The sequence below is a fragment of the Dehalococcoidia bacterium genome, assembly GCA_041649635.1.
Taxonomy (GTDB): domain Bacteria; phylum Chloroflexota; class Dehalococcoidia; order E44-bin15; family E44-bin15; genus JAYEHL01.
This window is the reverse complement of record JBAZMV010000003.1, coordinates 57672-115342: the sequence shown is the minus strand read 5'-3', so window position 1 is coordinate 115342 and position 57671 is coordinate 57672. Positions and strand designations below refer to the sequence as shown.

Sequence of the window (57671 nt, the reverse complement as noted above, 5' to 3'; positions counted from 1 at the left end):
ATACCTCATCTTCAACAAGGAGTATAGTCTTTTTGTCCTGGTCGTCCATCGTATTTCTATTCCTCCTGCCGCTGGAATGTCGAAAGCGACGCGCTCCGGTTTAAGATCGCGGAAATTTCTCTGTGTAAGCTGTCGCAACTATATATGTAATCTAAGGTAAAAATCAAGTGGTTGATGAGTCGGTCAGGAACGATTTATAGTCGAACCCGCTAAAATCTCACGCATTTCTCCCGGGCTAGAACATAAATATGTTACGTCTGCGCTTTCTCACGATGAATCCCGCGATAAGGCCGACAAGAAGACCTCCCAGGTGTGCTTCCCATGCCACCCCGGGCAGGAAGGACATAAGCAGGAACCCGCCGATAATTGCTATCCAGAGAGGAATGGGCGCGGGGATGGGGAAAACCATAACCTTGAATTTGGGTGCCAGTGCCGTTAAGGCACCTGCGACGGCGAATACCGCGCCCGAGGCGCCGATAACCAGGCTGTTCGCGTTGCCGAGTGGAGTGTATAAGCTGAAGAGGATGAAGAAGAAACTGCCGACAATCCCGCCGACGAAGTATATGATGAGAAATATTTTGTCTCCGATCATGTTGCATAAGAAACTGCCGAGGAAAAAGAGTGTGAACATGTTGGCGAATATATGTAAAAATCCTCCATGCATGAACATGCTTGTCAGCACTGTCCATGGCTCTTTGGTCCATGTCAATGGCTGAAGCCCCAGTGTGCCTATGAGAGAATCCTTGAACAGGTAGGCTATGAAGAATATGAGGTTCACTCCAATCAGTACCAGTACTGATTTAGCTTCGGGCCATTGCGATCTTCTACCGTAAGTCATTCGATCAATCGATGTTTATAGATAACTTTTAGATGATAACTGTATTCATGTGTCGATTGCAAGTAGATATATGATGGTCGTGAGAATCAACCCCTTGGTAGTCCCCCATATACGTTGGTATCGGGTGGGGGCTTGATTAATCAAGCCCTTACAGGTACACCCACAAAACACCGGCCTCGATTTAATCGACGCACCTTCTTCTTTAGGTACCTCTTTGTCATAATGGGAGAGGGCTAGTGCGAGAAAATCAGGATTTAACCTCCGCATTGTTCGGCCTCGCGATTCCCTGTTATACTGATGCCATGCCTGAAGCACTTCCAGAAGCAAGCCTGGCGGTTATATTTTCTACTTCGTTTGTCGTGGCGCTGTCCGGCGCCCTGATGCCGGGCCCGGTGCTGGCGCTGACCATCAGCGGCGTGGCTAAGCGCGGCTTCCGCGCCGCGCCGCTGATAATTGCCGGACACGCCCTGCTGGAGCTGGCGCTGGTGATAGCGCTGGTCTTCGGCTTGAGCCGCTTCATAGACAGCGACTTCATCGCCAGCATAATCGGTATCGTGGGCGGGTCCGTGCTCATCGGAATCGGCGCGATGACCGCTATCAAAGGCAGGAATGCCCAAAACCCGCTGTCCAGTCCGCCGACGTATGCGACCCGTGACCACATGCTGGTTATGTCCGGGGTCGTGCTCAGCCTGTCCAATCCGTACTGGTTCCTGTGGTGGGCCACCATCGGTCTGACGTATCTGCTCTGGTCGCTTAAGCTGGGCACGGCTGGCGTAGCCACGTTCTTCGTTGGCCACACGTCGGGGGATTTCGCCTGGCATGCGGTGGTGGCTCTGGTGATTATTACCGGCAGAAGGTTCATCAACGACGCGGCGTATCGCTGGATGCTCATCGTGTGCGGCGTGGCGCTTGTAGGGCTGGGCATCTATTTTATAATATCGGGGGCGCGGTTCCTTATGGCGCCCGAGTCGGCGACCGCCGCGGTATTATCGACGATACGGGGGTAAGAGATATGGTCGAACTTAATGATTACAATGGAGATTTCGATCCCGATTTTAGCTACGATAAGCTGTCGAAGGATGCGATGCACAAGATGCTCAAGGCAAGCTCGGACTACATACGCATGATAGACGGCTACTGGTATCTCGCCGTCATGAAAGAGTGCGGCAACGATCTGGCCTTCAAGCTGGACAGCGATATATGGGAGAAGCTCGGCGCGTACACCATGGAACTCACGCGAAAGATGCTCAATATCAAGGGCGACGGCGTTGATGCCGTAGCTAAATCGTTACAGGCCAGCCCGTGGTCGCTGATGTACGATATTAAGGCGGAACTGAAGGGCGATAACGTTGCCGTAATAAGTTTCCTTAACTGCCCCACGCTCAAGTCGCTGATGAAGGAGGGGCTTGGGCGCGAGAAGCTGATATGCCACCAGCTCGAACGAAGGCTAATGGAGGTTAAGGCGCACGTGTTCAATCCGGATATCGCTGTCACGCCGCTGAAGCTGCCGCCCCAGGAGCCGGGCAGCGATATCAGTTGCCAGTGGGAACTGAAACTGGAGCGTTCGAAATGACCAAGCCTTTATACGATTACAGCGGCGACTTCGATCCTTCGTTCGATTACGGCAAGATATCGAGGGAAGGCCTGGTCGGCCTGCTGGCCGCGAATGCGAACTACATCCGCAAGCTGGACGGCCACTGGTACCTGTCGGCGATGAACAGATGCGGCGACGACGTCGCCTACGATTGCGACATCGATGTCTGGAAAAGGCTCATGAAGTTCGAGTTGAAGATCGCGTCCGAGATGATGAATATACGCGGGGACGGGGTATCGTCGATCGCAAAATATTTCCAGGTGAGCCCGTGGTTCTGGACCTTCGATTACAGGCTGGAGCTTGCGGGCAGCGACCGATTGGTCGTCACGTTCGTCAAATGTCCTACGCTGCTGGCGTTGGAGAAGGAGGGGCTGGGGCGCGAGGGGAGGATATGCCGCGAGCTGGAGCAGGACCTGTTCGAGACCATAGCGCACCATTTCAATCCGCGCATCGCGGTGGTGCCGGTGCAGGTGCCGCCGCGCAAGGAGGTCGCCGACTTTTGCTGCAAGTGGGAGTTCAGGATCGAGGGGAGCAAATGACAAAATCTCTGTACGATTACAGTGGGGACTTCGATTCTTCCTTTGATCACGGTCGGTTGTCAAAAGAAGGCCTCGTCGAATTGCTGCATACGTATTCGGACTACATCCGGCGGCTGGACGGCCACTGGTACCTCTCTCTGATGAATCGCTGCGGCAACGACACGGCCTTCGCCTGCGACAGCGAGGTGTGGGAGCGGCTGGTGCTGCACGAGCTGAAGATCGCCAGGGATCTGCTCAACATCAAAGGGGACGACGCCGTGGCCGTGGCCAAGGTGTTCCAGGCGAGCCCGTGGTTCTGGATGTACAAATGCGACATCGATCTGAAGAGCCGCGACCACCTGGTAATTACCTATAATTCATGCCCTACTCTGTTCGCGCTGGAGAAGGAGGGCGCCGGGCGCGAGCAGAAGATATGCGTCGATCTGGAGATGAAGATATTCATGAAGATGGCGCATTTCTATAATCCGGAAATGAAAGTAACCGCCCTCAAGCTGCCCCCGCGCAGCGGCCCGGACGATATCTGCTGCCGCTGGGAATTCAAGGTCGACAGGAAGAAATGACAGAATTTCTGAACGATTACAGCGGGCCGTTCCAGCCCGACTTCAGCCACGAGAAGCTGAGCCGGGAGGCGTTGCTCAGGATACTGAAGGCCAACTCTGTCTATCTGCGACGGCTGGATGCTACCTGGTACGCAACTGTAATGAAGAAGCGCGGCAACGAGCTGGCCTTCGAGTGCGATGCCGAGATATGGGAGAGGTTCATCAATTATGAGCTCGACGTCCTGTGCCGGACGCTCGATATTCGCGGCAATGATGTCGAGACGGTGATCAAAGCTATTCAGTCCACGCCGTGGATGAGGATGCATAACCGTACCTTCGAACTCAGGGATAAGAACTGCGCCGTCATCACCTATCGCAACTGCCGCACCCTGCTCAATCTGGAGAAAGAGGGCACTCACCGCTACAGGCAGATATGCCATGTGCTGGAGCCCAGGCTGTTCCAACTGACGGCCGATTATTTTAATCCGAGGATAAGTGTGATCCCCCTCCAGTTGCCGCCCCGCGAAAAGGGCAGCGATGTCTGCTGCCGCTGGGAGTTCAGACTAGAGGAGAAGATATGACCAAGTTCCTGCCCGATTACAGCGGGCCTTTCCAGCCCGATTTCAGCCATGAAAAACTGTCGCGCGATGCGCTGCTCAACATATTGAAGGAGAATTCGCACTACCTGCGCCGTCTGGACGCCACGTGGTACGTGACCGTTATGAAGAAACGCGGCAACGATTTGGCCTTCGAGTGCGACACCGAGATATGGGAGAAGTTCATCAACTACGAGCTCGATACAGTGTGCAAGGCGCTGAACATTCAGGGAAACGATGTCGAGACCATGGTAAAGGCCATGCAGGCCACGCCGTGGATGTGGGTGCACAACCGCACCTTCGAGATACCGGAGAAGAATCGCGCCATTATCACCTACCGCGACTGCCAGACGCTCCTGCACCTGGAGAAGGAGGGCACCGAGCGCTGGGATACCATATGCCACAAGCTGGAGCGCCGGCTGTTCGAGCTGACGGCCGAGTATTTCAATCCGAAGATTAAAGTCAATGCGCTGAAACTGCCGCCGCGCAAGAGGGGAAGCAATATCTGCTGCCAGTGGGAGTTCGTGCTGGAGGAGTAAGCCGTTAAATCCTGCTTGAGTAAATCACCGATATCCTCTTGGACAGCGTGTTGCGCACCGGGGTCTGCAGCCCCGATTGCAGCAGTAGCTTCTTCTGCTGACTGTTGAGATCGTCGCCTTCAAGCTTGACCGAATATTTTATGGTGACCTCCGATGTGGTGCTCTTATCGACGCTGACATAGGTCGTCACGTTGTCGAGAGGAAACCCCGTCTTGTCGGCATAAGTGCGTATCGCTACATTCATATCGGCGGCAAGCGCGGCTTCCAGCATCTCGGTAGGGGTGAACCCCGATTCCTTGCCGCCTTTCTCCGCGGGGGCTTCGTAGGTCATCTCGTCCTTTTCGTTCGATATCGTAGCCCTGTACTTCTTCGCGTCGCTTTTGCAAACAATCATTCCCTCTCCTGTTCTAAAACGGCGTGAGCCCGGCCGTTTGCATATTAAGGGAATATACATTATTCCGCGGATGATTTCAAATGGGGGTCGAGGAGGATTCAACCCCCTGTTATCCCCCACTCTTGGGGGAAATTAAAAAAGGACAGGGGACACCCCTGGAACCCCGGCAGAGGGAAGCCCCTCTGCACTCCCTTGCCGATCGAGCGGGGGAAGCGACAAAGCTGCAGGGGGTGTTGAATGTGGTTACACCCATGCATGTCATTGCGAGAAGTCCTTCCCCGATAAAATTAGGCGGAAGGACGACGTGGCAATCTCATCGTGGTGTGTGGCAGAGCAGGTGCTATGTCTTCGGCGCGTCGGGCGGCGTCGCGCGCGGCGGCTGATTATAGCTCGATCCGCCGGCCGATCCCGGCTTACGGCGGGGGCGCCTGCGCCGCGGCTTCTGCGGGTACGGCTGGGACGAATCGCGAGTTGCGTCGGACGGCTTGCTTTGAGCCGACGGGGACGGCAGCGGTTTCAGCAGCGCGTCGTCGGGGTACACGCAGTGCAGCTTCTTGCCCAGGAACTCCTCTATCTTCGGTATCATGTATGACTCGTATTCGGTGGCGAAGCTGATCGATGTGCCCAGACTGCCGGCCCGACCGGTGCGCCCGATGCGGTGCACGTAGTCCTCGGCGTCCAGCGGCAGGTTGTAGTTGAACACGTGGCTGATATCTTCGATGTGTATGCCGCGCCCGGCCACGTCGGTTGAGACCATGACCCTGATCCGGCCGTTGCGGAAGCCCTCCAGCGTGCTGATGCGCTTGTTCTGCGCCACTTCACCGGAGAGAAGGGCGCTGTCCATGCCGTGAGCCCTGAGACGGTCCGCCAGCCTGCGGGCCTCGTCGCGGCGGTTGCAGAAGACGAGGACGCGCCCGAGGTTCTGCTGAGCGATCATGTTGTACAGCACCGTGAAACGCTCCCTGGAGGTGACGAGATACAAGACCTGGTCCACGGAGTCGACAGCCACCTGCTCGGGATCGATCTCTACGGTGATGGGGTTGTGCGTCCACTGCGATGAGAGTCGTGTCACCTCGGGCGTGAGCGTGGCGCCGAAGAACATAGTCTGCCTCTTAGTCTTGGGCGGGGTGCTGTTAACTATCTTCCTGATATCGGGGATGAAGCCCATGTTGAGCATCTCGTCGGCTTCGTCGATGACCAGCATCTCGACCTTGCCCAGGTGCACTATGCCCTGATCCTTGAAATCAAGCAGCCGCCCCGGTGTGGCCACCACTATATCGATAACGTTCTCCGCCAGCATCTGTCTCTGTTGCTGATAGCCCAGTCCCCCGAACACGGCGACGACTTTGAAGCCGCAGTGCTTCCCCATCAGGTTGGCCTCCTTGGTTATCTGCAGCGCCAGTTCACGCGTGGGGGCCATTATCAGGGCGCGCGGCACGCCGCGGTGGCGCTCCTCGGTGGGGGGATTGAGTTTGAGCCGAGTCAGGATGGTGATGAGGAAGGCGGCGGTCTTGCCGGTGCCGGTCTGCGCCTTGCCCGATGCGTCTTCTCCTGCCAGCGTTTTGGGCAGTATCGCGGCCTGTATCGGCGTGCAGTACTCGAAGCCCGCGTCGAATATGCCGCGCATTATCTCGTCAGGCAAATTCAGGTCATGGAAACGCATCTTGCCCTCGGCCGGGGCCACCTTGAACGCCGACGGGTTCCACGCGGCCTTGCCGGCGGCTGCGGCGGGCTCCGTTGCGGGCGAAGGAGAGGTTGTCGATTTGTTCTTGGAGGCCGGGCGCTTGCGCCTGCGTCGCGGGCGATATTCCCCCTGTTTGTAAGGAGGGCGTTCGGTTTGCTGAGGCGGTTGGGTTTGTTTGTCCGAAGCGGTCTTTTTAGGCGTCGGAGACGACGGCCTGTGCGGCGGGGGCTTTATTTCGGCCTGCGGCGGAGGGGGTGGTGCCGGTGCCTGTTTATTTTTGTTTCCGGACAGCTTATCCTGTGCCGCCTTGATGAGTTTGCGAAACAATACTACGTGTTTCCTTCCGGTGATATGTCGATATTTTCAAGGCTATTATACTCTAATTGCAGGAAATGGGTATGGGGTGAGCTCATAGTGTTGATTTGAACCCCCTTTATCCCCCTTGAACTTCGAGACAGGGCGAACACAGGGGTTCGCCCCTACAAGACAATAATTAAGGGGACACCCCTAAAACCCCGTCAGGAGAGTGCTCTCCTGTACCTCTCGTCGTCGTTGCGTAGGGGCGTATGGCCATACGCCCTTACTCGGGACGTTTCATCATCATTATCGATGCGATGTAGCTCAGCACCGGCTTGTCGTGCTGATTCCTGACCTCTATCTGCGAGAGCACCACCCCCCGGTCGGGTTTGCTGCGCGATGCGCGCTTCTCCACCCACTCCATGCTCACCGTGAGCACATCCCCCGGCCGCACGGGCGCGTGCACCTTTATCTGGTTGTATTCCATGACGCCGTAGGTTTTGATGTGCAGGTTCAGTCCGATGACCTTTGTTACCACGCACATGGTGTAGTTTGAGGAGGCGATGAGGCCGTTGTGGTGCGCCGCTTCCTTCTCGTCTAAATGGAACACCTGCGGGTCCCAGCACTTTGCGAACTCGATCATGCCCTCTTTGTCCGTCTTATGCGTGCCGACGATTATCTTTTCTCCGACATGTATATCTTCAAAATACAGGGAGTCCATGGTTCTCCTTAACGATAAAGCCGAGGGGAATATAACATTATTGGGAGGGGAGGTGCAAATCAAACTGTCATTGCGAGGAACGCAGTGACGTGGCAATCTCTATTACGATGCGGGATAGAGCACTGACTTCTCGTCGGAATCTTAACCATAAGGTCGTTGGTTTGAATCCACCTCTCGCTACCAAGCAACGGCAATCTAGAAAGGGCGATTCACGTAGGGGCAGGCCCCTGTGCCTGCCCTTTCACGGGCAACCACGGGGGGTTGCCCCTACAGGGGGCAATTTATATTTCCATCCCCGGTTGCGAGCCTTCAGCTTTGCGCACGCGTTGCGCCTGCTTGAACGTGCCGTGCGCCGCGGGCATTTGAATCTCAGCGCCAGCGAGTAGTTGAGATATGGTTAATATCTGGATGCGCTGATAGTCCTTTTGCCAGAGTTCGGAGGTATAATAGCCCGCCGCTAAAGTCTCTTTCTCCATGTCTTTGGTAGCAGGCTCCAGCGTGATGAATACGCCGATGGCCGCGTCCTCGCGCTCCACGGTGCCTCTCAGGTCGCGGATGAGGCCGCTGTTTACGTGGCCGCTCTTAACTTGAACCATGACTCTCTGTGGCTTGCCCTTGGCTTCAACGAAGTTAATGATGCCGTCGATGCCCCTGTCTTTGCCCTTCTTGCCGGTCTTGCTGTCCCCCTCCCCGCCCAGCGGCTTGGCCCCCACCAGCGACAGCGCCCACCACTGGAACTGGTAGCGGTCATCCTTGGCTAATTGAGCGGCAGAGCTTTCATCGCAGGGCTCGCCAATGACCTGATAATCTTTGCCAGCGGTGATGTGGAAAGTGTCGTGGAGGCGGTATTTCTGCAATGCGATAGCAAGGTGAGTGACGTCTATTCCAATCCAGTGTCGTTCCAGCTTCTGTGCGGCGGCGATAGCCGTGCCGCAGCCGCAAAACGGGTCGAGAACCCAATCACCGGGGTTGCTGCTGGCTTGGATGATACGTTCGAGGAGCGTCAGAGGTTTCTGCGTCGGGTAACCGAGACGTTCGGCGGCTTGAGAATTAATAGGAGGTATGTCATTCCAAACGTCGTCAGCTAGTACACCTTGAATATCTTCGAGATAAATCTTATATCTTAGTTTCCCACTCTCATTAGTAATTAATCGATTCTCTCTCTTTAATTCTTCTAATTTCTCTTCCGAATAGGTTGCTAATTCGGCATCTTTGTACCGTCCTCGTTCATCCGAACGGCGAAATCTTTTTTGAATTTCTTCTTCAGGGTAAGGAAGAAATACTTTATTGAAACCAGCTTTTTCACTTCTGACATAATATAAGATAACATCATGATCCGAACCAAATCTTTTTGCTATAGACTTGCTGCTTCCAGAAGTTGCTCGTTTCCAAATGAGCTCATTTCTAAAATTAGCAGGCCCGAAAATTGTATCCAGCACAATCTTGAGATAGTGGCTGGCGGTCGGGTCGCAATGCAGATATAAACTGCCCGTCGGCTTGAGGACGCGGTGAAGCTCAACTAACCTCACCGCCATCATCACCAGATAGGCCGTCATCTGGTTCTCGCCAATAAAATCATGCAGGGAGCCAATCATCTTGACCACATCGAGCGGGCCGTTCTGAATTAAGTCGTGGTAGGTGTGAGCCGCGTACTGATCCCAGTGCCAGGTATCCTCAAAGGCGGTTATCTGCGCATCGGATTCCTTTCCGCTCTCATCGGCAAAGAGCACGTTGTAAGAACGGCTGGAGTTGAACGGCGGATCGAGGTAGATCAGGTCAACGCTCTCGGAAGGAATGTGCTCGCGCAGTATCGGAAGATTATCCCCGTAGAATAAGGTGTTCTGAGTTATCTGTTTTGGCATATTTACCTCACTACTCGACGGTTAATATATACCCGCCGGCCCATTCGTCATATACATCCGATACCGATATATAGTACCTGCCGGACTGCGGCGCGGTGAACTCCAGCTCGGCGTTGGTGCCGAAGAGCCCGCCGCCGCTGTCATCGTCGTACCAGTCATCCTCATCGTAGCCGTCCAGGGCGCCCACCTCAACGTAAGCGTCTATGGCTATGGAATCGACCGTGATCGTCACCGTCTGGTAGGCCGCGAGGTCCATGACGAAGTAGTCCCAGTCGCCTGGGCAATCGATATTGGCCGTGACCGTCTGTCCCGGGCTGACGAGCATGCCGTCGTCGACGTCGTACAGTGCAATCATGGCGCAGCTGCTGCTGATTTTTACGTTTGCCTGGAGGTCGTCGAACTGCCTGACGATGAGAAAATAGGGCGCGTCGTACTCGGTATCGACGGAGAGGGATTCGGCGCCGCTGTAGCCCTCGTCGGCCGCGGCGAGCTCGTAGCCGCTCGCGTCGATCAGATATAACGCGATGTCGTTATCGCTTGAGGCCTCAATGTCGACGGTTGTTCCCACAGGCTCGTACATGACGAAGACCCTGGTATCCCAGCTATGCTTCAGCGTGACATCTTGCGCCGTCTGGCCGCTATACAGAAGCTGTTCGCGCCAGCCATGCCAGTAAACGCTTGCGCCGTAGATAAGGCCCTGCACGCGGGACGAGATATCTGCGGCGGAAACGCCCAGCCCGAACACGTCCGGGAAGGTAAATCCGATCATGCCTATGACCTCGCCGCCGGCGGAGACGATGGCGCCGCCGCTGGCCCCGCCGCTGGTGGTTGCGTCCGTCTGGATATACGTCAAATCCTGGGCAATCCAGTAGCGCAGTCTGGAGATGAGCCCCTGCGAGAGCGAGGGCTGGGGGTATTCGTCGGGCTCGCCGGGGTAGCCGATGATGAATACGCTGTCGCCTATTTTTATGACGTCGTTCGATGATAGCGAGAGCTTCGGCGCGGATGCCGATACCGGGCCCAGCACTGCTATGTCGGCCATGAGATCCAGATTGATAACATCGACGTCGAACTCGTTGCCGTCGGGGAAGACCACGCGAACGCTGTCGAAGGGCCAGGCCACGTGCGCGCAGGTCAGGATGTACCCGCCGTCGATATAGATGCCGCTGCCGGTGCCGGTTGGCGTATCGATATAGACTATCGACGGCGCGTTCTGCGCGTAGATATCCGCTGCCAACCCATCCGTGTTTGCCGATTGTCCGTCGCTGAAGTTACAGCCGGAAACGATCAAGGCGACGAGCGTCAGCGGTATGATAACTTTTGCGATTTTCATTTACTCAGCCGTTCCACTTTCTTAAATATGTCGCAAACACTAAACAGGAACCGTCCGTTCTTTGGCCCAGCTCCTCAAGGCGGCTATATCCTCCCGCTTCACCACCGCCAGCGGCTTGGTGGATTTGACCTGTTCTATGATGTGTTTTGTAGAGATGGGCTCTTTGCCGGCGGAGGCCCGGTACAGGGCGGATATCACCGCCTGCTCCACTTCGGCGCCGCTGAAACCCTTGGCCGCGGCGGCGAGCTTTTCAATATCGAAGTCATCCGGCCTGAGGCCGCGTTTCTTCAAGTGGATTTTGAAGAGCGTTACCCTTGCTTCCTCATCCGGCAGGTCGACGAAGAATATCTCGTCGAAGCGCCCTTTGCGCAGCAGCTCGGGGGGCAGCAGGTATATGTTGTTGGCGGTGGCGGCCAGGAACGAGCTGGCCTTGCGTTCCTGCATCCAGGTGAGGAACGTTCCCAGTATGCGCTGGGAGACGCCGCCGTCGATATCGCCCCCGGAGGCGGCGAAGGCCTTCTCTATCTCATCGACCCAGAGGCACATCGGGCTCAGCTTCTCCACTATCATAAGGGCCCTTCTCAAGTTCTCCTCCGTCTCGCCGATGTATTTGCTGTAGAGGCTGGCCACGTCCAGGCGGTACAGCGGCAGGCCCAGCTCTTTTGCTATGACCTTGATCGCCAGGCTTTTGCCGCAGCCCTGGACGCCCATGAGCAGGACGCCCCTGGGGACGGGCAGCGCGCCCGGATCGTCCGCGGCGAAGGCCTCTTTCCTGTCCGCCAGCCAGCTTTTCAGTTTGTCGAAACCCGCTATGACGTTCCTGTCCTCGGTGAAGCAGAACTCCAGCAGTCCCCCTCTGTCGAATATCTTCTTTTTGTTGGATTCTATTGTCTTGAAGTCCCTTATATCGAAGACGTTATCGTCGAAGAAGCACTGGCTTACGATGTTCCTTATCTGTTGCAGCGACAGCCCCTTGAGCGCCTTTACCACCTTCCTCATCTCATCCGGCTTAAGGTCTATCAAAGCCATCTCGTTCGCCCGTTGCAGTTCCAAGCAGGTATCTCTTATCAAAGTAATTATCTCAGCTTCGGCAGGGAATCCGCCGATGATATGGGCCGAATCCGTCTCCACATCCTTAGGCAGTTTGTATTCTGCGGAGAGGATGACAAAGGTGTTTTTCGCGTTCTTGAAGCGGTTGATGAGGTCTTTGAAGCGCCTCACGGTTGTGACATCTTCCAGGTGTTTCTGGAAATCCTTCAGCACAAAAAGGCTCGGCTTGCGCCGGACCATCCCGTCCTCTGTCGGGGTTATCAGGGAAAGTACCTGGTTCAGCATCCTGACGGGCTGCTTGGTATCATAGAAAGGATCAGTGTTGTACTCTTTTCTAAGCCCTTCGGTCAGCGACCACTGGTAAAAGACCAGGTTCAAGCGGCTCGCCAGCAGGCGCAGCTGGCTGATGGTGTGTATCTCGTCTATAGATTCCAGATAGATGACGGGATATTTTGATTTGACCAGCAGTTCCAGCTCATCGTTACTAGCCATGTTGAAATCTCTATCGTCCGCACTTTTTGCACGTGCCGAAGATGGCCATGTGCTCAAGCTCGGCCTTGAAGCCGTAGCGCTTCTTGAGGTCGTCCTCCAGCCGGTCGAAGATGGATTCGTCCACATCCTGCACTTCGCCGCACTTGCGGCAGACCAGGTGGTGGTGGTGCGCCTTGCCCGCGGGGTGGTAGACCAGCCGCCCGCCGCCCAGGTCGCTCTCGGCAACCAGCCCCTCGCTCTTGAGCAGTTCCAGGGTGCGATAGACGGTCGAGATATTAAGATAGGGGTACTTGGCGTGGGCCTGGCGGAATATCTCCTCTGCGCTGATGTGATCGTCGCTGGCCTCCACGGCCTCAAGCACCATCATGCGCTGGGGGGTCATGCGGAAGCCGCGAGCCCGCAGCTCGCCGAATACGGATTCCCTGTCTGTTGATTTCATGGGGATATTCTACCACAGCCTGCGGCTGTTTTGACACGATGTGGGTGTTGATGATAATTTTTGGGGCGATGAATGGTTATCAGCCCCCTATATCCCCCAATATGTCGGTCATCGTGTAGGGGCTTGATTAATCAAGCCCTTACATGCCCCCGTGTTCTCCCGGCAGGAGACGAATTCTCCTGCACCCTTTTTTGGAATTATTAATGTAGGGGCGATCCTTGTGATCGCCCGATGTGGGCGAATACGGGATTCGCCCATACGGATGCGACAATTGAATGAGGGGATTAAACTCTCTAATTCTCCTTGATGAGCAAGCGATAGGTCAGTCCTTCCTCCTGGCAGCCGTCGGCGGCCAGGACTAGGAAACTGATACAGGTATCCGATGGCCATAAGGGGAGGAACTTGAAGGTGTACGTGGTCGAGCCCTCTTCCTCGCCCGGGCCTTTTCTTTTGGTCGAGGACAGCAGGTATACGCTGTTGGGCATGAATTCCAGGTAGGCTATCGGGCCGGTGAGCTTGTTTCCGTGGATGTTTATCTCGAAAACCTCGTGTATCTTCACTTCCATTTTACGCTCGGACATTAATTATCTCCTTCCGGTGTCTCAGGCGGATTCAATCGAATGGCGGGACTCGTTTCCCGCCTCGCATATTTTACGTGAAAACGATGGCGTTCGGCAAGTTGAGGGCGCCCGTTTATTCCGTCATTGCGAGTCCTTCCCCGTTAGGAATATGCGGAAGGACGTGGCAATCTCCATACGTATAGTGCTATATGAAACAAGAGATTGCCGCGTCGCCCTTCCGTACACTCTGATTACGGAGGGACACCTCGCAATGACAGTATAAAAAAAGACCTATGGCCTGCTCTGATATGGTGATCGAGGGACGCTAGGGATCGTAAACCTATTGCGCTTTCTCTTCGATGTCGTCATGCTTTCTGTGTCGCAGCCGTGTGTAGATCGTGGAGGCGGCGAAGATGGCCGCGCTGAGCAGAATGATCGTCGCGCCGGAGGCCATGTCCAGCTCATAGGAGAGCCACAGACCGCCCAGCACCGCGATTATGCCGAAAGCTATCGAAAGGAGCATCATCTTCTTTAGATCGTGGGTGTGCTGGCGCGCGGTGGCGGACGGAATCGTTAGCAGGGCGATGATTAGTATGATACCGACAACCCGTATCAGCAGTACCACCGTCAGCGCGATTAGGCAGAGCAGGATGAGATAGAGCCTCTGCGTGGGCAGGCCCAACGCGGTGCCGAAATCCTGGTCGAAGGAGATGGCCAGGAACTCCTTGTACAGCATAATCACGGTCACGATTATTATCGCGTCCAGAACGCCCATCATAATCAGGTTGGCCTTTGACACGGTGAGGATGCTGCCGAAGAGGTAGCCGGTGAGATCAGGCGTGTAGCCGGGCGTGAGCCCGATGAAGATTATTCCTATGGCCATGCCCACGGCCCACATAATTCCGATAGCGGTGTCCTCGGACAGGTGCGTCCTCCTGATGAAGGTTCCCATGCCCAGCGCGGAGAAGAGGGTGAATATCAGCGCCCCGTAGACCGGCGTCATCCACGAAATATATTGAGTCAAATAGTATCCTATGCCGATGCCGCCGAAGGAGGCGTGGGAGATGCCGCCGCTGATGAAGACCATGCGCTTGACGACGACATACGTGCCGATGATGCCGCAGGCGATAGCGGCCAGTATGCCGGCGGCGAAGGCGTTCTGCATGAACGGATAATGTAATAATGCGTCTATCATTCGTGCGTATGCTCCTTGAGTACGCGGTGCGGCACGCCGTGCGCTATCATCTGAATCGGGCACTGGTAGGCGGCCTCCAGGTCCTCCGGCGTCAACTCCTTGCTTTCGTGGTAATACAGCTTGCGGTTGAGGCAGGCGATCTTGTCCACGTAGACGGACACGGCGCTGATATCGTGGGACACCAGAACTATGGGCATGCGCTGCTTCAGGCGCTCCAGCAGTTCGTAAAACTCCCCCTGCATCGGCGCGTCAACGTTGGACATGGGTTCGTCCAGCAGCAGCAGTTTGGGCTCGCCAACCAGCGCGCGGGCCACAAAGACTCGCTGCTGCTGCCCGCCGGAGAGCATGCCTATCTGGCGGTCTTTGAAATCCAGCATATCGACAGCGCGTAGGGCCTCGGCTGCGGCCTCGCGATCGGCTTTTCTGTATCGGTGGAAGGGCTTTGCATGGCTCAGCCGTCCCGTCAGCACCACCTCCATTACGTTTATCGGGAAGTCGCGGTCGAACAGGCTGTACTGGGGCACATACCCAACGTATTTTCTGCCTTTATCCGGTGGCTCCCCCAGTATGGTGACCTCGCCGCGGCTCGGCGCTATCAGCCCCAGTATCAGCTTGAGCAAAGTAGTCTTGCCGCCGCCGTTCGGTCCGATCAGCCCAAGGAAGTCGTCGCGCCTGATGGACAGGTTGATATTCTCCAGTACGGTCGTGCCGTCGTACTGCACCCAGGCGTTGTTCAGTTTTACAACTTCTTCAGCCATATTCGTCATTTCATGTGTCGTTCTGTAGAGAAACCTTTTAAAAGAGAGGTGCAGGATTCTTCCTGCCGGGGGAATTGGGGGTGTCCCCCAAGAATGGGGGATACAGGGGGTTGATAAGATTCAAATAGAATCTTCATGATTTCATTCCAGCTCCAGCGCTATGGCATCGGCCACGGCTCGCATGCTTTCGATGTAATCCTCCGGCAGCGGGTTTAGCATAGCGGTCGTCCCTCCGATATTACCGGCTATGGTCTCCGCGTACTGCGTTACGGAAGCGGGGTCCATATAGACGTAGTTAAGATTGTACTGCTGTGCCAGGTCGATGCACCGCTGTATAACCTGCGGTGTAGGCTCCTTGCCCTCAAGCTCTATGGAAAGCTGGGTCAGATTGTACTCTGCGGCGAAATAACCGAACGACGGATGGTAAATGAGGAAATGCCGTACAGTGTAACCCTCGAACACGCCGTTGATATATTCGTCCAGGGCGTCGAGCTCGTCCAGGTAGCTGTCGCGATTGCCCTGGTAGTAGGCTGCGTTGTCCGGGTCGACTTCAATGAGCCCGTCGCAGATATTCTCGAGGATAATTTTTACGTTCGTCGGCGAGGTCCAGACATGCGGGTCCATCCCCGGCTCGTCGGCGTCGGTGCTGTCTATGAGTTCGATACCGTCAGAGGCGTTCACGACCAGCATCTCTTCGTTCTGAGCGATGATATTGTCCATCCATGTCAACTCGAACTCGACGCCCGATCCCACCTGCACGTAGAGTTCAGCCTCGCTGAGCGCCACCATCTGGCTATTCAACGGCTGGTAGATATGCGGGCTGGCGCCTACCGGCACCATTACCGTCACGTCGACCCTGTCGCCGCCGACCTGCTGCACGAAGTTGGCATAGGGCACGAGGGTCACCGCCACGCCCAGCTTATCGCTCCCCGAATTACCGCCATCGCAGGCTATCGACGGCAGAATGGTGCATACGAGCAGTACCGTCGCGAATGTTAAAATAATGAGCTTCCGCGTTTTCATCTCTCTATACGACTCTCCCTATTTTAGCCCCGGCGGCGATGGCCTCTGTAGCGTCGCCCGGATTTTCAGCGTCGCCGATAATATGAATCTCTTTTACTTTACCATCGAGCTTTTGCGCCAGGTTGTTGTCGGAAATGGCGCCCATGGCCAGCACGATGTTATCGATGCCGCGTATCGTCTCCTCGACGTCGTCGCGTTTCACCACTGCGCCGTCCGCGGTGAATCTATCGATTGTGCACGACGTTAAGATATTAACCTTCTGCTCATCGAGCCGTTTCAATAGATGATATTTAGGCCCGGGCACCATGTCGCTTGCGATATCCGGCAGCATCTCGACTATCGTCACTTTCCTGCCGTACGAGGCCAGCAGGTCGGCGGTCTCGCAGCCCACCATGCCGCCGCCGGCGACGAGCACCTTCTTGCCTGTAATCGCCTTGAACCTGAGTACGTCGCGCGCATCGACCATATTCGCGCCGTCTACTCCCGGTATCTGCGGAACCAGCGGCGTGCTGCCCGTGGCGATGACCAAAGCATCGGGCTTCAATTTGTCGATTTCAGCAGCGGTGGCCTCCGTCGCCAGCTTTATTTTCACGCCGGCCTTATCAAGCTGGCGCATCTGGTATTTGATATAGGGGAGGAGCTCCTGCTTGGTGGGGGGCACAGCGGCGAGGCGGTACTGCCCGCCGAGCTCCGGCTCCCTCTCGAACAGCGTCACATCGTGGCCCCGCAGCGCCGCCACCCGCGCCGCCTCCATGCCGGCGGGGCCCCCGCCGACAACTACGACGCGTTTAGCCGTCGCCGCCCTGGTGATGGCCATCTCGCGGTCGCGGCCCAGCTCCGGGTTGACCTGACACTTGAAGCTGAACTTGGTCATGAGGGCGTGCAGGCACTCGTGCGAGCACGAGGTGCACCACCTGATGTCCTCGAGCTCGCCGGACTTCACCTTGTTGGCCCACTCGGGGTCGGCCAGCATCTGACGCCCCACGGCCACGATGTCGGCCTTGCCCTGGGCTACGAACTGCTCGGCGATTAGCGGATCGTTTAGCCGGCCCACGGCGATCACAGGCACTTTCGCGGCTTCCTTTATCGCCTCTGCGTCGCGCATGAGAAAGCCCTTGGGCACGGCCATCGGCGCCGCTGTGTAAGCCTCGACGTTGGCATAGACCCCCGTCGAGACGCTGAGGCAGTCGACGCCGGCCTCAACCAGCCACGGGGCGATGGATACCGATTCCTCGATGGTGCGCCCGCCGGGCACGCGCTCGTCGGCGCTGAAACGAAAGATTATCGGGAAGTCCGGCCCGACCTGGGCGCGGCAGGCCTCGATTATCTCCAGGGCGAAGCGCATGCGGCTGCGCAGGTCGCCGCCGTATTTGTCGGTGCGGCGGTTGCTGTAGGCCGACATGAATTGAGCGATAAGATATCCATGAGTCCCGCACAGCTCGATGGCGTCGACTCCGGCCTCCTTAACGCGCCGCGCCGCCTGCGCGAAGCAGTCGATTATCTCATCGATGTCGGCGATGCTCATCACGTGGGGGATATCCTGGCAGTTGGGGCAGGGGCAGGGCAGCATCGAGGGCGCCCACGGCGGACGCTCCGAGCCCACGGCGGGCGCCTGGCGTCCCGGGTGCCACAGCTGTATCGAGGCCCTGGCCCCGGCCCTGTGAATCTCATCCATGAGCTTCTTCCAGCCGGGTATCAGGCTGTCGTCGTATATCGCACCCACGCCGATCTCGCCGAAGCAGAGTGCGAGGGAAGAATGAACGGTCGTGTCCTCGACCATTATCAATCCGCAGCCGCCCTCGGCGCGCGCCACGTAGTGGTCGATGAGGCGTTGGCTGGGCATCCCCCCGTCGTAGGCCAGCAGGGCGCCCATCGGCGCCAGCGCGATGCGGTTCTTCAACTCCATGTTGTTGATAACGATGGGTTTGAACAGGTGCTCGAAGTGCGTTCGCTTCATCATTCCGCCTCCTTATCAGACCCTTCTTGAGTAACGGCTGGTTCAGTCTTGAGCCTTCGCAAACGTCGCCGCCTGAATACAATGATCGATATCGACACTATGATTGCAATGAGGCTCACCCAGCAGGCGGTGGGGAAACCCGCTATTGTCCAGTACTCTATGCGCAGCCACTCCAGGCTGAAACGAATCGTCGAATAGTAAATGACGTATATAATGAAAATCTCGCCGTCGAGCAGACGGTCCTTATAGCGCCTGCCGATGACGAGCAGCATGACGCAGCCGATGAGGTTCAGCATGGATTCGTAGAAGAACAGCGGGTGGTAATGCTCGTATGAGGAGTATCCGGCGATACGGTTCTCGGGATTGATGAAAATCGCCCAGGGCAGGTCGCTTGGTTTGCCGTAGACCTCCTGATTGAAATAATTTCCCCATCTGCCGATAGCCTGCGCCAGTATCAGGCCCGGGGCGCAGATGTCGAACCAGCGCAGAGTGTTCAGCTTTCGCCACTTCGTATAGATGATTCCAGCGATAGCACCGCCGATGACCGCGCCGAAGATGCCCAGGCCGGCGCCCCCGATGATCTCGCCCGGGTTCTGGCTGTAATAGCTCCACTGGTCGATGACGTGATAGGCACGGGCGCCGATAAATCCCAGCGGAACGACCAGCAGCATGCCCGTGAACAGGTGATCCGGATTCTCGCCGCGCCTTTTGGCCTCCACGCGTGACAGTAGAAGAGCGGATAGTATCCCGATAACCATCAGGATGCCGTACCAGCGTATGTCCAGAGAGCCGATGCTGAATGCTATGCCCATGTCTTAACCTTGTTCCGCTTTCTGGCATTCGGGGCAGCGCCCGTGAAACTCAAGGACGTGATCATCCACGACGAATCCGGTGCTGTCGATAAGATGCTGCTCCAGGTCGTTAAGCGCGCAGCTGGCGAAATCCACGACGAAGCCGCATCCCGAACATACAAGGTGATGGTGATGCTCCATAGGCCTCCGAAGCAGGTAGCTGCGGGAGTGTCCCTCGCCGTGCATCTCGCAGATGAGGCCCATACTTGAGAGCAGCTTGAGCGTGCGATACACGGTGACCAGCCCTACGCCGGCGTGTTCGCTGTGCGCCCGCTCGTAGAGCTCGGCCGGGGTGACGTGAGCGTTGCTCTTGGCGATGGCGTCGATCACGGCACGGCGCTGGGGGGTTAGCTTGTAGCCTTTTTGCCTGAGCAGTGTTGACAGATTTTTCGTCAATTCGTATTCTCCGTCACGAACGTTAAATGAAAATCGTTGTCAATTAGCGATATGGATTTATTATATGGAAGTTCGGAAGAATGTCAATAAGGGATATATTGGGGGCAAGGTTAATCAACCCCCTGTATCCCCCAATCATGGGGGAATTGGAAAAAAGATAGGGGACACCCCTAAAACCCCGTCAGGAGACTCTGTCTCCTGTACCTCTTGTTGAGCTAACCTCTCTTTACTAAAGAGAGTCCTTCCATATACCTCAATATCATGGAAGGAAGGGTGAGTTCGTGCCCGTCATTCCGGTGAAAACCGGAATCCATGACAAAGACGAACACATAGGTTCGCCCTTACAAGTCCGTTTTCGATTAATGGTCGTTTACTTTATAATAATGTCGCGATTACCCGACTGATCTAATAAAGGAGCAAAATGACACTTGATAGCTTATTCCATCCGCGCTCGATAGCTGTGGTCGGCGCCAGCGAGGGGCCGTTCAACGGTGTCACGCAGGTGTTCCTGGATACACTGATACAGTTCAAATATAAGGGGCCGGTATACCCCGTCAATCCCAAGTTTGAAAAGGTATCCGGGCTTAAATGCTACCCGTCGGTCAAAGATATCCCTGGCGTCGTCGACCATGTGATATCGATAGTGCCGGCCTCGGCCACGCCGGGCCTCCTCGATGACTGCATAGCCAAGGACGTCAGGACGCTGCACCTTTACACGGCCGGTTTCGCCGAGACGGATGAGAAGGAGAGAGGCGACCTTCAGGAAAAACTCATCGCCCGGGTGCGTGAAAGCGGCGTCCGCATACTGGGGCCCAACTGCATGGGGCTCTTTATACCGGCCGAGGGCATAACGTATTCCACGGCGTTCCCTATGGAGCCGGGGAACGTAAGCTTCATCTCGCAGAGCGGCAGCTACTCGCTGATGGTGGTGCGCGGGGCGGGAGCCCGCGGCGTGCGCTTCAGCAAGGTGGTGAGCTACGGCAACGCCAGCGATATCGACGAGTGCGATTTGCTGGAATACCTGGTGTCCGATCCAGAGACGAAAATCATCGGCGCCTACATCGAGGGCACGAGGGACGGGCGGCGACTGCGCCGGGTTCTGGCTGAGGCTGCGTCGAAGAAGCCGGTGATCGTCATCAAAAAAGGCGGCACCGAGGCTGGCAGCCGCGGAGCGAGTTCGCACACGGGCGCGCTGGCCGGGGACGATAAAGTATGGGATACCCTGTTGCGGCAGGCCGGCGTCATACGCGTCGATGACGCGGAAGATATGGTAGACATGCTGACTACGTTCAGCTTTATGCCGCCTCTCAAAGGCCGCCGCGCTGCGGTGATGGGCAACGGCGGCGGGCCCAGCGTCCGCGCCGCCGACGATGCCGAGCGCGCCGGGCTGACCCTGCCCGAGGCGTCGGACAAGCTGCGGCAGGAATTGAAAAAGTACTCTCCCGTAGCCGGCAGCATGCTGCGCAACCCATTCGACATCGGCGGCTATCACTTCGAATGGGCGCCTGTAATCGACTTAATCGCCGGATGGGACAATGCGGACTTGGTCATCTGGCAGATCGCCCCCGACATCGAGCCTTTCGATAAGGACCAATTCTATCATTTCTGCCTGGACAGCAGGGCCAAGTGGCTCAAGGATTTCAAGGCAGTGAAAAAGCCTGTCGCGGTATGCGTCCACGCATCGGAGAGCGATGTGGCATACGATGTCCTTAAGATAACCCGTAGAGCGTGTGTCGAGCTGGGCTTGCCGTTCTACCCGTCGGTTTACCGCGCGGCGAAGGCCGTAGATAGGATGATCGGGTATTACGAACGTTTGAGGTAGGGGCGAATAATTATTCGCCCACTGATCAACCCCCTGTATCCCCCATTCATGGGGGAATTAGAAAAAAGATAGGGGACACCCCTAGAACCCCGGCAGAGGGAAGACCCTCTGCACTCCCTCATTAACGTTTATAGCGGCTACCCTCTCTTTATTAAAGAGAGGGCCAGGGTGAGTTCGTGCCCGTCATTCCGGACCCGTATCGCCGTACGGGGTAAACTCCGGATGGAATCTGTCGTCTATCCTTGCCACCGGCTTCACGCCAATGTAAAATAAATATCAGAGATGATTGACTGTAGATTAGCCTCTCCTTCTCGGGAGGGGCTTTCTTATGACGGGGCTGGGATCGGATAGTAGAGATGACATTCGATTATATGTTCAACCCGCGCTCGATAGCGGTGGTCGGCGCCAGCAGCGATGCGCACAACGCCGCGACACATATGTTCCTAGACAGCATCATGGCGTTCGGCTACAAGGGCAGGCTTTATCCCGTCAATCCCAAGGAAAAAGAGGTTCGCGGACTCAAGGCATATCCGAGCGTCAGGGATATCCCAGGCCCGGTAGATCACGTGATAAGCGCCATCCCCGCGACGATGATTCTTCAACTGCTCGAAGATTGCAAAGCAAAGGGCGTAAAGACGCTGCACCTGTACACGGCCGGTTTCGCCGAGACCGGCATCGAAGACCGTAGCGACATACAGTGGAAACTGGTGGAGGCAGCGCGCGGCAGTGGCGTGCGCATCCTAGGCCCGAATTGCATGGGCATCTACTGTCCCTCCTCCGGCCTCACATTCTGTCCCGATTTCCCCAGGGAGCCGGGATCGATAGGGTTCCTCTCGCAGAGCGGCAGCTATTCGCTTCTCGGGGTGCGAGCCGCAGCCACCCGCGGGCTGCGCTTCAGCAAGCTTGTAAGCTATGGTAACGCCGGCGATATCGACGAGTGCGATCTGATCGAATATCTGGGCAACGATACAGAAACTAAGATTATCGCCGCGTATATCGAGGGCACGAAAGACGGGCAGCGATTGCGAAGAGTTCTCACCACAGCGGCGGCGAAGAAGCCTGTGATCATCATCAAGAAGGGCGGCACCGAGGCAGCCAGGCGCGGGGCCGGTTCGCATACCGGGTCGATGGCCGGAGACGACAGGGTTTGGGATGCGGCCATCAGGCAGGCGGGGGCTATCCGGGCCGAGGATTTCGAGGAGATGATCGACCTGCTTACAACGTTTCAGTTCTTTCCGCTGCCTGACAGCAAAAAAGCGGTACTGCTCGGTGTTGGCGGCGGGCCCGGCGTGCGCTCGGCCGAGGATTGCGAGCGGGCAGGCCTGATCCTGCACCCGATCCCGGATGCCATAGTTACGGAACTGAGAAAGACCGCGCCGGTGGCGGGCAGCATGGTGCGTAACCCCGTCGACATCGGGACATATCGCATCAACTGGTCCCCCGTTATAGAAACGCTTGCCAATTGGCCTGAGAACGACATGTTCCTCTGGCAGATAGCGCCAGATATGGAACCGTTCGCCGAGGACGGTTTCCTGCGTCAGTACTGCATAGACCAGAGGGCCAAGTTTCTGGGGGAGTTCCTGAAATCGAGAAAACCACTTGCCGTCATCGTGCATATGGCGGAGCGGCCCCAAGCCCAAAACATCTCGAATCTGACGCGCGAGCTGTGCGTAGAGAACCACGTTGCGTTCTACACCTCCGTCTACGGCGCGGCGCGGGCGATCAGTAAGTTTATCGATTGGCATGCCGGACGGGGAACGTAGCGGTGAGGAAATCCCCCTCATTCCCCCTTTACGAAAGGGGGAGTTTCATTTGTTGTTGAAGGTGTTCTTCACCTTCAACCGTCGTTTTCGGCGAATATGTTGGTTATTTGGTAGGGGCGACCCTTGTGGTCGCCCACGGCGGGCAGATACAAGACCTGCCCCTACGATTTTGTCATCCGATATTCCGGTCATTGTGTAGAGACGTCCTTCCCATACGGGAAGGACGTCTCTCGTTTTTTTTGTGGGTTAAAAACCAACCCTTCATCTTGATTGCGCAATACAGGAAGGGCGAACAGCCGGTCGTCCCTACAATTAAATGTGATGACGGGCTTGATGAATCAAGCCCCTACGGTTGTAATTTGCCGCTTGTCCTTGCCACCGACCTCATACCAAAGTAAAATAGATGTCGGCAATCGTCGGCCGTCGCATCGCCTCTCCCGGGACGGAGGGGCATTCTTATGAGAGGGCTAAAGGCGGATTTAAGATGACTTTAGATCGCATGTTCAACCCGAGGGCGGTGGCCGTTGTCGGCGCCAGCGGCGCCGTGCATAACGCCGCCACGAGCATATTCCTCAACAACCTGATGAATTTCGGTTACAAGGGCAAAGTGTACCCCGTCAACCCCAACTTTGAAGAGGTGTGCGGGCTGAAGGCCTACCCGACCGTTCTGGACGTGCCCGGGCCTCTGGACCATGTCATCAGCGCGGTGAAGGCCTCGCTGATACCGGACTTGCTTAAGCAGTGTATCGCCAAGGGCGTCAGCACGCTGCATCTGTATACCGCCGGCTTCGCAGAGACCGGCGATGACGACCGATGCGATATGCAGCAGGACATCGTTTCCATAGCTAAAAACAGCGGCGTGCGCATCATCGGGCCCAACTGCATGGGCGTTTACTCGCCTAAGGCCGGCATCTCCTTCTGCCCCGATTTTCCTGTAGAGCCGGGGAAGGTGGGATTCATCTCTCAGAGCGGCAGCTACTCGCTGCTGGTGGTGCGAGGCGCGGCCGCCCGCGGCGTGCGCTTCAGCAAGATGGTGAGCTACGGCAACGCCTGCGATGTCGACGAGTGCGACCTGCTGGAATATTTGGGCAACGACTCGGAAACGGAGATCATCGCGGCATATATCGAAGGGACGAGGGACGGTAATCGGCTGCGAAAGGTGCTCACCGAGGCCGCGTTAAAGAAGCCGGTGCTCATCATCAAGAAAGGCCACACCGAGGCCGGTAAACGCGGGGCCAGCTCACACACGGGCGCCATGGCCGGCGATGATAAGACCTGGGATGCGATGATCCGGCAGGCGGGCGCCGTCCGCGTCGATGATTTCGAAGAGCTAGTTGATCTGCTGACGACGTTCCAGTTCTTCAAGCGACCAAAAGGCAAGAAGACTGTGGTAATAGGCATAGGCGGAGGGCCCAGCGTGCGCTCCGCCGACGACTGCGAGCGCGCCGGTCTCATCCTGCATCGCATACCGAATGAGATGGTGCACGAGCTGAGGAAGACTGCGCCCACGGCGGGCAGCATGCTGCGCAATCCCGTCGATGTCGGCGCCTACAATATGGATTGGACGCACGTTGTAGACACCCTGTCCGCCTGGCCTGAGAACGATTTATTCCTCTGGCAGATAGCTCCCGATATCGAGCCGTTCCCCAACGAGGGTTTCTACCGTCAGTACTGCGTCGACCAGCGCGCCAAGTTTATGGAGCTGTTTGTGAAGTGCGGCAAGCCCACGGCTGTGGCTGTGCATATGGTGGAGCGCAAGGAGGCTATGGATATCCAGCATGTTACGCGCGAGATGTGTATCCAGCACGGCGTACCGTTCTACACCTCGGTTTACAGCGCAGCGCGGGCCATTGTCAAGTTCATCGATTACCACGCCGGACGATAGGCCTTCAAGCACTTGATGCGCTGCGTCTCGGTGTGAACCTCAGGTTTCCATTTACATCGAGCCTCCGGAGATCGCGTACGGAAGAGATATTTCCCCGGCTGTTTACCCTAATTGGATTGACTTGTAGGATGATTGTGTATTAACATATTTCAACAATTAGTCGATGACGGTTAAAGTTTGGGTCAGGAGGTATTGACTAATGCCGCAAACGGAAATGCCTATGTATTATTATGTAATCAGTATTATTTTAGGATTGTTCACGCTAGTATGCATGTGGTTCATTTTTAGAAAAGCTGGGAGACCGGGTTGGGCTTCTCTTATTCCTATATACAATACAGTTGTTCTATGTCAAATCGCGGGTTACAGCGGGTGGTATGTTCTACTTTTGCTTATCCCGATAATCGATATAATATTTTCATTCTTGATCTATCTTGGGCTGGCCGCTCGTTTCGGTAGAGGTACGCTTTTTGGGATAGGGCTCTTCTTTCTTAGCCCTATTTTTCTCGCGATAATGGCTTTTAATAAGAATATACAATATGAGTATGCCGTTGCGCCAAGCACTTCCACTACAACACCCTCCTTCTCGCCCAGGGAGTACTACGAAAAAAAGGCGGCAGCACCTGCTCAAGCGAGCACATCGGCAGAAGTGAAACCGTCACCGGGCGCGGTTCCTAGAGCGTTTACATCAGCGCCGCTTCCTCCTCCTCCAACACTTTCTCAAAAAGTAGATGAGATGGCAGCTCAGGATTGTTTCACTCTCGCTAATGAGATGGAAACTAAAGGAGAGAAGGAAAAGGCGATCGAGCACTATACCAAGGCGATTAGGCTTAATTCCAGGCATACGGCAGCTTACTTCAAACGCGGGATATTGCTGATGGAACTGAACTGTAAACCGGCTGCAATCGCGGACTTTCGCCGGGTTGTAGAGTTTGCGGATCATCCGGAGCTTGCTGATATCGCAAAGGGACATTTAACCAGCTTGGGAAAGTGAAGAAATAACGCTGGAATTCGACAACGATAATTGCAGCAATAAAAAAAGCCGGCCGGTTTTGACACCGGCCGACCTGACCTCGATTTGTGAAGACGGAATATTATTGAACCGTGATCTCGCTGGCTACATTAGTCGATGCGCTGTATGTCACCTCTACCTCCGAGCCTATCTCGGATACAAGGGCAACAATGGTAGACACTAAGGAGCCGATGTTTATCTCCGTTTCCGAAGTGACGTTCAACTCCAGATCATGTCCTTGCGATATCTGTACGGTTATCGTTCCGGCTATGGCATCTACTGCCGTTAAGGTACCGCTCGCTGTTGTCTGGCCTCCGGCTTGACTGTTACCCTGCCCGTTGCCTTCTCCTCCGGCTTCGATGACTTTGCCTGCAGATATTTGCAGTTGGGCGTTGGTCTGTATCTTAAGGCCCACACCCATCTGTCCACTGATGTTCATGCAGATTTGTGCGTTCGTGCGCACGGTGCCGCCGCTGATATCGACCTCGTTGTTACTCTTTAACTGCACCTGGGCCTGAGTCCGCGTCTGCAAAGCGACGACGGGCGCGAAGACGTACTGGCCTTCGACGGTCTCATGCAGGGACTCGTCGGCGATGAAGTCGAAGTTGACGGTGGCCATGGTTTGCGTCTGCACCTCCAGCATGCACTCCATCTGCAAGCGGTTATTTATCATCATGGCAGTATGAGTGCCGCTGCCGTTGGTTACCCTGACCTGAGAGACGTTCAGCTCAACCATATCGTAGTTGCGCTCCTGAAGCTGAACCTGTGTCATAAGCTGAACCATATTCATCTCTCGGAGCTGAAGCAGGTCGAACGTCTGCGTCTCGTTTGAAACGGTGGTCCATTCTCCGCCCTCGGCGCGAACCCTGATCTGGTTCACCGTCATCTCCATCGCGGTAACCTCTCCCATATTGGCGGCGGCGTCTGTTATAGCGAATACGACGTCGCCTGTGGCTGCGGTGTCATCATTGCCGCAGGCGGCCGCCAGGGGGATAGCCAGCAGGGCCAGCACGAGGAAGATTTTGCCGATAATCGATTTCATAAGTACCTCCTTTGTATGAATGTACTGGAGTTGTTATTGTATAGAAATTCTTGTGTCGAGTCAACCTGTTTGTGAGGGTGTGGGTAATCACTAGTCCAACCGAGTGTACTGTAGCATGTCAAATTGGATTATTAGATGTATGATTAAGTATGATACAGTGATGCATTGTAAATTAAATTTAGTCTCTAGTCTTAAGATATTTCAACGAATATTTTGTCGACTTCAATATCTGTCATAGTGGCGATACAATGGCACACAAGCTCAGCACCATTGCAGTACTCATTGATTTTTTCGTAGTAATTAGGGTGATATTTCTTGAGTTCATGTGGCTTCTTTGTGAAATAAGAAAATAACTTGTAAATCCTATCGTCCGCATATTTCTTTTGTTCTTTTAATTTCTCGTTGAAAATATTCTTTTCCCAATCCTTAATCTCACTTACCATGGTTGATAGGTCTGGAGGGTGTTCTATAATCTCCTTTTCAGAATTTGGTTGTGCATCAAGAAACTTTGCATTATGGTCAATTGCTGCAGTAATAAACCTATCGGTTACATTACGCTGTATATCTGTAAGCCCGAATTGTTTTTTCCAGCTTTCAGGGAACTCATTGTCTTCTACTACCTTCATCTTACGTAGATCGACCAGATCATGTGCGATGTATGCTATTTCGTCAGCTAAATCTACAACTTGGCCTTCTATTGAAGACGGGTGTTTAAATATGACTCGTCCGTCAGAGCCCTTAGATCCAAAGTAGTTAAAATTGATTGAATCTGTACAGCCGGGAAACGTGCACTTTAAGAAAGGGTCTTTCCTCTCGTTGTCTTGATACTCATTATAATTAAACTTAGTATGTTTAAGAATGCCTTCCAATGTCACGCTGGTCAGATTTAGTTTTTCAAAGAGAGCCAATATCCATACACTCTCTTCATTATGCTCAAACCCATTGTCATTGATCATTAACTCTCTCAGAGCATTTTCCCCTAAATGACCGTATGGTGGATGTCCGATATCATGGCCCATGGCGATAGCTATGGCTAATTCTTCATTCAGCCTGAGTGCTCTTGCGATTGTTTGTGCAACTTGCGCAACTCTAAGAGTATGAGTTAACCGAGTTATGCACTTGGAGGGATCACCAGAGACGAATATTTGGCTTTTATGCACAAGACGTCTAAAGGAATCTGTGTATAGAATTTTATCGCGGTCGCGAGCGAACTTTGTTCGGTATTTATGTTCGCCATCTTTATCAGGATTTAGTCGCAATGCTTCTTTACTGTGGGTTGCATATCCACTAAGCAACCCAGCTTCACCACATATTTCGCACTTATATATACGTTCAACAGTTCTAAGTGCTGGCATAAATTACTCGCCCTTTGTAGGGAATTACTATTAAACAGCTATTCAGGTAAGTATGAACCTATGTCGATTCTCAGCATCTGTTCTAAAGGATATACTTGATGTAATGTGCACCTATGACCACTCCAGTACATTTGGTGTTTATCAACTAGTCTGGTATTAAGCAGTTCATTAGCTTTCCCAGTCAGCGCAATTACACCATTTTGCACGCTTATTAATCCTTGATTACGTAGTTGAACGACTTCTCTCCAAAGATCTTCATTAAAAGGTCCATATGAAGTTCTCTTGAATTTCCCGTAGAAAAGTTTAAATGCCTTGTATTCCTGTTTTATTTTAATTTGCAGATATACAAATCGTTGCAGAATACGTTCATCAAGATTTATTCCATCTGCCAGTAGCTTGTTCATAAAGTGAAGCAATATTATTTGCCTTTCTGATATCTCCTCGCTGCGTATTGTATCGTCAGGTGGGAAAGCAACTTTTGGGAATAAATTAATCTCTATCGCTGCATTGCTAAAAAGTTGGGCATATAGTCTGTCCTCTCTTCGTAACCATCGTACACGGGGTTTGATAGCTTTTGCCTCATCAATATGAGTCGCCCCATGTTTTCTGGGGAGCACTAATCTTACTCCAACTTCAGGCCGTGTAAAAATAGGGGTTTTATGCCCAATCGTAATGTTCGCCTCCAGGTCTTTAGCGAAAGGCTCCGATTCCCTTGTTTGCGAACTAACCATTTCACAATCCCCCCAAAATACTTTTTCACGCGGCTATTTATTAAACGATTCGATATACTTTAGAGCCTCTGCAAATGCAGATGTGAATTCAATAGCCAATGTTTCTTTTACAGGTAGTTGGACAGCATCGGTATGAATATGAAACCTCACTCGAATTGAGTCCCCTTTTTGGGAATCATATCCGCCAAACTTAATGTTCCAAAATACGTTATCCCGTTGAAAGCGCAAAATAACTTCTGTAGAAGATATGTCATTACCCAGTTGTTCTTTTATCTCCGTTTTTTTAATTAATTTACTTGCAATCCACTCGTCTGGCCTTAAAGTCTTGTCGCCTTTGAAAATGAATTCATAAGTGAAACAGTACGATTTTATTGGATAGGATAGATGGCCGATAAATTGATAAATAATATCAAGGGACTTAGACTTCTTATTCGGAGCTTTACCGCTGAGGTCTTTTATTTCAACCTTGTCATTTTCAAGTGATAGCTCGCATGCAGATCTCGGATTCACCATCTTGAATTCGCCTTCAGAAACCTGGTAATACAATACTGGCGTACCAAGAAGCTCATCGAAATATTCCTTTGTTAATACTGGAACATTAATATCGGAATGCTCTAACCTGGCTCGTATTCCACTGGATATAATTTCTACATCACTAGTCATGTTTACCTCTCATCACGAAGCAGTTGTAACTAAGACCTATAAACACAAATAAAACCCTCCCCTTTTTTAAGGAGGAAGGTTTACATACAAAAATCGCTTAGCGCTTCTGTAACCCAGCTATCATTGCTCATATAAAAGCTTTGGACCTGTGGCTTTGCGTCCCATGATTTCTCGTGGTTTGCTTTTTACGCATGTAGCTCTCGACAGGTTTTTTTATACTACTAGGTTTATTGGCGGTTGTCAATCACACTAAGTCTATTTGGGTAAATAGTATATGTAATATAGGGTAACCGAGAGGTTAACCTACCACAACCTCCCTCGTTGACCTCCGTTTCCTACTGTGATAACATGGTGCAGGTTTTGGCAGAATTTGTAGATTTTTATAGATTTACCGTGCCAGCCCTAGCTTGGATTGTCGCATGACTCAGGGAGAATCTAACACCGGACAGAGCCTGCTCACCATCGGCCAGGCGTGCAAGCTCCTCGGCGTGAGCGAGGCGACTTTAAGGAACTGGACGGATGAGGGCAGGATAAAGGCCTTCGTCACGCCCGGCGGGCACCGCCGTTACGTCGAATCAGAGCTGCGAGCTTTCATCGCCGCGCAGAGCCGCGTATTCACCAACAAGGACATGCTGGCGCAGATGGGCTCCGAGCCGCTGCACAAGATACAGCAGGCCCGCGAGCGCATGGCCGAGACGCACTGGTACGGCGGCCTCAGCGATGAGTCCAAAGCGCGGCTCAGGGGGCTGGGTGGCGCGGTATACGGGCTGGCCGTGGAGTATCTAACCGATAAGAAAGGCCGCGAAGAGACGATGCGGTCGGCCAGGGAGGTCGGGAGGCAATTCGGGGAGTACCTGGCAGATATAAACGTATCTCTCACCGATGCCATCGAGGCTTTCATCCTGCACCGTTCTCCTTTGATACAGGTGGCCAGCGATATCGTGAAGCGGGAGGGCGTGCTGCGCGGGCAGGCGGCGGACGCCGTGCCGCTGGTGACGCAGATAACGGACGAGTTCCTGCTTTCGCTGGTGGAGGCGCACCAGAGCAGGCAGCGCGGGGGTAGGGGTTAGCCATGCTCTCTATCTCGCGCCTTCTCTGCGACGAGGTCGGGCCCGGCGATCACCTGCGCTATCGCGACGGCGGGCATAAAGGCAAGCCCATCGTCGTCTGGAACTGCACAACGCGATGTAATCTCAGATGTATCCACTGTTACTCCAGCGCCGATTCGCGCGACGCCGATTCCTCAATGAATACCGACGAAGGCAAGGTTTTCATCCGGCAGCTAGCCGATTTCGGCGTACCGGTGCTGCTGTTCTCCGGCGGCGAGCCGTTTTTACGAGACGATTTCTTCGAGCTGGCCCGATACGCCGTCGATGTTGGCCTGGGCGTGGTGGTATCGACCAACGGCACGCTGATAACGCCCGACGCCGCATCTGAAATCAAGTCCATCGGCTTCCGCGAGGTGGGCATCAGCCTGGACGGCGTCGGAGAAATAAACGACCGTTTTCGCGGCATGGACGGCGCGTATGAGGCGGCGCTTGAGGGCATCCGCAACTGCAAGGCCGCCGGGCAGCGGGTCTCGCTGCGCATGACGCTGACAAAAGAGAACTGTAGCGAGGTTAGCTCCATCCTGGACCTCGTCGAGCGGGAGGGTATCGACCGCGTCTGTTTCTATCACCTGGCGTACTCCGGCCGCGGCAGTACCCTCATCGACAGCGACCTGTCGCACGATGAGACGCGGCGCGTCGTCGACCTCATCTGCGAGCGCACCGTCGATTTCTACCGTCGCGGTTTGCGCAAAGAAGTGCTCACCGTGGGCAACCATGCCGACGGGGTGTATCTATATTTGAAACTGCTGAAGAGCGACCGGGGATGGGCTGATAAAGCCCTCGATTTGCTGCGCAGCAACGGCGGCAACAACTCCGGCGTGCTCATCGGCGCTGTGGATGCACTTGGTAATGTGCACCCGGACCAGTTCTGGAGCGGCATCACGTTCGGTAATGTTAAGGAGCGAACGTTCGGCGAGATATGGCTCGATACGTCGCATCCGCTGATGGCGGGACTCAAGCGCCGCAAGTCGATACTCAAAGGCCGCTGCGCGAAATGCCGCTATATCGATATCTGCAACGGCAACCTGCGTTCGCGGGCTGAGGCCGTACACGGCGACGTCTGGGCCGATGACCCGGCATGCTATCTGAGCGATGAGGAAATAGGAATTGTAGAGCGCAGTCGCTGTGAATAACTCGATCATCGAACCGAAACTGAGGCTGGTGGCGTGGGAGATAACGCGGCGCTGCAACCTGTCCTGCGCCCATTGCCGCGCCTCGGCGCAGGATGTCGACTACAGCGGAGAGCTGAGCACGGAGGAGTGTTACGCTCTCATCGACCGGATTGCCGTGGTGGGGAAGCCGATATTGATACTCACGGGGGGGGAACCTTTATGCCGCCCGGACGTCTTTGATATAGGAAGGTACGCAACGGAGCGGGGCTTTCGCGTGGTGCTGGGAACCAACGGCACGCTGATCGACGACGATATCGCCCGCAAACTGAAGCAGGTGCCGGTATCGCGCGTCGGTATAAGCATCGACTTCCCGGATGCCGAATTACAGGACGAATTTCGGGGCAGAGCGGGTGCCTTCGATACGGCTATCGATGGCATCGGGCGGGCGCAGCGGGCCGGCATCGATATACAGATAAATAGCACTATCACTAAAAAGAACGCTGCGCTTATCGGTGATCTGCTCGATCTGGCACTTGAACTTGGAGCGGTTGCCTTCCACCCGTTCATGCTGGTGCCGACGGGGCGGGGCAGGGAACTGGCTGACCTTGTGCTCTCGCCTGAGGAGCACGAGCGCATACTTAACTGGATATACGATAAGCAGGAAGAGCTGGGTGACAGGATACAGTTTAAACCGACCGACGCGCCGCACTACATGCGCATTGTCATGCAGCGGCGCAAGGGGCAGGGCGTGGGGTCGAATGAAGGAGACGCAAGGTATTGCGTCTCTACGGGAATCCCCCTCAATCCCCCTTTACGAAAGGGGAAGATGGCTGAGGCTTCTTCGATATCGCCTAAGGGCCATCATGCGCTCGATTCTCTTTCGCGCGGGTGTCTTGCCGGCACCGGTTTTTGTTTCATATCTCACATCGGCCACGTTCAGGGGTGCGGCTACCTCGACGTGGAGGCCGGAAACATCCGCAGGCAGGATTTCGCCTCCATCTGGTCGGATTCCCCAGTATTCAACAAGCTGCGCGACCTATCGAACCTCAAGGGCAAGTGCGGCGCATGCGAGTTCCGCCGTCCGTGCGGCGGTTGCCGCGCCCGCGCCTACGAGGCCACGGGCGATTATCTCAGCGAGGAGCCGTATTGCATATATCAACCCGGCGCCGCGCGCGCGGCGCATGCTGAAAAGGTATAAACATTTTATGAAGAGTGAGAAGCTGGATAGTATAGATAGAAGGCTCCTCAACCTGCTTCAGAGGGAGATACCCCTGCGCAGGGAGCCGTTCTCGGCGATTGCAAACGTCTTAGGCATCAGCGAGCAGGAGACCATCGAGCGGGTGAGACGGCTGAAGTCGACCCGGATATTAAGGACGGTCAGCCCCATATTCAACGCGCAGAGGCTGGGCTACGCCAGCACTCTTGTCGCCGTCAGCGTACCGTATGACAGTATCGAAGAAGCGGCGCGCGCCGTAAACGCGCTTCCGGGGGTGAGCCACAACTACCAGCGCAAGCATCATTATAACCTGTGGTTCACGCTGACCCTTCCCGAAAACGTTGACCGCGGGGAGGTTCTGCAGGCGCTGAGCGTTGAAATCGAACCGGAGGCGATAATGGACCTGCCCACGCTGAGGCGCTTCAAGGCCAGGGCCTTCTTTGATATGGAAGGCCGCGGACTTCCGCGCGAGGATAAGGAGCCGGAGGAGCGCGAAGCGGCGGCGCTGACCGTGAGCGACTGGGCGGTCATCGTCGAATTACAGCGCGACCTGCCGGTTGTATCGAGGCCGTTCGAAGTCATGGCCAGGCATGCCGGTTTCAGCGAGGATGAGTTCCTGTCGATATGCCGTCATTTAAAGCAAAACGGGGTCATCAAGCGCTACAACGCCGCGGTTAGGCACGGCAAGGCCGGATTCACCGCCAACGCCATGGTCTGCTGGCAGGTGCCGCCCGAGCTGGTGGAGAAGGCCGGGCGCAAGATGTCCGCCATCGATGAGGTGAGCCATTGCTACGAGCGGGTGAACCATGATAAATGGCAATACAACCTGTACACGATGATACATGCCAAGACCCATCGCGAGTGCCGCGATATCATCAAAAAGATAGCGGAGGGAACCGGCATCAAGCAGTACGAGGTTCTTCCCACGACGCGCGAATTCAAAAAGGAACGTGTCAAATACCGTCCCTTTGCGGCGCATCAACTGCCCAAACATTACTATCCGATATCGCTTGATATAGACGGAAAGCGCTGCGTGGTCTTGGGCGGCGGCGAGGTGGCGCTGCGCAAGGTCAATACGCTGCTGGAGCACGATGCCATCGTGCAGGTCATAAGCCCCGAGTTGTGCGCCGGGCTCGAGGATTTATTTGCGTCGGACAAAATAATAGCGGCGAAGAGGCCGTATGCCGATGGCGACCTGGCCGGGGCGTTCGTGATTATAGCGGCCACGGATGATGCCGATGTCAACCGTCGAGCGGCGGCGGAGGCGGAGAAGCTCGGCGTGCTGGTCAATGTCGTCGATGTGCCGGAGCTTTCCAATTTCATTGTGCCGTCGCACCTGCGGCGCGGCGATCTGAGCATAGCGGTATCAACGGGCGGCGCGAGCCCGGCGCTGGCGCGGCGCATCAGGGAGAGGCTTGAGGCCGAGTTTGGGGACGAGTATGCCGCGCTGCTGGCGCTGGCGGGGCGGGCGCGCTCCGAGTTGCGGCGGGGCGGGGCCGATGTCACCGGCGACGACTGGCGCAATGCGCTTGATATCGATGCGCTGCTGGCGCTTATTCGCGAGGGAAAAACCGATGAGGCCGGACGGAGGCTGAAGGAGAGTCTGGAAAGGCGTGAAGGTAATGAGCGGGGATAACTTGATATCGAGCCCGCATATATATTTAACCGGGGTGAGCCATGAAACGGCTCCGCTTCAGGTTAGAGAACGTTTAAGCATACCCAGGGGGCGCGTTCACGAGGCGCTGGCGCGGCTTGGCACCTACGTCGGTGGCGGGGTCATCCTGGCGACGTGCAACAGGACCGAGATATATTCTATCTGCAACGATAAAGAATCGCTGGCGGAGCCGATTCAGAAGTTTTTCTGCGAGTGGTCGGGTTTTTCACAGGATCAACTGGCCCCGCATCTTTACACGACAAGAGGGCTTGATGCGGCAAGACACCTGACAGAGACGGCGGCCGGGCTGTGCTCCATGATCGTGGGCGAGTGGGAGATACAGGGACAGGTCCGGCGGGCGCTCCAGGCCGCGGAGGCGGACGGGATGGCGGATCCGCACATCAAGAAGGTGTTCCAGCAGGCCATCCGCATCGGCAGGCGAGTGCGCGATGAAACTGATATCAGCAGGAACGCGCTCTCGGTAAGCTCGGTAGCGGTGAGGCTGGCGGCCGGGGCCGTCGGCGATGTACGTAAGTGTCGCGTCGTGTTGGTGGGGGCCGGTCAGGCGGGGAAGCTGGTGGCGCGGGCCTTTGCTCAGCGCGGGGTCGCTGATATAGCGATAATAAATCGTTCGCCGGAGTGCGCCGCTGAGCTTGCAGGGTCGATAGGCGGCAGGGCTGTTGATCTAGGCCTGCTGCGGGAAGAGACGGAGGCCGCCGATATCGTTATCTCGTGCACCGGCGCTCCGCACTTCGTGGTCGATTACGATATAGTCTCGGATATTATGCGCACACGTCCCTCGCGCCCGCTTGTAATAGTCGATATAGCCGTTCCGCGCGACATCGACACCAGCGTCAGAGGCATTGAGGGAGTGCATCTTTACGATATCGATGATTTTATGAATGTATCGAAGACGCACCGCAGGGCCAGGGAGAAGGAGATCGCCAGGGCCATGTCCATCATCGATGAGGAGATGGAGAGGTTCGCGGAGCAGTGGCACGCCATGAGCGTGAAGCCCGTAGTGGATGCATTGATGCAGAAGGCCGAAGATATACGGAAACGCCAGCTTCAACTCACCTTGAAGAAACTGCCGCCGCTGTCGGCTGAGGAGCGGGAGAGCATCGAGGCCATGACCAGATCGATCGTGAACAAGATATTACATAACCCGGTGGAATGTTTAAAGGGCAACGGCCACGATGACGGGGCCATGGTGGAAACCGTGAAAGAGCTGTTCGACATAGAAATTGAGGCGTCACGTAAGAAATGAAGGGGCGTATCGTTATAGGTTCGCGCAAGAGCAAGCTGGCGCTGCTGCAAACGCAGGAGGGCGTCGATGCTCTATCGGCGGCTTACCCGCATCTTTCCTTTGAGGTGGTCAAGGTCAAGACAGAGGGCGACCGCGATCGTAAGACCTCGTTAAGAGTGCTCGGCGGCAGGGGTGTATTCGTGAAGGAGCTTGAGGAGGCGCTGCTGCGGCGCGATATCGATATCGCCGTACACAGCCTCAAGGATATGCCTACCGATATTCCTGACGGATTGAAGCTGGCCGCCGTAACAAAGAGGCTGGACCCGCGCGATGTGCTGGTATCCAACGGCGGCGATGGCCTGTCGAAGTTGGCGTCGGGTTCCAGGATAGGCACGGGAAGCCAGAGGCGCAGCGTTCAGCTTTTATCGCAGCGCCGCGATATCGTCGTCACCGATATGAGGGGTAATATAGATACGCGATTGCGCAAGTGTTCGAACGGGGAGGTCGACGGCATCGTTATGGCGGCGGCGGCGCTGAAGCGCATGAATCTCGAAGACAGGATTACCGAGCATTTATCGACGGATGTTTTCGTGCCCGCCGTGGGACAGGGTGCTCTCGGCATCGAAATCCGCGCCGAGGATGGTGCTATAGACGAGCTTGTCGCTGTGTTGAATCACGAATCGTCATGGCGGGAGATCACTGCCGAGCGGGCCTTCCTCAAGGCGCTGGGCGGCGGCTGCCGCGAGCCGATAGCGGCGCTCGCCGTCGTAAAAGGAACGTCGCTGCACATCCGCGGCATGGTGGCCAACCCGGCGACGGGCGAGGTTAAATATTCCGATGTAGAGGGCGACTCTTCGCAAGCCGAGCAGATGGGCGTTCGCCTGGCTCGGAGGATTATGGCGTCGGGCGCTGACAGACTTATCGGGAGGAACGAGTGATGCAAAAAGGTTCTGTGTATCTCGTGGGCGCGGGGCCCGGCGGAATTGGGCTGATAACATTAAGAGGTCTGGAACTGCTGCGGCAGGCTGATGTAATTGTGTACGACCGGCTGGCGGATGACGGGCTGCTGGCCCGGGCGCGCGGCGATGCCGAGATGATTTATGTCGGCAAGGCCGCCGGAGATCACAGCGTCGAACAGGGAGAGATCGATCGTATACTGGTCGCTAAAGCAAAAGAGGGGAAATCGGTCGTTCGTCTTAAGGGCGGCGACCCGTTTGTGCTGGGGCGCGGCGGCGAGGAGGCGGAGGCGCTCTTCCAGGGCGGCATCCCGTTCGAGGTTGTGCCCGGCGTGACCTCGGCCGTGGCCGTTCCGGCCTTCGCGGGCATACCGGTGACACACCGCGGCATGGCGTCGTCATTCGCGGTCGTCACCGGCCACGAGGACCCGACCAAGGAAGATTCGAGCGTGGACTGGAAGAAGCTGGCCACATCGGTCGATACTGTTGTCTGCCTTATGGGCATGGGCAATCTTAAGGTGATAGTCGACCGTATCATAAAAGGCGGGAGGTCTCTGACTACGCCGGTGGCGCTGATACAGAACGGCGCCGGGCCGCGCCAGCGCACGCTGGTCGCTACACTGGCCACGATCGTGGCGCATGCCGAGCGCGCCGATTTCAGACCGCCGGTAGTTATCGTCGTCGGCGATGTGGTCGCGCTGCGCGAGCGGCTGGCCTGGTTCGACAACAGGCCGCTTTTCGGCAAGCGGGTGCTGGTGACGCGCTCGCGAGATCAGGCAAGTAAGCTGTCCAAGCTCCTCTCGGAACTCGGCGCCGAGGCGGTCGAGCTACCGGTGATCGAGTCCCGCGAACTCGAGGACACGACCAAGCTCGACCTCGCAGTATCGAAACTGAGGAAATTCCAATGGGTTCTGTTCACCAGCGTCAATGGCGTAGACGCCTTCTGGAAGCGCATGCGCGCCGCGGAACTGGACGCGCGCTGGTTCGGTAAAGTCAAGATCGGGGCTATCGGCCCGGCTACCGCTGATAGTCTCCGCGACCTCGGATTGTATCCGGATTTCGTTTCACAGGAGTTCACCAGCGATTCTATGCTTGAAGGGCTGGCGGAACTGGGCATAGCAGGATGCCGTGTGCTGCTGCCGCGCTCAGATATCGCGCCGGGGGAGCTTATCGACGGCCTGATAAAGCTCGGCGCAAAACCGATCGAGGTGGCGGCATATCGCACCACAAAGCCCGCAGGCGTCGACGAAAAAGGCAGCCGCAGACTACTCGAAGGCGATATCGATATCATCACATTCACCAGCTCGTCGACGGTGACGAATCTCCTTGCGGCGCTGGACGGCGATGTCGAGGCGATAAACAGGGCCAAGGTCGCCTGCATCGGGCCGGCCACGGCGTCCGCCGCGCAGAAGGCTGGCATCCGGGTCGATATCATGGCGCAGGAGCATACGATTCCCGGTCTGGTCGCGGCTATCGAGGCGTATTTCACGTCGAAAAAGGAAGGCGGTTCCTGATGGCCGGTTATCCACAGGTCAGGCTGCGCCGGCTGCGCCGGAACCAGCCTATGCGGCGGCTGTTCCGGGAAACATCGCTCGGCGTGGACGACCTCGTCTATCCGCTGTTCGTGACGCATGGCCGCGGTATCAAGCGCAAGGTCGATTCCATGCCAGGGGTCTTTCAATACTCGGTCGATAAACTGGCGAGCGAGGCGAAGGAGGTCGCCGGCCTCGGCATCAATGCCGTTCTGCTGTTCGGCATCCCCGATAGCAAGGACGAAGTCGGTTCGTCTGCGTATAAATCGAACGGCGTCGTGCAGAGAGCGATACGGGCGATAAAGAAGGCCGCGCCTGACCTGCTGGTGATAACGGATGTCTGCCTATGCGAATACACCAGCCACGGTCACTGCGGCGTCATCGTCGACGGCGACGTGGATAACGATAAAACGCTGGGCTTGCTGGCCCGCATGGCGGTCTCGCACGCGGAAGCGGGAGCCGATATCGTCGCTCCGTCCGACATGATGGATGGAAGGGTCGGCGCGATACGCTCGGCGCTGGATGAGGCTGGATTTAGTCGCGTGCCGATAATGTCGTACGCGGTGAAATACGCCTCGGCTTTCTACGGGCCGTTCCGCGACGCGGCGCAGTCGGCCCCGCAGTTCGGCGACAGGCGCTCCTACCAGATGGACGGCGCTAATGTCAGGGAGGCGCTGCGGGAGGCAGAGCAGGATGCGGCGGAGGGCGCCGACATCATAATGGTAAAGCCGGCGCTGTCCTATCTCGACGTGATTCATAAGGTTCGCAGCCGGGTCGACTGTCCGGTTGCGGCGTACAACGTGAGCGGCGAGTATGCGATGGTCAAGGCGGCTGCGGCGCGCGGCTGGATCGACGAACGCCGCATCGTCATGGAGATACTCACCTCTATAAAACGGGCGGGCGCGGATGTCATTATTACCTATCATGCGAAAGATGTGGCGCGGTGGCTGCGGGAATAAGGGCGAATGATTATTCGCCCCTACGTGGGAACATTGCGGGCGCGGCTGTCATAAAAGAGGTGCAGGAGATTTCTCTCCTGACAGGGTCTTAGGGGTGTCCCCATTCCGTAGGGGCAGACCTGCGTGTCTGCCCACAGCGGGCGAACACATAGGTTCGCCCCTACGTGATGGCTAAGATTGGGGGAATGCAGGGGGATTTAGTCTGTAGAGAGGTCGATTCATGAATAGAAGCAAATCAAAAGAGCTGTTCGCGGAGGCGCAGAAGTATCTGCCCGGCGGCGTGGATAGTCCGGTGCGCGCCTTCAAGGCCGTTGGCGGGGAGCCCGTGTTCATCGAGCGCGGGCTCGGCTCGAAGCTATACGATGTCGACGGTAATGAATATATCGACTACGTCTGCTCCTGGGGGCCGCTGATACTGGGCCACGCGCATCCCGATATCGTGGCGGCGCTGAGGCGCGCCGCCGGGGGCGGCACCAGCTACGGGGCGCCGACCGAGCTCGAAACCGAGCTGGCCAAGATGATATGCGAGGCCATGCCGTCGATCGAAAAGGTTCGCTTTGTCAGCTCCGGCACGGAGGCGGCCATGAGCGCGATACGTCTGGCGCGGGCCTTCACCGGGCGGGAGAAAATAATCAAGTTCGACGGCTGCTATCACGGCCATTCGGACGGGCTGCTGGCCAGGGCCGGGTCCGGGGTGGCCACGCTGGGCCTGCCCGACAGCCCGGGAGTGCCGTCGGGATACGCTGCCAATACCCTCATCGCATCTTACAATAATTTAAGCCATGTCGAGGAGATATTCGATCGGCACGAGGATATCGCGGCGGTGATCGTCGAACCGGTTGCCGCTAACATGGGAGTGGTAGCGCCGCGCCCGATGTTCCTGGAGGGGCTGCGTTCGCTGACTGCGGCTAACGGCGCGCTGCTCATCTTCGACGAGGTGATAACCGGCTTCCGCGTGGCCTATGGCGGGGCGCAGGGGTTGTACGGAATCAGGCCCGACCTTACGTGTCTGGGGAAGATAATTGGCGGGGGATTGCCGGTCGGAGCCTACGGCGGCCGCGATGAGATCATGAGCATGGTAGCGCCTGTCGGGCCTGTTTATCAGGCGGGCACACTGTCAGGCAATCCACTGGCCGTGTCAGCAGGTATCACCACGCTGGAAGCGCTTAAGCGCGGCGACGCTTATGAGGATCTCGAACGCAAATCGCGCTGTCTGGAGGAGGGCATCATGCGGGCGGCAGATTCGCTCGGCGCGGGAGTCAAGGTATCGCGCATAGGGTCGCTTCTCACCGCGTTCTTTGCATCGAATCTTCCTACAGATTACAAATCGGCGAGAAAGTCCGAAATTAAAGCGTTCGCAGTATTTCATAGCGCGTTGCTGAAGAGAGGCGTTTACTGGCCTCCGTCGCAGTTCGAGGCGGCATTTGTATCGACGGCTCACAGTGATGAGGATATCGATACTACGATTTCGGCTGTAGAAGAAGCCTTGGGCTTGGTGGCTTAGCGCCTGTCGTCTATAATGTTATAGGGGTTGGAATGATTAAAGTTACCGATGTTGCCATGAAGGAACTCCGGGCTATGATGGCCCGCGGCAGGACGTCGTGTGTCGATGAGTTTAAAGAGCTGACCTATGGCGTGGATGAGTCCGATATAGCGCTGCGGCTGGTCCCCACGCCGGAAGGCCACCTGGCGATAATAATGGATGTATACCGCGAAGGGGACACCGTTATCGAGGACAACGGCACAAAGGTCTTGCTCATTGAAGCCGAGATGCTGGAAATCGTCGACGGGTTTTTGTTCGACTGCGAGGACACACCGGACGGCCCGCATCTGCAGATATCCAACCCTTCCCAATCTACCTAGAGTTGCTCTCCCGGGGCATTCCTGTCGCCCGTAGATTAATATCTAGTTCACTTGCAGACCCGCTTTGCTGATGCGCCGCAGCGCCTCTATCAGCTTGGGGTCGAACTGCGTACCGGAGCACCTTTCCAGTTCTTTGAGCGCTTCCTGCGGCGATATGGCCTCGCGGTAAGGGCGCTTAGCGGTCATAGTATCATAGGCGTCCGCGACGCTGATTATTCTCGCGGCGAGCGGTATCTTCTGGCCCTTGAGTTTATCGGGATAGCCCGTTCCGTTATACCATTCATGATGGTGCAGGATATACGGAGCCAGGGATGCGAGCTCTTTGACATGCTGTATGATCTTGGCGCCTTCGGCACAGTGCTTCTTAATAGCTTCCCACTCTTCTTTTTCTGGCTTCCCGGGCTTGGTCAGAATTACGTCCGCCACTCCCACCTTGCCTATATCGTGCAGGAACGCCGCGGCTACCAGCTCGGCCAGTTCATCGCCGTGCAACCCTATAGCCCGTCCCAGCGATTCCGCTATGGCGGCCACCCTCTTTGAATGGCCGTAAGTGTACGGGTCTCTGGTGTCCACCGTTGCCGCCAGCGCGTAAATCTGGTCTAACGTCGGCGAACTGAGCGCGTCGAGGGAAGTGGTGCCAAGGTCCGAGATCAACATGACCCTTTGCTTGCCGCCCCTCTTTGCGTAGTACAGGGCGGTGTCGGTGAGGAAAACCAGACCGTCAACCGTCTCGGCATTCTCCGGGAACTGGGCGATGCCGGCGCTGAATCCCAGCACTTTCTCGGTGCCTGGCTGCTGTTCCGCAAGTTTCTTGAGCCATTTCTTGCGGGTTCTTTCTATGACTTCCTTGGCCCTCTCGGCGTTGGTTGAAGGCAGGATGACGATGAATTCATCGCCGCCGTAACGAAACGCGGTATCGGTGCCGCGCAAACCTTCTTTGAGGGAGCCGGCGAAGTCTGTGAGGATAACGTCTCCGCTGGCGTGACCGAACTTGTCATTGTATTTTTTGAAGCCGTCAAGGTCTATCATGGACAGTGAGATACAGCGCCCGTAACGCCGTGTGCGGTTCATCTCGCTCTCAAGTACTTCGTAGAAATGGCGCCGGTTATACAGTTTGGTAAGGTCGTCGGTTATGGAAAGCTCGTTCAGTCTTTCAACCAGCTGCGCGTTCTCGATAGCTACGGCTATCTGGTCGCCGATTGTTTCCAGCAGCCGCATGTCGCTGTCAGATAATGCGTGTTTGTCGCCGACGACGCCCAGCACGCCCACTATCCCGCCCTTCGACTTCAACGGCACTCCTATAATCGACTTGCGCTGCTCGGATTTCTCCCTCCGCGTCTTTCCCGATTTCGCCGTCTTGACCTCGGGGCGGTATTTTGCAACGGTGGTTTTCCCCGACCGCAAGGCGTTGTTCATATCGGCTATCGTGATTTGAATATCCTTATTCCCCCTGGCGGTGGATAGATGCAATTCCAGGGATATCTTATCTACAAGCCAGACACTGCCGTAATCAAGAGACATTGTCTCCAAAACGCTGTCCAGAGCGGTCTTGAGAAGTTTGCTCAAGCCAACGGGATGGCTGAGCGCTTCGGCTATCTTGTTAAGCGTCGCCAGCTCCCTGTTGCGTTGTTTCAACGCTTCCTCCGCCAGTTTGCGCTCCGTGATATCCCGCACTATACCTCTGACGCCGGCGAAATTTCCATCCTTGAGGATAACAGTCGCGCTGAACTCTATGGGGCGCCAAGTCCCCGTCTTGTCCTGTCCCAAAGCCTCAGCTACCACTTCGCCCTCGGACAGCAGCCGTGTCGGGATATTCTTTTCTAACTTTTCCAGCATTTTCACGGGCACAAAGTCGGCATAAGGCCTTCCGATAATCTCATCCGGATTGTATCCCCACATCGTAACGGCATAATTAACCGAGGTGATTATCCCGGACTCGTTGATGGAGAAAATAACGTCTTTCTCTCTCTCAACGAGCTCTTTATATTTCTGTTCGCTCTCTCTAAGCTGATTTTCCGCCAGTTTACGCTCCGTAATATCCCGCAGGACGGCGATGTATCCCGCGGGGTTACCCTTCTCGTCATGTATGGTTGAGGCCGTCAGTTCCACATCAATGGACTTGACACCTTTAGGTTGGATCGAGTACTCCATTCTCTCTTTGGGACGTCCCGCAATGCGTTCTTTCAGGTCTTCCATAACAAGGTGCAGGTCTTTTGGAGCGATCAGGTCAAAGGCGTTGCGCCCGATAACCTGGCTTTTATGGGCATAGCCCCCTATTCGGAGAGTCGCCTCGTTCAGGTCCGTGATATAACCGTTGAGGTCGATCACTACTATAGCGTCTTCTATCGATTCGAAGGTCAGCCTAAGTTTCTCCTCCGAATCGCGCAAAGCCTCCTCCATGCGCTTGCGCTCGGTGATATCCCTTACGATAACTATGAAACCGGTAACTTCGCCGGAAGCGTTGAAAACCATACCGCCCCTGGCCTCTACGAACAGCAGATCGCCATGTTTATTTTTGAACCGATACTGGACAAGGAAGCCGGGCCCAACTTTGAACGAGTCCATCATATCAGTGAATGATCTCTCTCGATCCTCCTCGACAACGAAATCGAAGGCGTTCACTCCTATGAGATCGTCTCTATTGCTGTATCCAGTAAGTATTAACCCCGCATCGTTCACTTCCAGGATTTTACCTTCAAGGTCTACAACTACAACGGCGTCGATGATGGACTTGAACATGAAGCGCAGTTTTTCCTCTGAGTCCCGTAAGGCCTCCTCCATGCGCTTGCGCTCGGATACATCTCTTATAACTACAATGAGACCTGTGGGATTGCCGGTATTATCGCGCAGCAGTACGGCGCTGGCCTCGACGTCATAAATCCGGCCGGTTTTGCTTATAATCTTAGAGGCGATTATTGGTATACTGCCATCCCTAAGGAGATTGGTCAGTTGTTCCAAAACTCTGGGTCTAGCTTCTTCTGCGAAGAATTGCAGGCCGTTGAGGCCGATCAACTGCGCCTTGAAGCTGTATCCCGATTTCCTTATGCCCGCTTCATTGATGTCCAGAATGTTTCCTTCCAGGTCTGTCAGAATGATGGCCTCGTTGATGGATTCGAAAGTGAGTCGCAGTTTCTGTTCCGATTCGCGCAGTGCTTCCTCGATTTGTTTGCGCTCTGTGATATCGCGGACAATGCCCCGCACGCCTCTGTATTCCTTGCCTTCTCTGATAACGGTGGCGCTGAATTCGATGGGACGGCCCTTGCCGTTAGCGTCGGAAACAACAAGTTCAGCGGTAATATCATCAGACGTTAATATCTGATCAAGCGCTCCCGGCACAACTCCTTGCCATTCAGCCGGTATAAATTCAGAGAAATGTCGTCCTATTATTTGCTCCGGTTTGAATCCCCAGGATACTACCGCCGAGTTGATAGATGTAAAATGGCCCGATGCGTCCACGGAGAAGATAACGTCCTTCTCCTGTTCAACCAACTCTTTGTATTTTTCTTCGCTTTCCTGCAGCTTTTTCTCAGCCAGTTTGCGTTTGGTGATGTCGCGTACAACCGTTATAAATCCGTTCGCGTTTCCGTTAATATCCGGCAGCACGGCCGCGCTTACCTCGGCATCGAACTCTTTCCCTTCTTTATCTCTCAGAGCATAGTACGATAAGGTATAGCCATCTTTTATCGTCAGTTGTTTTGTCAAATCTTCTATGGCTCTGGCTCGATCCTTATCTGCGATGAAATCAAAGCCGTTGCGTCCGATGACATCTTCTTTGCGGCTGTAGCCGGACATTCGTAGGCCCGCTTCGTTCATCGAGATGATGCGGCCTTCCAGGTCCGTGATCGTTATATCGTCTTTAATGGAGTCGAAGATGAGCCGCAGCTTCTCTTCAGATTGGCGCAGGGCGTCCTCAGTAAGCTTTCGTTTGGTAACGTCGCTCAGGAAGTTAAGGGTGGCCGGCTTGCCGTTCCAGGAGATAAGTACGGAGTTGATCTCCATCCATTTGCTTTTTCCGTCCTTGGACACAACCCTGAAAGGATATGTATGGTCGAACTCTTCGCCCTGCAGTCTTCTCAGGTGCCGCTCGACAACCATCTGGCGGTCATCGGGGTGTATGAGCTCGATGAACGGTATAGCAGATAGTTCATCCGGCGTGTAGCCTCCGATTTCGAGAGCCCTGGGGTTGAAGAACTTGAGCATTCCGTCCTGGGCTACGATTATCGCTTCGCTGGCGTTGTCCACTACCGACCTATAGCGTTCCTCGCTCTTGCGCAGCGCTTCTTCCGCTTTCTTCATTTCGGTGATATCCACGCAGATGCCGCGGATGCCTGCCGGTTTGTTGTCGCTGATGATGATGGATGGCCAAATAAGCGAAGGGAATGTTGTGCCGTCCTTTCTGATGATGGTGAAATCGTTGCGCGGATGCTCAATCGGCTGGCCTTCGAGGGTCTTGAGGAGGTTGTCGACGATAACAAGCCGATCTTCCGGAAGCACAAAATCCGTGACGTTCAGGCCTTTCTTGACATCTTCCGGAGTATAGCCAAGCGTCTCATAGGCACAGCGGTTGCCATAGATGAGATTGCCCTGCTCATCCGTTTCGAATATCATCTGGGGCAGCAAGTCGGCCAGTTCATGGGACCGTTTCTCACTGTCACGCAGCGCCTTGTCGATTTCCTGCGCCTGTTTGAGCTTGGCGCTCTGCTCGTCGAAACGCTCGCGCAACTCGACAAGTTCGCTAATGAGTTGTTCTTTGCTTTTCTCTTCGTCTCTCATGCGGATCTCATATCTCTAACGACAGAAACGCCTTCGGGCGGTACTGCCCGAAGGCGTCAATCAACTTCGGTAGCCCGGCGGGTTTGCCGTTTCGGTGAGCGCAGAACCTCGCACAGGCAATTTTAGGCCAGACTTATCGTCGTGTCAAACGGTTGCGTTACTCATCGAGCTTAATCTCCCAGATGCAGCATGGAGTCTCATTGGGATCTTCATGAGGCGGCAGCTTGGTTGGCGTTAACTTGATCTTCGGATTGAGCATATACGCCTCGATAATCGGTTTCTCGAGTTCCCGGCACATCGGTATGATGCGTTCCGGCTCCGCTTTTTGCAGATATTCCAGCGTGCGGCACTTTTCAACCTTCTCATATACCAGATTAGGATTCACGATCTCGTAGGAGGGCCTGAACAGGCCGACCGTATTGTCAAGCGGCAGCTGCATCGCCTTCAGCGAGTCGAGTACCGTCTTCAACTCGAAATTTCCTATCTTGGGATACCGCCAGTTCACCTTCTTGGCCATCGACCTCCACGATTCCAATTCCAGTTGATTCCTGGTATCGAAGTCGACGCCGCGGTTGCGCAAGCCGTCGTAATATCCCCCGTTTACTATGAGCCATGAATACTGGTAGTTGTTCATCAGCTTCAGAATGAAGTCCTTGGAGAAGCGGTCGCGGGTCAGCTTGGTGTACAAAGGGCCGCTCAAATCCGACAGCTCCGGTATGTCAGCCGTCTCGTTAACCACTTCCTCTTTGCCGCGCACGGGCGTCCCCGCAGGCACGTCGAGCTTGAACTCCCACTTACAGGCGTAGCCCTCGTTTCCCTGCCTGGGGGGCAGTTGCACGGGCGTCACCTGGATATTGGGGTTGGCCACGCTCTGTTTCATTATCTGAGGGTGGTTCACCTGGCACATGGGCTTGATCCGCTCGGGGTCGTTCTTCTCGCACCATTCCAGGACGGGGCACTTCTTAACGGTCATGAAAGCGTGGTTCTCATTCCTTATGTCGTATTCGACCGGAAAGACCCCGCCTATGGTATTCGCCAGCGGCAATTGCATCACCTTTAATGAGTCCACTACATTCTTCAACGGTATTTTAGCCAGCTTGGCATACCGCGGGTTGGCCAGGGTTTCGACCCGCAGCCACATCTCCATGCTGCACTCGTGAGCCCACTGGTTGCTGAATTTATTCTTGACCTGATTGAACCAGGCGGCGTCAAGCTGAAGAAAAGCCCATTGCCATTCATAAGTCAATTTCAGCAGAAACTCCTTGGAGAAGTCGCTGAATTCCAAATTAGGATTGAAGGGACCGCTAAGGTCCTGCAGTTCTGCCATAGTATCCTCCTTAGTATTTATTATCGAGTGCTGTCGACTCGTTTTGCGCTTATATTACCGTCGACTTATCTCCGGTCGTCTATCGTAAACTCCCACATACAATCGATGTCCTTCTCCTGTCTTTCATAAGGCTCGTCGTATGGCGGGAGCACCAGCGGCTTCCACTTAACATTGGGCACAATAGCCTTTGCCGATTGCCCGAACATCTCCGTATCCCACTTGCGGCACATGACCCTGACGAAATCCATGTTTCCTTTATCCCGATAGTGCCGCATCGGGTGGCACCTGGGGACCTTGACTATGCCGACTTTCGGGCTCTTCAGCTCGACCTCGTAGTCGTACAGGAAAGGGCAGCCTCCGGCGGCGGGGTGGAACTGCATCACCTTGAGTATCCCGGCCATGTCGTTTTCCTTATGCCCCAGTGCTTCCAGTGTGCGCCGCGCCGTCGAGGGGATGTTCCTCATCCAGACCTCGAAATCTATCTCGCGGGCGAGTTTCTCCCCGTATCGCTTGGCCACGGCGTCGTACCAGTGACCGTCCATCTGCTGGTAGGCCCGCGCGTACTCGTTACACAGCTTGACGAGCGTATCCTTGTCGAGGTCTTCCAGCCGGCAAACGGGGCGCACCGGACCGCCGTAGCCCTTCATTTCCTTCGATGTCTTTGTCGCTTTCTTCTTGGCCCCGGTTTCTTTCTTAACCATTGACTCGTCCTTTCCGCGGCGTCGCCGTGGCACGCATCGCTCTTCCCTATGCGGTGCAGGAGCCTCCGTTCAGCGGCAGCACCTGCCCGGTGACCCACGCCGCTTCCTTGGAAGCGAAATAGACAACCGCCGCCCCGACATCCTCCGGCGTGCCCGCCCGTCCGACGCTGGTGGTTTTTTTGCAGATGGCGTCTGCATTGGGGGCGTTGTTCATCATGCCAAGCGAAATACAGTTCGCGGTGACGCCGCAAGAGCCTACCTCAACGGATATCTGCCGCATAAAGCCCACCGCTCCGGCCTTGGAAGTGGCGTAGAGCGAGAGCCCCATGTTCACGCCCAGCCGCCACGATTCGGAGGAGATGGTGACGATGCGCCCCCAGCCGCGCTCGCACATGCCGGGTAGTACTGCACGAACGCAGTTCATAACGCCGCGCAGGTTGAGATCAACATATATCTCCAGGTCTTCCGGTTTGGTGTCGATGAACTTCGCGTATTTCACGCCCTCGACCGGGATGCCGGCGTTGTTCACAAGAATGTCCACCGGCCCGAGCCGCCTCTCGATCTCCGCGATCATAGCCTTGATAGATGCAGGGTCGGTCACATCAGCGCCTACGCCGATAGCCGTGCCGCCGGCCTCGCATATCCGCGCCGCCGCCTTCTCCGCCCTCTCGGCATAGTAATCGTTCACGGCTACTTTTGCTCCCTGGGCGGCCAGCGCCCTGGCCACGCCCAGCCCCATGCCCTGTCCGGCGCCGGTGATCAAAGCAGTATGTCCTGTTAAATCGAACATATCGTTATCTCCAAGTTAAATCAGGATGGAACACTCGTTGTCTCCGTGCCGCCATCCACGTCGATGATCTTGCCCGTGACCCAGGCGGCCGCCGGCGACGCTAGGTACAGGCAGGCATATGCTATATCCTCCGGCGTGCCGAGACGCTTCAGCGGCGTAAGGTCGCTCATCTTCTGCCGCGAGGCCTCGTCAACGAAGCTTCTCAGGGCGTCGGTCATTATCGTCCCCGGCGCTACGGCGTTGACCCTGACATCCGGCGCAAGGTCGCAGGCCAGCATCCTAGTCATATAAGAAAGCCCGGCCTTTGCCGTTCCGTAGACACTGAAATTGCGCTGAACAAGGCGCGCCACGGTCGAACTGATATTAATCACACAGCCCTTGCTTTCCCGAAGGTGCGGCAGGCACAGCCGCGTGAGCACGAAGGCCGAGACTATATTGAAATCGAGCGAAGCCAGGAACCTTCTCCGCGACGTCTTTTCTACAACGTTCGGCCCGCTGCCCCCGGCCACGTTCACAAGTATATCGATACGCCCAAATTCTTCAATGGCGCGCGCAACCAGATGCTCAAGCTGCTCGTCGACCGTGACGTCGCAGGGCACGGCGACCGCTTTAACCCCGAAGGCCTTTGCTGCCTCCGCCCCGGCCTGGATGTCGCCCTCCGTCCTGGCCGCGAGGACAACGTTCGCACCGGCCTCGGCGAACATCAGCGCGATGCAGCGCCCGATGCCTTTACCGGCGCCGGTAACTATAGCAACTTTATTGTCGAGCCTGAATTTATCAGCGATCATACCGCCTCCCGTTATCGCCGTGCTAATCTTCTATCGTAAACTCCCATATGCAGTCATAGCCGGGCTCCTGATTTTCGTACGGAGCGTCGTAAGGCGGGATGACCAGCGGCCGCCACTTGACGTTGGGCACTATGGCCTTGGCCGATTGCCCGAACATCTCCACGTCCCATTTGCGGCACATTATTCTTAGGAATTCCGAGTCGCCTTTCTCCCTGAGGAAGCGCATGGGTCTGCACCTGGCGACCTTTACCAGGCCGACCTTCGGGCTCTTCAGTTCGACCTCGTAGTCGTAGTGGTACGGACAGCCCCCGGCGGCGGGATGAAATTGGTTAACTTTCAATATGGCGGCCATGTCGTTCTCTTTGTGTCCGAGAACCTCAAGGGTGCGCCGCGCCGTCGGAGGTATGTTTCTCATCCACACCTCGAAGTCTATCTCGCGGGCGGTCTGTTCGCCGTATCTTTTGGCTATAGCATCGTACCAGTGATTGTCCATCTGCTGGTAGGCCCGCGCGTATTCGTTGGCCAGCTTTACAAGGGTCTCCTTATCGAGGTCTTCCAGCCGGCAAACCGGGCGTACCGGTCCGCTGTAACCTTTTTCTTCTTTTACCATTTGAGACTCCTTTCTCTCCGGAACCGAAATTGCTTGACCAGAGTATTCGATCGCATAACGCGATAGACCTAAATCGACAGGGCCGCCAGGTGGCCCGCCGCGACGGCTTCAGCTATGCCTTCCGGTTTTACGCAGTCCCCCGCCGTGTATATCTTAGCGGCGATGCCTTTAAGCTTCGTTTCCAGTTCATTGTTCGGCCTGTCCCCTACAGCGATGACCACGGTGCCGGCCTCGATATGCGTCCTCTCTCCGCCCTCCGTTATTACTACAACGCCGGTGTCGGTGATTTCTTTGCTCCTGGCTCCTGTAATAACGGCGATTCCTGCAGCCTTCAAGCGGGCCTCCAGGATAGTTTTTTGCGCGTACACCATCTTTTCCGCTATATAGTCCAGTATTTCTATGATGGTAACCTGCCTGCCCAGTTTGCTCAGGAACTCCGCCGTCTCGCAGCCTATGAGCCCGCCGCCTATTATGGCGACCTTAGTCGCCGTTTTCTTGCCGCTGAGGACAGATCTTGCAGAAACGACAAACGGCTTGTCTACCCCCGGTATATCGAGATTCGTCGCGGCGACGCCGGTGGCGATCACCACGGCGTCCGGATTGGTCTTTCTTATCGTTTCGGCGGTGGCTATTGTTCTGATACGAATATCGACGTTGTTAAGCGGTAGCTGCCGCTTCAGGTATTCCAGATACGGGGCAAGATTGCTCTTGTGCGGCGGGATAACGGCCTGATTCAGCTGTCCGCCCAGCTTGGAACTCTTATCGTACAGCGTTACGCGGTGTCCGCGCATACCGGCCACCCTGGCCGCCTCCATGCCCGCGGGCCCGCCGCCTATAACCGCTACTTTCTTTATCTTCCTGGCCTTATAGATTCTGTATTTGTCGGCCTCGTTGCCCACTGCCGGGTTCACCGAGCACATTATTCCCCGGCCCCACATCAGCTGGCTGTCGGTACAGCGTCCGCATCCGATGCACGGGCGTATTTCATCAAGCCTTCCTTCCCGAGCCTTTTCCGGCAGGTGCGGGTCCGTGAGCAATCCTCGACCAAAACCAATGAGGTCCGCTTTGCCCTCGGCGACAGCTTTACTACCTTCCTCCGGGTCGATCCTGCCCTCCGCGATTACCGGGATGGTCACGACCGATTTGATGAAAGGCGACAGCATAAGGCCCATGTTCCTGGGCTCCCCCGGCGGCGGCTCCATGTTGAGGTCTATACCCCACATCATCCCCGCCAGTTCCAGCGCGTCCACTCCGGCGTCCTGGAGCATGACGGCAAGGCGTCGCCCCTCGTCCAGGGTCAGCCCGGCGCCCTCGCCCATCTCCAGCGCGCTCATCTTGTAGAGCAGAGGGAAGTCACTTCCGACCTTTTCCCTGACCGCTTCTATCACCTCCAGCGGGAACCGCGCCCTCTTTTCCAAATCGCCGCCGTATTCATCGCTCCTTATGTTAGCGGTTGAGGAGACGAACTGGGCCATGAGATAATAGCCGGTTCCGTGCAGCTCTACGGCATCAAAGCCGGCCGCCTTGGCCCTGCCGGCGGCGTCGGCGTACTTCTGCTCGATGGCCTTTATCTCCGCCACGGTCAACTCGCGGGGCATATCGCCGCTATAGCCTATCGCCGAGCTGTAGGGCATGGGTATGGGCGAAGGAGCCACCGGCTGCACGCCTGTAACCTTGGTTCGCGCGCCTCTGCCGGTATGGCTTATCTGGAGCACGGCCCTGGCCTTGTATTTATGAAGGGTGTCGACCAGTTCTTTCATGCCGGCGATATACTTGTCGTCATCCAGCATGAGCATATTAGCCGTGTTCTTGCCGGCGGGCGAGTCCACGCCCGTGACCTCGACGATGATCATACCGGCGCCGCCCCTGGCGCGCGCTTCGTAGTGATCCAGTATCCGCCGGTTTACGTATCCGCCGTCCGACATGTTCGTGCCCATGGCGGGCATTACTATCCTGTTCTTAAGCTTCATCGAACCTATTTCAGTGCGTTCGAAGAGTCTTGTCAGTGACGGCGTTTTATTCATCGTATATACTTCCTTGAAGCGACGATAAGACGGCCGCTATTGTTAGCTCGAAGAATGTTCGCCTTCATAACAGCGGCCATCTCATAATCCACATGCTCTATATCCGGCACAGCCTCGCCAGGCGCCGACACTGCGACAAAGCGTGCCCGACATCTCGCAGGGTAATTATACTACCGGGACTTTACCCTAGTCTTCCAGTATGTATTCCCACTGGCAGACGGGGATATCATTAGGTCCGCTGCGGGGCGGCAGCTTGAGCGGGCGCACTTTGATCTTGGGATTCCAGAAATCAGCGTAATCCTGGAACGCGGGCGGCTCAAGATCTACGCACAGCGGCTTGACCCGGCCCGGATCCGTCTTCTCGAAGTACATAAGCGACGGACAGCGATAGATGGTCATGATGGCGTATTTCGGATCGCGGATGTAGATATCATACTCGTACAAGCCCTCTGTGTAGCACGGGTCCAGCTGCACAGCCTTGAACATGGTGTACAGGTCGTTGCCCTCGAAGTTGCCGACTCTCTTCAGTCCTTTCATGACATGCGGGGGTATGGCGCGCCAGACCTTCATTTCCCATTCCCAGGCCTTCTCCGGGCCCACTTCCTTCGCGGTGGTGGTGTACCACAAACCGTCGATGAGCTCGTACAGGCGGCCGTACTCGCACAACAGTTTGCCAAGGAATTCCTTGGAGAAGTCCGAGTATCTGAAGTGCCGTATCCATGGTCCGCTATAATCGTTGCGCTCCTGTTCCATTTTTACCTCCTTCTTTAAATTGGATTCTATATTTTTCTTATTACTGTTTATATCGATATTAGATTTTAGTCGACTATGCTATTGTTCAACCCCATCCATCCCCCATATATTGGCCATCGCGTAGGGGCGAACCTATGTGTTCGCCCGCTGTGGGCAGACACGCAGGTCTGCCCCTACAGAAAGGGGATACCCTCAAGGCCCCCGGTCCTTCCGCACAATTCAATATCATGGAAGGACACCTCTTTTTCTTTGTTTACAACGGCTGGAATTCCTTGCCGATCATTTCGCGCGCTATGTTGAGCTTCATGATCTCGGCGGTGCCGTCCCCGATCTCGGTGCCGATCACGTTGCGCAGGCGCTGCTCGGCGCGGCATTCCTCGCTGTATCCGATCTGGCCGTGGATGAGCAATGCTTCATGGCAAGCCTCCACGGCAGCCCGAGCTCCGTACCATTTGGCCATCGAGGCTTCTTTCAAGTGGCGCTCGCCGGCGTCCCTGAGCCCGAGTGAGCGGTAGCACAGGAGCCGGGCCGCCTCCAGCTTGGTAGCCTGCTCGGCGATTCTGAACGATACCGCCTGGAAATTGGCCAGCGGACGGCCGAAGGCGGTGCGCTGCTTGGCGTATGAAATAGCCTCATCCAGCGCGCCCTCGGCGTGGCCTATCGCCTGCAGCACCAGGCATATGCGCACGACGCCGATGACGTTCATCGCCAGGAAGAACCCCTGCCCTTCCTCGCCCAGGCGATGGTCTGCGGGGAGGCGGACATCGTCCAGGAAGTACGATGCTCTCTGCGCTGTGGGCCAGCCCATGTCTGGGATGGATGATTTGACGATTCCAGGCGTATCGGTCGGCAACAGGAATGCGCTCACTCCCCTGGCTCCGGCCGACGGGTCGGTCTTGGCGAAAACCACGCCGATACCCGCCTGCATGCCCCAGCTGATCGAAGTCTTTTCGCCGCTGATCACGTAATCGTTGCCGTCTTTCACCGCTTTGGTTTTGATGCCGACCGCATCGGAGCCGGCGTCGGGCTCGGTGAGACACAGGCAGGCGAGTATGTCGCCTTCGATGACGGGCTTGAACCATCTGTCCTGAAGGTATTCCGGTGCGAAGTTCATAGCCTGGCCCAGGTAGCCCGCGGAGCCTATGGGCAGCACGCTCACGGTGAAGTCGGCCTTGGCCATCTCTTCTATGGCGATGCCCACTGTGACCCAGCTCACCTTCTGCCCGCCGTATTTCTCCGGAACATTCATGGCCAGGAGGCCCATGTTGGCTATCTTCTTCACAAGGTTCATATCAACCTGAGTGTCTTTGGCCCGATCCTTCGCGCCGGGGGCCAATTCCTTCTGGGTGAACTCCTGTATCTGCCGCCGGAACAGCTCCTCGGATTCTGAGAAAACGAATGACATGACTTACTCCTTCCTATGATGAGGTCGATGAAAATTCTTAATCAACCCCCTGTATCCCCCACTCTTGGGGGATTTTTAAAACTGGGGGACACCCCCAGTTCCCCCGTCAGGAGAAAAATCTCCTGTACCTCTTTTTATTTAGCCTTTTTATCGGCCTTGGCTACATAGTTGTTAACGAAATCGATAACGACGTTGGCCAGCGTGTGGGGCTGGAAAGCGCCGGCCACCCCTATCTCCTTCAGCGGAGCGAAATCTCGCTTGGGTATCACGCCCCCGACCGCCAGCGCTATGCGTTTGTCGGCGCCATTTTTCTTGAGCAGCGCCATGATGTCCCGCGCCAGCGCCACGTGTCTGCCGAGATGACTGCTCAGGAATATGAAATCCACGTCTTCCTGTACCGCCGCGTGTACTATCGTCTCAGGCGACTGGTATAAGCCCGTATATATCGTCTCAATGCCGGCGTCGCGCAGCCGCGACATGAGTATCGAGATACCCCTGACATGCGTGTCGGGCCCGGCCTTCGCTAGCAGGATCCTGACCTTTCTGTCCTTTCTCGCCATATCTGCTCCCTTCGTTAAGCGCCCTTGGCCCAGTCCGGCGGTATCAGGCAGCTGTGATCCTCCCCCAATTCTTCCTTGAGTATGCCGAATATCTCCGATGTTGTACACAGCGCCTTGGCCGCTTCCACCATTATCGGCATGAGATAGCCGTCGCCGCGAACGGCCTCGCGGAACTGCGCCAGCACGTCCCTGACGCGGGCGTTGTCGCGTTCCTTGCGCAGTTTCTTCAGCCGCTTCGACATTTCCTTTACCGTCGGCATCGGGTCCTGATCGAATATCTCTATCGGGTCGGTCTCGCTGTCCTCGGGCTGGAACTTGTTCACGCCGACCACGATCTTCTTGCCGCTGTCCAGGTCGTGCGATTCCTGGATGTTAACATTGGCGATCTCGCGCTGCGGGTAGCCGCGCTCGAGGGCTCTGATCCAGCCGCCCATCTCATCGATCTTCTTGAGGTAGTCCCAGATAGCGTCCTCCATGTCGCGAGTGAGGCGCTCGACGTAGTACGATCCCGCCAGCGGGTCGGCGACATTGACGATTCCCGTCTCGTGCTCGATAACCTTTCCCGTGAGCAGGGCGATGCGCGCCGATTCCTCGGTCGGGGCGCTGAAGGCCTCATCCATGCAGGTGATGTTCAGGCCGCTGGCGCCGCCGAATATGGCCGAGAGCGCCTGAAGGCCGGAGCGGAATATGTTGAGCTGCGGATGCTGGGCCGGCAGCGTGGTGGCCGATGTCTTGACCTGGATGCGCATGCGCAGGCTCTTATCGTTCTTAACGTGAAAGCGCTCGCGCAGGATCTGGGCCCAGACCTTGCGCACGGCGCGGAACTTGGCCACCTCCTCGAAGAAGTCGCTGTAGCAGGCAAAGAAGAACGTCATGTGAGGCGATACGGCGTCGATGTCGAGTCCCTTGTCGACACAGCCCTGCACAACGTCTATCATATCGGCCACGGCGAAGGCGGCCTCCTGCGCGGCGGTGCATCCGGCCTCGCGGCTGGAATAGGCCTGCACGTCACAGGCGCGGAAGTAGGGCATCTCGTCCGTGACGAACTTAAGCGTATCGACTATCAGCCGTAAACATGCTTTGGGCGGGAACAGGTGCAGGCCCTCGCCGATGAAGCCGTGCAGAGAATCGTTAAGCGTGGCGCCCGCTATGTTGCGCCGCGGTATGCCGCGGTTGTCGGCTATGGCGATGTAGTGCGCCACGCGCCAGTTTGGCGCGTAGGACAGCGCGCCGTGGTAGATGCCCTCCAGCGGTATGCCTTCAAGGATCGCTTCGCTGTCCCGTATCGAGTTGCACGGCGGCCCGTTGACGCCGACGAACTCGGCCATGCGCGGGTCGTCCGAGTCGTAGCCGTAGGCGCTGCACATGTCCATGGTAAGGTTGTAGCTGGGCATGCCGCTGGGAGAGGCCATGCCGTATTTAAATAGATACTTGATGCGCTCGTTGGTCTCCTCCGGCAGCCCGAATCCTAGCACCGGCCTCTGGCCGAACACCACGCCCTTGGCCCCGCTGTAGATGCCTCGTGTGAACGGGTACGCGCCGGGGTCGCCGAGCTCTTTCTTGTAATCGATGTCTTTCACATCGTCCGGGGTGTATACGGACTTGATGGGGATGCCGCCGACCGTTGTCCTTGCTTCTTCTGCCATATCAGTTGGCTCCTCGTTAACGATATCCTCTCGACTTTATTCGAGCCGAGGGCTGTCGATCTACGCTGGGTTATTCTCGATTAAGTCATTATTGTAACACTGGTGAAACAGTTGTAAAAACGAGCCTGTATGTTAAAATATTAAAGGTCAGTCGGATAGTTTCGAGTTAAGATGCTATTAGCCTAACATAAGATACATTTCAAAAAACAGTAGAAAAGATAGCAATAAAATGACAGTTCTCTGGGGAACATTAATAATATGTAGGGTGGGTTTTCGAACCCACCGATCCGTAGGGGCGAACCTGTGTGTTCGCCCATGATGAATGTACCGTAGGGGCAATTCATGAATTGCCCCTACACGATGAATGAGGTATTGGGAACAGCAGGGGGCAACAGATGTCGGAAACAAAAGATAAGGATAAAGAGAAGGCCGAACGTATACAGCAACTAAGAGAGCAGCAGCTCAAGGCCGAGGCGGAGACCCTGGCCCGGCTGAGGGAGTTGGGGGAGCAGCAGGTCAGGTGGGAGGAGGAGACGCTTTCCCGTTTCAAGAAAGAGCGGGAGCAGCGCAGGATTGCCAGCACCAGCACTTGGGAGGAGGAGACGATGGCGCGCCTCCGCAATGCCATCGATCAGCAGAAGCGCGCCGAGGAGGAGTTGGCGCGCTGGACAGATTACAGGAAGGCGCTTGAGCGGTCGCTGGATTACGATAAGCGCATCC

The 57671-nt window shown here is 55.9% G+C and carries 52 protein-coding genes and 1 riboswitch (2 of these 53 cut by a window edge); of the genes, 21 read left to right on the top strand and 31 right to left on the bottom strand.

From position 1 onward, the window contains the following. Both WC562_05885 and WC562_05880 read right to left on the bottom strand, forming a co-directional pair. Positions 1-49 carry the 5' end (the start) of a response regulator gene (locus tag WC562_05885; protein MFA5055689.1) on the bottom strand. The gene continues 545 nt to the left of window position 1, outside the view, so only the first 49 of its 594 coding nucleotides appear in the window; it begins with the start codon at positions 47-49; its stop codon lies beyond the left edge, outside the window. A gap of 186 nt (positions 50-235) precedes the next feature. Further along, positions 236-838 (bottom strand): rhomboid family intramembrane serine protease, encoded by a 603-nt coding sequence (locus WC562_05880; GenBank protein MFA5055688.1) that lies wholly within the window; start codon positions 836-838, stop codon positions 236-238. Between the two features lie 236 nt (positions 839-1074). Here WC562_05880 and WC562_05875 point away from each other — a divergent pair, with 236 nt between their 5' ends. The 6 genes from WC562_05875 to WC562_05850 are packed head-to-tail and all read left to right on the top strand — an operon-like array spanning position 1075 to position 4645. Then, entirely contained in the window at positions 1075-1845 is a 771-nt protein-coding gene (locus tag WC562_05875) for a LysE family transporter (protein ID MFA5055687.1), read from the top strand. Positions 1846-1850: 5 nt separating this feature from the next. Continuing rightward, positions 1851-2411 (top strand): DUF6125 family protein, encoded by a 561-nt coding sequence (locus WC562_05870; protein ID MFA5055686.1) that lies wholly within the window; start codon positions 1851-1853, stop codon positions 2409-2411. Beyond that, positions 2408-2971 (top strand): DUF6125 family protein, encoded by a 564-nt coding sequence (locus WC562_05865; GenBank protein ID MFA5055685.1) that lies wholly within the window; start codon positions 2408-2410, stop codon positions 2969-2971. The genes WC562_05870 and WC562_05865 overlap by 4 nt, the downstream gene beginning before the upstream one ends. Continuing rightward, entirely contained in the window at positions 2968-3531 is a 564-nt protein-coding gene (locus WC562_05860; protein MFA5055684.1) for a DUF6125 family protein, read from the top strand. Before WC562_05865 ends, WC562_05860 begins: the two co-directional genes overlap by 4 nt. Beyond that, positions 3528-4091 (top strand): DUF6125 family protein, encoded by a 564-nt coding sequence (locus WC562_05855; GenBank protein ID MFA5055683.1) that lies wholly within the window; start codon positions 3528-3530, stop codon positions 4089-4091. The genes WC562_05860 and WC562_05855 overlap by 4 nt, the downstream gene beginning before the upstream one ends. After that, on the top strand, positions 4088-4645 hold the full coding sequence (locus WC562_05850; GenBank protein ID MFA5055682.1) for a DUF6125 family protein: 558 nt from the start codon (positions 4088-4090) through the stop codon (positions 4643-4645). The genes WC562_05855 and WC562_05850 overlap by 4 nt, the downstream gene beginning before the upstream one ends. A 4-nt stretch (positions 4646-4649) precedes the next feature. On the opposite strand, the gene WC562_05845 is transcribed toward WC562_05850, so the two are convergent. The 14 genes from WC562_05845 to WC562_05780 all read right to left on the bottom strand — a co-directional run bounded on the left by WC562_05845 (position 4650) and on the right by WC562_05780 (position 19657). Then, entirely contained in the window at positions 4650-5039 is a 390-nt protein-coding gene (locus tag WC562_05845; protein MFA5055681.1) for an OsmC family protein, read from the bottom strand. A gap of 340 nt (positions 5040-5379) precedes the next feature. Further along, the gene (locus WC562_05840; protein MFA5055680.1) at positions 5380-7050 is read right to left on the bottom strand and encodes a DEAD/DEAH box helicase; all 1671 of its coding nucleotides are present in this window, start codon (positions 7048-7050) and stop codon (positions 5380-5382) included. Positions 7051-7303: 253 nt separating this feature from the next. Then, the gene (locus WC562_05835; GenBank protein ID MFA5055679.1) at positions 7304-7741 is read right to left on the bottom strand and encodes a MaoC family dehydratase N-terminal domain-containing protein; all 438 of its coding nucleotides are present in this window, start codon (positions 7739-7741) and stop codon (positions 7304-7306) included. Positions 7742-8022: 281 nt separating this feature from the next. Next, on the bottom strand, positions 8023-9603 hold the full coding sequence (locus WC562_05830) for a DNA methyltransferase (GenBank protein MFA5055678.1): 1581 nt from the start codon (positions 9601-9603) through the stop codon (positions 8023-8025). 10 nt (positions 9604-9613) lie between these two features. Next, on the bottom strand, positions 9614-10936 hold the full coding sequence (locus WC562_05825; GenBank protein ID MFA5055677.1) for a serine protease: 1323 nt from the start codon (positions 10934-10936) through the stop codon (positions 9614-9616). A 39-nt stretch (positions 10937-10975) separates the two neighbouring features. Further along, the gene (locus tag WC562_05820; GenBank protein ID MFA5055676.1) at positions 10976-12478 is read right to left on the bottom strand and encodes an AAA family ATPase; all 1503 of its coding nucleotides are present in this window, start codon (positions 12476-12478) and stop codon (positions 10976-10978) included. Between the two features lie 10 nt (positions 12479-12488). Next, positions 12489-12917, bottom strand: a complete 429-nt coding sequence (locus WC562_05815) for a transcriptional repressor (protein MFA5055675.1) — start codon at positions 12915-12917, stop codon at positions 12489-12491. Between the two features lie 293 nt (positions 12918-13210). After that, positions 13211-13498 carry a hypothetical protein gene (locus WC562_05810; protein MFA5055674.1) on the bottom strand — a complete coding sequence of 96 codons (288 nt, stop codon included), beginning with the start codon at positions 13496-13498 and terminating at the stop codon, positions 13211-13213. A gap of 319 nt (positions 13499-13817) precedes the next feature. Further along, the gene (locus tag WC562_05805; GenBank protein MFA5055673.1) at positions 13818-14672 is read right to left on the bottom strand and encodes a metal ABC transporter permease; all 855 of its coding nucleotides are present in this window, start codon (positions 14670-14672) and stop codon (positions 13818-13820) included. Next, positions 14669-15430: an ABC transporter ATP-binding protein gene (locus WC562_05800; GenBank protein ID MFA5055672.1), complete on the bottom strand. Its 762-nt coding sequence runs from the start codon at positions 15428-15430 to the stop codon at positions 14669-14671. The genes WC562_05805 and WC562_05800 overlap by 4 nt, the downstream gene beginning before the upstream one ends. 141 nt (positions 15431-15571) lie before the next feature. After that, entirely contained in the window at positions 15572-16453 is an 882-nt protein-coding gene (locus WC562_05795; GenBank protein MFA5055671.1) for a zinc ABC transporter substrate-binding protein, read from the bottom strand. Positions 16454-16457: 4 nt separating this feature from the next. After that, positions 16458-18413, bottom strand: a complete 1956-nt coding sequence (locus WC562_05790) for an FAD-dependent oxidoreductase (GenBank protein MFA5055670.1) — start codon at positions 18411-18413, stop codon at positions 16458-16460. Then, positions 18410-19222, bottom strand: coding sequence for a prolipoprotein diacylglyceryl transferase (gene lgt, locus WC562_05785; protein MFA5055669.1), 813 nt, complete (start codon positions 19220-19222; stop codon positions 18410-18412). The genes WC562_05790 and lgt overlap by 4 nt, the downstream gene beginning before the upstream one ends. A gap of 3 nt (positions 19223-19225) precedes the next feature. Next, entirely contained in the window at positions 19226-19657 is a 432-nt protein-coding gene (locus WC562_05780) for a Fur family transcriptional regulator (protein MFA5055668.1), read from the bottom strand. A gap of 421 nt (positions 19658-20078) precedes the next feature. Here WC562_05780 and WC562_05775 point away from each other — a divergent pair, with 421 nt between their 5' ends. The 4 genes from WC562_05775 to WC562_05760 all read left to right on the top strand — a co-directional run bounded on the left by WC562_05775 (position 20079) and on the right by WC562_05760 (position 26118). Next, entirely contained in the window at positions 20079-21479 is a 1401-nt protein-coding gene (locus WC562_05775; protein ID MFA5055667.1) for a CoA-binding protein, read from the top strand. 356 nt (positions 21480-21835) lie between these two features. Then, positions 21836-23242, top strand: a complete 1407-nt coding sequence (locus tag WC562_05770) for a CoA-binding protein (protein MFA5055666.1) — start codon at positions 21836-21838, stop codon at positions 23240-23242. Between the two features lie 484 nt (positions 23243-23726). Beyond that, positions 23727-25127, top strand: coding sequence for a CoA-binding protein (locus WC562_05765; GenBank protein MFA5055665.1), 1401 nt, complete (start codon positions 23727-23729; stop codon positions 25125-25127). Between the two features lie 199 nt (positions 25128-25326). Then, positions 25327-26118 carry a DUF5684 domain-containing protein gene (locus tag WC562_05760; GenBank protein MFA5055664.1) on the top strand — a complete coding sequence of 264 codons (792 nt, stop codon included), beginning with the start codon at positions 25327-25329 and terminating at the stop codon, positions 26116-26118. A gap of 100 nt (positions 26119-26218) precedes the next feature. On the opposite strand, the gene WC562_05755 is transcribed toward WC562_05760, so the two are convergent. From WC562_05755 to WC562_05740, 4 genes are all read right to left on the bottom strand, one after another. Then, positions 26219-27178, bottom strand: coding sequence for a DUF4382 domain-containing protein (locus tag WC562_05755; protein ID MFA5055663.1), 960 nt, complete (start codon positions 27176-27178; stop codon positions 26219-26221). Between the two features lie 191 nt (positions 27179-27369). Beyond that, a complete protein-coding gene (gene dgt / locus WC562_05750) occupies positions 27370-28533 on the bottom strand; it encodes a dNTP triphosphohydrolase (protein MFA5055662.1) in 1164 nt (387 codons plus the stop codon). A gap of 38 nt (positions 28534-28571) precedes the next feature. Beyond that, positions 28572-29264, bottom strand: a complete 693-nt coding sequence (locus WC562_05745) for a hypothetical protein (protein MFA5055661.1) — start codon at positions 29262-29264, stop codon at positions 28572-28574. A 33-nt stretch (positions 29265-29297) separates the two neighbouring features. Beyond that, positions 29298-29927 (bottom strand): hypothetical protein, encoded by a 630-nt coding sequence (locus tag WC562_05740; protein ID MFA5055660.1) that lies wholly within the window; start codon positions 29925-29927, stop codon positions 29298-29300. A gap of 104 nt (positions 29928-30031) precedes the next feature. After that, a riboswitch (cyclic di-GMP riboswitch) is annotated at positions 30032-30120 on the bottom strand. A gap of 226 nt (positions 30121-30346) precedes the next feature. On the opposite strand from WC562_05740, the gene WC562_05735 reads away from it, so the two are divergent. From WC562_05735 to WC562_05690, 10 genes are all read left to right on the top strand, one after another. Continuing rightward, complete coding sequence (locus WC562_05735) at positions 30347-30997, top strand: helix-turn-helix domain-containing protein (protein MFA5055659.1); 651 nt, start codon at positions 30347-30349, stop codon at positions 30995-30997. Between the two features lie 2 nt (positions 30998-30999). Beyond that, a complete protein-coding gene (locus WC562_05730) occupies positions 31000-32169 on the top strand; it encodes a radical SAM protein (GenBank protein ID MFA5055658.1) in 1170 nt (389 codons plus the stop codon). Beyond that, positions 32162-33346 (top strand): radical SAM protein, encoded by a 1185-nt coding sequence (locus WC562_05725; protein ID MFA5055657.1) that lies wholly within the window; start codon positions 32162-32164, stop codon positions 33344-33346. Before WC562_05730 ends, WC562_05725 begins: the two co-directional genes overlap by 8 nt. Positions 33347-33353: 7 nt before the next feature. Next, on the top strand, positions 33354-35000 hold the full coding sequence (locus WC562_05720) for an NAD(P)-dependent oxidoreductase (GenBank protein ID MFA5055656.1): 1647 nt from the start codon (positions 33354-33356) through the stop codon (positions 34998-35000). Next, positions 34987-36285: a glutamyl-tRNA reductase gene (gene hemA / locus WC562_05715; GenBank protein ID MFA5055655.1), complete on the top strand. Its 1299-nt coding sequence runs from the start codon at positions 34987-34989 to the stop codon at positions 36283-36285. Before WC562_05720 ends, hemA begins: the two co-directional genes overlap by 14 nt. Beyond that, positions 36282-37202, top strand: coding sequence for a hydroxymethylbilane synthase (gene hemC, locus WC562_05710; GenBank protein MFA5055654.1), 921 nt, complete (start codon positions 36282-36284; stop codon positions 37200-37202). The genes hemA and hemC overlap by 4 nt, the downstream gene beginning before the upstream one ends. Beyond that, the gene (cobA, locus tag WC562_05705; protein MFA5055653.1) at positions 37202-38734 is read left to right on the top strand and encodes a uroporphyrinogen-III C-methyltransferase; all 1533 of its coding nucleotides are present in this window, start codon (positions 37202-37204) and stop codon (positions 38732-38734) included. Before hemC ends, cobA begins: the two co-directional genes overlap by 1 nt. Continuing rightward, the gene (gene hemB / locus WC562_05700; protein MFA5055652.1) at positions 38734-39711 is read left to right on the top strand and encodes a porphobilinogen synthase; all 978 of its coding nucleotides are present in this window, start codon (positions 38734-38736) and stop codon (positions 39709-39711) included. The genes cobA and hemB overlap by 1 nt, the downstream gene beginning before the upstream one ends. A 220-nt stretch (positions 39712-39931) precedes the next feature. Continuing rightward, entirely contained in the window at positions 39932-41215 is a 1284-nt protein-coding gene (gene hemL, locus WC562_05695; GenBank protein MFA5055651.1) for a glutamate-1-semialdehyde 2,1-aminomutase, read from the top strand. Between the two features lie 32 nt (positions 41216-41247). After that, positions 41248-41574 carry a hypothetical protein gene (locus tag WC562_05690; GenBank protein ID MFA5055650.1) on the top strand — a complete coding sequence of 109 codons (327 nt, stop codon included), beginning with the start codon at positions 41248-41250 and terminating at the stop codon, positions 41572-41574. 42 nt (positions 41575-41616) lie between these two features. On the opposite strand, the gene WC562_05685 is transcribed toward WC562_05690, so the two are convergent. The 11 genes from WC562_05685 to WC562_05635 all read right to left on the bottom strand — a co-directional run bounded on the left by WC562_05685 (position 41617) and on the right by WC562_05635 (position 56951). Beyond that, entirely contained in the window at positions 41617-46347 is a 4731-nt protein-coding gene (locus WC562_05685) for a PAS domain S-box protein (protein ID MFA5055649.1), read from the bottom strand. A gap of 157 nt (positions 46348-46504) precedes the next feature. Next, a complete protein-coding gene (locus WC562_05680; GenBank protein MFA5055648.1) occupies positions 46505-47674 on the bottom strand; it encodes a hypothetical protein in 1170 nt (389 codons plus the stop codon). Positions 47675-47739: 65 nt separating this feature from the next. Further along, positions 47740-48375 (bottom strand): DUF6125 family protein, encoded by a 636-nt coding sequence (locus tag WC562_05675; protein ID MFA5055647.1) that lies wholly within the window; start codon positions 48373-48375, stop codon positions 47740-47742. Between the two features lie 46 nt (positions 48376-48421). Then, a complete protein-coding gene (locus tag WC562_05670) occupies positions 48422-49165 on the bottom strand; it encodes an SDR family NAD(P)-dependent oxidoreductase (GenBank protein MFA5055646.1) in 744 nt (247 codons plus the stop codon). Between the two features lie 20 nt (positions 49166-49185). Continuing rightward, positions 49186-49953, bottom strand: a complete 768-nt coding sequence (locus WC562_05665; protein MFA5055645.1) for a glucose 1-dehydrogenase — start codon at positions 49951-49953, stop codon at positions 49186-49188. A 22-nt stretch (positions 49954-49975) separates the two neighbouring features. Further along, a complete protein-coding gene (locus WC562_05660) occupies positions 49976-50563 on the bottom strand; it encodes a DUF6125 family protein (GenBank protein ID MFA5055644.1) in 588 nt (195 codons plus the stop codon). A gap of 68 nt (positions 50564-50631) precedes the next feature. Then, positions 50632-52587 (bottom strand): FAD-dependent oxidoreductase, encoded by a 1956-nt coding sequence (locus WC562_05655; protein ID MFA5055643.1) that lies wholly within the window; start codon positions 52585-52587, stop codon positions 50632-50634. A 186-nt stretch (positions 52588-52773) separates the two neighbouring features. Further along, complete coding sequence (locus WC562_05650) at positions 52774-53340, bottom strand: hypothetical protein (GenBank protein MFA5055642.1); 567 nt, start codon at positions 53338-53340, stop codon at positions 52774-52776. Between the two features lie 253 nt (positions 53341-53593). Further along, positions 53594-54745, bottom strand: coding sequence for an acyl-CoA dehydrogenase family protein (locus tag WC562_05645; protein MFA5055641.1), 1152 nt, complete (start codon positions 54743-54745; stop codon positions 53594-53596). Between the two features lie 134 nt (positions 54746-54879). Next, a complete protein-coding gene (locus tag WC562_05640) occupies positions 54880-55305 on the bottom strand; it encodes a cobalamin-dependent protein (protein MFA5055640.1) in 426 nt (141 codons plus the stop codon). Positions 55306-55319: 14 nt separating this feature from the next. Then, on the bottom strand, positions 55320-56951 hold the full coding sequence (locus tag WC562_05635) for a methylmalonyl-CoA mutase family protein (GenBank protein ID MFA5055639.1): 1632 nt from the start codon (positions 56949-56951) through the stop codon (positions 55320-55322). A gap of 395 nt (positions 56952-57346) precedes the next feature. Here WC562_05635 and WC562_05630 point away from each other — a divergent pair, with 395 nt between their 5' ends. Beyond that, positions 57347-57671: the 5' portion of a hypothetical protein gene (locus tag WC562_05630; GenBank protein MFA5055638.1), read on the top strand. 278 nt of this gene lie beyond the right edge of the window; 325 of the gene's 603 nt are visible here — the first part of the coding sequence; its start codon is at positions 57347-57349; the stop codon falls past the right edge of the window.

Coding starts and splice junctions, on each gene's coding strand:
- WC562_05880 (MFA5055688.1), bottom strand. CDS start 838: ATGACTTACGGTAGAAGATCGCAATGGCCCGAAGCTAAATCAGTACTG.
- WC562_05870 (MFA5055686.1), top strand. CDS start 1,851: ATGGTCGAACTTAATGATTACAATGGAGATTTCGATCCCGATTTTAGC.
- WC562_05865 (MFA5055685.1), top strand. CDS start 2,408: ATGACCAAGCCTTTATACGATTACAGCGGCGACTTCGATCCTTCGTTC.
- WC562_05860 (MFA5055684.1), top strand. CDS start 2,968: ATGACAAAATCTCTGTACGATTACAGTGGGGACTTCGATTCTTCCTTT.
- WC562_05855 (MFA5055683.1), top strand. CDS start 3,528: ATGACAGAATTTCTGAACGATTACAGCGGGCCGTTCCAGCCCGACTTC.
- WC562_05850 (MFA5055682.1), top strand. CDS start 4,088: ATGACCAAGTTCCTGCCCGATTACAGCGGGCCTTTCCAGCCCGATTTC.
- WC562_05845 (MFA5055681.1), bottom strand. CDS start 5,039: ATGATTGTTTGCAAAAGCGACGCGAAGAAGTACAGGGCTACGATATCG.
- WC562_05835 (MFA5055679.1), bottom strand. CDS start 7,741: ATGGACTCCCTGTATTTTGAAGATATACATGTCGGAGAAAAGATAATC.
- WC562_05830 (MFA5055678.1), bottom strand. CDS start 9,603: ATGCCAAAACAGATAACTCAGAACACCTTATTCTACGGGGATAATCTT.
- WC562_05825 (MFA5055677.1), bottom strand. CDS start 10,936: ATGAAAATCGCAAAAGTTATCATACCGCTGACGCTCGTCGCCTTGATC.
- WC562_05820 (MFA5055676.1), bottom strand. CDS start 12,478: ATGGCTAGTAACGATGAGCTGGAACTGCTGGTCAAATCAAAATATCCC.
- WC562_05815 (MFA5055675.1), bottom strand. CDS start 12,917: ATGAAATCAACAGACAGGGAATCCGTATTCGGCGAGCTGCGGGCTCGC.
- WC562_05810 (MFA5055674.1), bottom strand. CDS start 13,498: ATGTCCGAGCGTAAAATGGAAGTGAAGATACACGAGGTTTTCGAGATA.
- WC562_05805 (MFA5055673.1), bottom strand. CDS start 14,672: ATGATAGACGCATTATTACATTATCCGTTCATGCAGAACGCCTTCGCC.
- WC562_05800 (MFA5055672.1), bottom strand. CDS start 15,430: ATGGCTGAAGAAGTTGTAAAACTGAACAACGCCTGGGTGCAGTACGAC.
- WC562_05795 (MFA5055671.1), bottom strand. CDS start 16,453: ATGAAAACGCGGAAGCTCATTATTTTAACATTCGCGACGGTACTGCTC.
- WC562_05790 (MFA5055670.1), bottom strand. CDS start 18,413: ATGATGAAGCGAACGCACTTCGAGCACCTGTTCAAACCCATCGTTATC.
- lgt (MFA5055669.1), bottom strand. CDS start 19,222: ATGGGCATAGCATTCAGCATCGGCTCTCTGGACATACGCTGGTACGGC.
- WC562_05775 (MFA5055667.1), top strand. CDS start 20,079: ATGACACTTGATAGCTTATTCCATCCGCGCTCGATAGCTGTGGTCGGC.
- WC562_05770 (MFA5055666.1), top strand. CDS start 21,836: ATGACATTCGATTATATGTTCAACCCGCGCTCGATAGCGGTGGTCGGC.
- WC562_05765 (MFA5055665.1), top strand. CDS start 23,727: ATGACTTTAGATCGCATGTTCAACCCGAGGGCGGTGGCCGTTGTCGGC.
- WC562_05760 (MFA5055664.1), top strand. CDS start 25,327: ATGCCGCAAACGGAAATGCCTATGTATTATTATGTAATCAGTATTATT.
- WC562_05755 (MFA5055663.1), bottom strand. CDS start 27,178: ATGAAATCGATTATCGGCAAAATCTTCCTCGTGCTGGCCCTGCTGGCT.
- dgt (MFA5055662.1), bottom strand. CDS start 28,533: ATGCCAGCACTTAGAACTGTTGAACGTATATATAAGTGCGAAATATGT.
- WC562_05745 (MFA5055661.1), bottom strand. CDS start 29,264: ATGGTTAGTTCGCAAACAAGGGAATCGGAGCCTTTCGCTAAAGACCTG.
- WC562_05740 (MFA5055660.1), bottom strand. CDS start 29,927: ATGACTAGTGATGTAGAAATTATATCCAGTGGAATACGAGCCAGGTTA.
- WC562_05735 (MFA5055659.1), top strand. CDS start 30,347: ATGACTCAGGGAGAATCTAACACCGGACAGAGCCTGCTCACCATCGGC.
- WC562_05730 (MFA5055658.1), top strand. CDS start 31,000: ATGCTCTCTATCTCGCGCCTTCTCTGCGACGAGGTCGGGCCCGGCGAT.
- WC562_05720 (MFA5055656.1), top strand. CDS start 33,354: ATGAAGAGTGAGAAGCTGGATAGTATAGATAGAAGGCTCCTCAACCTG.
- hemA (MFA5055655.1), top strand. CDS start 34,987: ATGAGCGGGGATAACTTGATATCGAGCCCGCATATATATTTAACCGGG.
- hemC (MFA5055654.1), top strand. CDS start 36,282: ATGAAGGGGCGTATCGTTATAGGTTCGCGCAAGAGCAAGCTGGCGCTG.
- cobA (MFA5055653.1), top strand. CDS start 37,202: ATGCAAAAAGGTTCTGTGTATCTCGTGGGCGCGGGGCCCGGCGGAATT.
- hemB (MFA5055652.1), top strand. CDS start 38,734: ATGGCCGGTTATCCACAGGTCAGGCTGCGCCGGCTGCGCCGGAACCAG.
- hemL (MFA5055651.1), top strand. CDS start 39,932: ATGAATAGAAGCAAATCAAAAGAGCTGTTCGCGGAGGCGCAGAAGTAT.
- WC562_05690 (MFA5055650.1), top strand. CDS start 41,248: ATGATTAAAGTTACCGATGTTGCCATGAAGGAACTCCGGGCTATGATG.
- WC562_05685 (MFA5055649.1), bottom strand. CDS start 46,347: ATGAGAGACGAAGAGAAAAGCAAAGAACAACTCATTAGCGAACTTGTC.
- WC562_05680 (MFA5055648.1), bottom strand. CDS start 47,674: ATGGCAGAACTGCAGGACCTTAGCGGTCCCTTCAATCCTAATTTGGAA.
- WC562_05675 (MFA5055647.1), bottom strand. CDS start 48,375: ATGGTTAAGAAAGAAACCGGGGCCAAGAAGAAAGCGACAAAGACATCG.
- WC562_05670 (MFA5055646.1), bottom strand. CDS start 49,165: ATGTTCGATTTAACAGGACATACTGCTTTGATCACCGGCGCCGGACAG.
- WC562_05665 (MFA5055645.1), bottom strand. CDS start 49,953: ATGATCGCTGATAAATTCAGGCTCGACAATAAAGTTGCTATAGTTACC.
- WC562_05660 (MFA5055644.1), bottom strand. CDS start 50,563: ATGGTAAAAGAAGAAAAAGGTTACAGCGGACCGGTACGCCCGGTTTGC.
- WC562_05655 (MFA5055643.1), bottom strand. CDS start 52,587: ATGAATAAAACGCCGTCACTGACAAGACTCTTCGAACGCACTGAAATA.
- WC562_05650 (MFA5055642.1), bottom strand. CDS start 53,340: ATGGAACAGGAGCGCAACGATTATAGCGGACCATGGATACGGCACTTC.
- WC562_05645 (MFA5055641.1), bottom strand. CDS start 54,745: ATGTCATTCGTTTTCTCAGAATCCGAGGAGCTGTTCCGGCGGCAGATA.
- WC562_05640 (MFA5055640.1), bottom strand. CDS start 55,305: ATGGCGAGAAAGGACAGAAAGGTCAGGATCCTGCTAGCGAAGGCCGGG.
- WC562_05635 (MFA5055639.1), bottom strand. CDS start 56,951: ATGGCAGAAGAAGCAAGGACAACGGTCGGCGGCATCCCCATCAAGTCC.